Raw genomic sequence first — 57,671 nt, 5'->3', positions numbered from 1 at the left:
CTGATAAAGCTAAATTTGCCATTATTCGAGATGCAAGCCCTGAGCAATTAGCCACAATGCAGCTTGATTTTGATGATAAAAAGTTTGCTACCTTGTTATTCAGATACCGCGCCCGAAACTGGCCACACACACTTAGCCAAGATGAGCTAGCAAAATGGCGCCAGTATTGCCAAAACAAGCTAATGCATGGCGAAGATAACCCTTCGATCAGTGGCCAAGATTTCATGATCACCCTTGAAAATCTGGCTCATGAAAATGATGATAACGAAAAAAATCTGCATATTTTAAAAGCGTTATACAATTATGCACAAAGCATGTAATAAAAAACGCGACAATAATTGTCGCGTTTTTTATTGATATTACTTTTTATGTAGCGCTTCAATACGCGCTAATAAACTTGAGGTGTCGTAGCGGCCACCACCTAAAGCTTGTACTTCGGCGTAATATTGATCAACTGTTGCCGTCATCGGCAAAGTTGCGCCGTTTGCCTTTGCCTCATCCAAAGCGATGCCTAAATCTTTACGCATCCAATCAACAGCAAAACCAAATTCGTATTCGCCAGCCCACATTGTTTTGTAGCGGTTTTCCATCTGCCATGAACCTGCAGCACCTTTCGAGATGGTTTCAATCACTTTTTCACCATCAAGGCCCGCTTGTTTTGCAAAGTGTAACCCCTCAGCTAAGCCCTGCACCACACCAGCAATACAAATTTGATTTACCATTTTACAAAGTTGACCAGAGCCTACTTCACCTAATAATTGGCTAAAACGGCTAAACGCAGCCATTACAGGTTGAACAACATTAAAATCAGCTTCGTCGCCACCTACCATCACAGTTAATACGCCATTTTCTGCACCTGCTTGGCCGCCAGAAACCGGCGCATCTAAAAATGCGATGCCTTGTAATTTTGCTTGAGCGCCAACTTCACGTGCCACCTCAGCAGAGGTCGTGGTGTGGTCAACTAAATAGCTGCCCTCATGCATGCTTGCTAGCACACCATTTTCACCATAAACAACTGAACGTAAATCATCATCATTGCCTACACACATGAAAACGATATCAGCCCCTTTTGCGGCTTCACTTGGCGTTTCAGCGTATTCACCTTGATATTCTGATACCCACTTTTGCGCTTTAGCCGTTGTGCGGTTGTAAACTGTCACACTGTGACCTGCGTTGGCAAGGTGACCCGCCATTGGGTAACCCATTACACCTAATCCGATGAAGGCGACTTTCATTGACATAAAACTGACCTATTTGAGTGATAAATTAGTAACAATTTCATTATCTCAACCGAATAACTAAAAAGCGAATGAAAAAAAGTTCATTTAAACCGTTTAAAAACACACAGGTAAAACATGGATAGTATATATCGTTTCAATGCCCAGCTTGCATCTGGTGAAAACTTCAGCCTTGAATCGCTACAAGGAAAAACAGCGCTTATTGTCAATATTGCCAGCAAATGTAATTTTTCAGTGCAAATGGCAAGCCTTGAAAAGCTTTATCAAGACTATAAACTGCAAGGATTTACCGTACTCGGTTTTGCCTGTAATCAATTTGGCCACAATGAACCTCTAGATGGCAATGAGCTACAAGCCTTTTATCAGCAACACTTTGATGTTAGCTTTCCTATTTTTAACAAGGTGTTAGTCAACGGCCCAGACGCCCATCCTTTATTTAATTATTTAAAATGTCATACCCGTGGAATAGCACAAAACCGCGCAATTAAATGGAATTTCACCAAATTTCTTATAAACTCAGAGGGTCAACTCGTTGCGCGATATGCCCCGCGCACCAAACCCGAAACCCTCAAAATGGTGATAGAGAGTAATTTAAATGATGAAACTGGCCTTATTCAGTGCGCAAAAGTATGAGCAACCGTTTTTTGAAAGGAACCTAACTGAATACGCTGAGTCTGTTTCGCTCAGTTATTTTGAGCAATCCTTAAACAGCAATACCACCCCCCTTTGCCAAGGCTTTGATGCTGTGTGCGTGTTTGTTAACGATACAGTCGACAAACACGTCATTGCTGATATGGCTGCCCTAGGCATAAAGGCAATCTTATTACGCTGTGCAGGCTTTAATAATGTTGATCTTGATGCTGCCAAAGAGCATAACATCAAGGTTTGCCGTGTGCCCGCTTATAGCCCAGAAGCCGTGGCAGAGCATTGTATTGCCCTTATGCTAACGCTCAACCGAAAAACCCATAAAGCCTTTAACCGCGTACGTGAAGGTAACTTTGATTTAAACGGCTTGCTAGGCTTTAACTTATTCAAAAAAACCATCGGGATTATAGGCTGTGGCAAAATCGGCCTAGCACTGGTAAATATCTTAAATGGCTTTGGGGCGAAAGTACTCGTTTGTGACCCAATGGCTGGTGAAGGCCCTTACACCCTGTGTGATTTAGACACATTACTCACACAAAGTGATGTCATCTCATTGCACTGCCCGCTCAACGAGCATACCCATCATTTAATTGATGCTAGCGCATTTAAGAAGATGAAAGACGGTGTCATGCTGATTAACACCTCTCGTGGTGCACTTCTCGATACTCAAGCCTGTATTCAAGCGCTTAAGTCTAAAAAGCTCGGACACTTAGGGCTTGATGTGTATGAGCAAGAGTCAGAGTTATTCTTTAAAGATCACCGTGAAGAAATCATGCAAGACGATATTTTTTCACGCCTTATTAGCTTTCCGAATGTGTTAGTCACAGGCCACCAAGGCTTCTTCACCCAAGAAGCACTTAGCGAAATAGCCTGCACTACATTGCAAAGCGCCAATGAAATAAGCCAAGGATTACCATTAACTAACGAAGTTACTTAAAGCAAGCGCACCTTAAATTAAAAAAGGCGTGAGGTTTAAACCCTACGCCTTTTACTTTTCCCTTGAAACTAGAGACTTGTAACTCAAGTTTCTATTTCAACAACGCCACGTTCACAAATACCGCCGTCATTAATAGCGGACAGACAAAGCGAATGTACTGGGCAAACCAATAATGAGGGCCACTCGATACTTGATGCAATTTATTACCACGCTGCCATAACCAGCCAACAGTAATGAAATAGAACAGTCCCATTAAAGGTAATTGGTACTGTGTAAGCACCATAATCACTAAGCCAAATAACCAGTCAAAGTTTAAGATGATTAGTGATGAAGCAATAAACACGATTAGCGTCACAAATAAGGTCGCTTTTTTTCGCTCAATACTGTGATTCTCAACTAAAAATGCCACTGGAATTTCGGTCGATGAAATAGTTGATGTCACTGAGGCAATCGACATTAAAACAAAGAATAATAAGCCAACGAGTAAACCCACTTGGCCCATTGTGCTGAACAGCTCAGGTAAAATCGCAAAAATTAACTGCCCTTCACCGACCAGTTTACCGCCGCTAAATACCTCTACACCGTTATGTTGAGCAACAAAAATAGCCGGAATAATCAATAAACCCGCTAAAAAGGCCACACCGGTATCCAGTAGAGCCACAGTGCCAGTTAATTTAGGTAGGTTGGCATCTGGTTTTAAATAAGAGCCGTAAACCATCATACAACCAACACCTAACGACAATGAAAAGAACGCTTGCCCCATTGCCGCAATAATTAAGTTTGCATCAAGAATTTGACTAAAATCTGGCACTAAATAGGCTGCAAAACCATCCATCGCACCGTCTAAGGTCGCGATATAAGCAATTAATGCCACTAATAACACTAGCAATAATGGCATTAAGCGACGTGACCAAGTCTCGATACCTGATTTAACGCCTTTTAAAATAATACTCGCAGTAAGAATAAGCATCAGTGGTGTAAACACAAAATTACGTGCCATCGAGTCACTGTGTAAAAAGTTACTTAACTCAGTAAAACCAAAGAAGTTTGCGATTGGCTCAAGGGCATAAGCGAGCATCCAGCCTGCGACAATCGAATAAAAGCTTAGCATTACAATCGCACCAAAGAGGCCAATATAGCCTGCTGCAGCGCCTACTTTAGGCGCTGTATCTTGCCATGCATTTGATAATGCTTTTACCGGATTAGCTTGTGCTTGATGACCTAAATATAGCTCAGTATAAAGAGCTGGAAGCGCTAATAAGAAAATAACAATAAAATAAACAAGTAAAAATGCACCGCCGCCATGGTTTGCCGCTTGTGTTGGAAAGCCCCAAATATTACCTAAACCTACCGCCGCACCAGAAGCTGCTAAAACGAAACCTAATCGACTTTGAAAGCCGTCACGAACTTGTGCCATACATCTACAAATCTGTTATTATTTTTCCTCATTAAACCATAATTACAGTCAACTGCGTAAACTATTTGCGTTTGTTCGTGCCTATAAATGTGCATCTGCTGTAAAAATAAACAAAACTAAATACGAGCCTTCGTGTAAGCGTTAAACCATGAGCTGTCACTACTTTTCGAATACTCTTATCATCGAGCAGCAAAGCCAATCAACGGCCAAAAAAATTATGCTGATGGATGCAGCACGTATTGATGTTGCAAGTTTACCCCTTGATAAATTACTTAGTGAGTTTGAGTTAAGTGTGCTTGAAAAACGCAAAGTCCCTGCTGCCAAGCAAGAGTACTTAGCGACTCGCCTAACGTTAAAATATTTGTATCAACACGCTTACCCTAATGACGATTTAGCCCTCAATGAAATATCGAGCCAGTTTGATGACAAAGACAGCAAGCTAAAGCTACATACCCCGGTTAGAGAACCTGTGTGGACCTGTTTATCTCATTCAAATGGTTTAATCGGTGCAGCTCTTAACCCAGAACAGCAGCTATTTGGTTTTGATATTGAACAAAGCAGTAAGCCTCGCCCTTTTATCAAACTCGCAAAGCACTTTTATCATCAAGATGAAGTTGACTTAATTAGCCGTTTTGATGCATCCGATGAACAGGCACAGTGCTTTTTTAGAATTTGGACATTAAAAGAAGCGCTTGCCAAAGCAAGTGCACAGCCAATTGCGAAACTACTTGCTCCTAATGTATTTGAAGAATTGAGCAAACATAATTTCAGCGCGAATAGTAACTCTATTGAAGGCTTTGATATAAGTGTCGTGGCACAAAAAAGCACTGACTGGCAGTGCTCTTTTATTAACTTTAACGACTTACGCCGCGACTTGGCTTTCTAATAGTCGGCTATGAATAGCCTGCACGACTTCATCTGACTCGCTTTGCTCAACTAAGAAGCACAAGTTATGTTTACTTGCACCGTGGCAAATTAAACGAATATTAAAGTCACTTAATACCTGCATTAAGTTCATTTCTTGCTGACGTAATTGAATTTCAGAACCAATTAAAGCCACCAGCGTCAAGTTGTTCTCAACCGATACATGACAAAACTCAGAAAGCTTATCTAAACAGGCTTGATCAAGCTCAGGACGTGATGCATTTGGCGCGTTATCTAAAGTAATTGCAACACTGATCTCTGAGGTAGTAACCAAATCAACCGAAATATTAAACTCACTTAAAATGGTGAATACACGCGCTAAGAAACCACTCGCTAGGAGCATTTCTGGGCTTTTAACCGTTAATAGAATTTGGTTTTTACGCTGCGTTACTGCACGAATACCCGGTTGCTGAGACTTTTCTTTTTCAATCCATGTACCGCCTAATTGCGGCTCACGGCTTGAACCAACAAACACACTAATATGGCTACGGCTCGCTGGTAAGATAGTTGCAGGATGCAGCACTTTTGCTCCAAACGTGGCCATTTCTGCCGCTTCATCAAAGCTTAAGCGAGCAATTGGGCTTGCTTTGGCGCATAAACGCGGATCAGTACTGAAAATACCCACAACATCGGTCCAAATATGCACGCTTTTTGCGTTAATTGCTTCAGCGAGTAATGCAGCACTGTAATCTGAACCACCACGCCCTAAAGTCGTTGTTTGATTATGTTCATTGCTACCAATAAAGCCTTGAGTTACGACAACTTGCTCATCAAGTAGCGGCACTAAATGCTCTTTAGCAGCCGCAGCGGTTGCTGCAACATTAGGTGTTGCTTTAGCAAATTGGCTATCTGTTTTTAGCACCTTACGTACATCAAAACGCACCGCATCAAGACCTTGACCACGTAATACTTGAGTGAACAAATACGATGATAAACGCTCACCAAAGCTCAGTAGCTCATCTTGCTCAGCTACTGACTTAACCCCTTCTGATGCCAAAGTTTGAAAAGCCTTAAGCGTTTCATTAAAGCCATGTGCTAAATCAGCATCGAGCGACAGCTCTGCCAAAATTGCTTCTTGAATGGCGACTACGCCGGTAATGTGCTCATCACGCTCAACCGCGCTCAAATCACGTTTACACAATGCAACTAAATGGTTTGTCACGCCAGCACTGGCACTCACAGCAACAATACGTACTTGGTTATCAGCACAAACGATTTCTGCGCAGCGGCTCATAGCATCAAAGTTAGCTACACTGGTACCGCCAAATTTTGCAACAACGTAATCTGATTTTGTATTGGCGGCTAATTGGGTATTCATGTCGTCTCCTTTTGTGGAAAACTATCCACAGTAAATCAAGAAGAACTCGGCAAGGGGGTGCTTTGAAAATAAAGAGTAGTCCATGCCAGAAGCTCTCCACCTAGTTTGGTGACAGTTTTGAGGATTCAGCCCCATAAACCGAAAAATAACCGTGACGTCCGATTAATTTTCTCGGCGAGTACTTCCCTCATTAATGGTCATCGGCGTTCGTCACCTCACATTAATTACCTAAGTATCGCACCTCTTCTGAATGTTAAGTTAACACCTGGTTAAAATAACAAAGCCTGCTGTTAAAAGCAGGCTTCGAAAGTTAACGTTTAGACGTCTAGCTGTCAAGTTGTTTTATGAAATTAAACTGCCCGCTAAGTGCGAACCGTAATAACCAACGGTATAAGCAATTAATAAATAAACCGACATTTTAAGATAGCTCATAAAGGTCAGTGCTTTGACCTTACTCATGGCAATAATACCTGCCGCAGAGCCGATTATAAGCATTGAACCACCTACCCCAGTTGCGTAAGTAAACGACAGCCATTGCTGAGGGCTCATCACAATATCAGCTTTCAAGAGTGCTGCAGTTAGAGGTACGTTATCTACCGCCGCTGATAATAGCCCCATCAAGTAGTTGGCATATTCAGGCGCCATCAATTCATAAAGGTGAGTAAATTTAGCAAGCATGCCAACTTCTTTTAATGCGCCAACCAGCAATAACACACCCACGAAGAACAATAAGGTGTCGTACTCAATTTCACGAATATAATCAATGATTTTTTTGTTCACATCTTTTTTGCGCATTAAAAATTGCGCAACCAAAAACATCAGTGATAAACCAAATAAAAAGGTTAATAGCGGTGGCACACTATAAAGTACGCTCAGCGTTAACGTAGCAATAATCGTCGAGAAGAAGATAACCGCAATGGTAATATCGGTTTTTTCAATACGACGAGCCGTTTGCTTTTCAAATACCACATTACCCGACATACCCACCGATAACATTGCCGCTAACAATGCAACACTTGCAAGTGCAGGTACAATTAATAATAACAAGTTAGCAATGGTGACTTTTTCATCTAAGAAAATCATTAGCGTTGTAACATCACCCGTGATCAACGACACCCCACCCGAGTTAACACTGAATACAATTAAGGTTGCGTATTTTATTAATTTTTTAGGATCTAACTTCAGTGACATCACTACCGCAAGCGAGATTAAAGTTGCCGTTATGTTGTCTGATATCGATGAAAATAAAAACGCAAAACCACCAATCAAAAACATCAGCTTTCGTTCACTGATTTGATTTGGCATAATTTTATGCACAATATTCTGGATAAAGCCTTTAGAGTTTAAATACGCTACAAAGGTCATCGCAGCCATTAAAAATAGCCACAAAGTCGCGATTTCTAATATATTGTGATCCAGTTGATGTTGTATGGTTTCTGGGCTTTGCCCATGAATCGGAGAGATAAATAAGATAATCCAGCATAAAGTACCAAAAAAAAGCGTCGTTTTGGCCTTGTTAACATGGATAATATCCTCTATAACGATAAGCAAAAATGCCACCGCTATCAGGGTTAGGATAAGTGGGGTTACCATGGTGTTTGAACAACCTTTATAATAATGTAAAAATTGTAAGACGAGTGTTTCGGCGCGGATTCTAGCAGCATCGACAGCATAAAACTATTCTCAATTACATAATTTACTACTAATCGCTAACACCAAAGTCTGAATTTACTGGAGCCTTATGATCCCAGCTAAAAAGTTATTAAATACCCTTACAGAGCATTGGGGGGTGTTAGAACTATTATTTAAACGTTTTAAAATGGCTGATTTCAGCTTGAAAGACGTACAAAATGCGATAAAACAAAAACAACCCACTTGGTCAAATGAACGCATTTATAAAGAAACAAATCGTTTATTGAATCAAGACATCATTATCCCACTGGCTAAGTCATCGCAGTTAGAAATCAACCGCGCGATCGCCGATTTTGCGACTTTCTTGCTGCAAGAAGAACACCTAGGTCTTGCCCAAGAAATTAGTGTGCTCGTTGATGACCTTGCTCGTCTTGGTAACCGCCTTGCTAAAGCGGGTGAAATTGAAGATTACGACGAGCTACGCCGCTTTAGCCGCATTATGGATGATCGGGTTCGCAAAATAATGAAATTGTTTGCCCATAATGAAAACGCAATTTTAAATATTGTTGAGCAAGCCAAAGCTAACAACGCAGTGCAATCTTTGCAAAAGCGCTATCAAGCAGTCATTGAAGCGTTCGATGAATACATTGAACCTATGCTTGAAATGGTTGATATTCGTGGTGATTTTCATGCTTGCTTTCATACCATCGAATCGCAAATTAGCACGCAAATAGAGCAAATTGACCGCCTAGGTAAGTCATATCAAGACAAGCGCATGCTTGAACAATTACGTACCCGTATTTTAGAAATGCATTTAGTTGGTCGTGAAAGCTTACGTAAAAGCGCCGATATGCTGATGCCGCTGCGTGAAGAATTACGCCGCAATAACCTAATTACTCGCCAAGCGGCTAAAGTGCTTGGTTTAGTGCGTAAAAATGGCGTCGATAACATGTTAAGTGCGGTACAGCCTAATTTTGTCTCCGACGCACAGCGTTTTTCACTTGGTCAGCAACGTCATATCGTGGCCTATATGGCAGGCTTAGTCGACTTTGAGCACGATGAATATCAGCTTCCTGAACAGGATGATGTACCTGCGTATCAAAGTCCGCATATTCCTGATTACAACGATGTTAAAACCCAATTTAAAAAACGCTTTAAAAAAGCCAGCAAAAAAGCTCAGCCACTCCTTAGTTTTTTAGATGAAAGCTACCCAGATCTTGAGGCTGACGAAATGCTGTTCTTGTATCAAAAACTAATTAGCGATGGCGACCTTGAGATTAGCCAAAGCCAAGAGAAAGTAAAAATAAAAATTGCCCAGCAACACTTCTCTCTTTACCCATTTAACTCATCGATTGCTGACGATAAAAAAGCAACAGAGCAATAACCATGACAGATATTAATTTAGATGATTTAACGCATCTGCAAGCTATAAATAAAAAGCTCACATCAGGCTACCACATTAGTGAGCAAGACACGCTTATGTGGCAAGAGCTTGACCAACACATTGATGCTTATCGCGCGTTATTTAACGCCCTTGGCCATGACTTACAACACGATAGCCGTGGCTTTTACTATTTTGGTAGCGACGAAAGCACCCCAAACATGGGTAAAATTTCGCGTGCCATCGCACTAACTATCTACATCTTGATTGAGCACTATGCCAATACCGGTAAAGATCCAATGCGTGCCTTGTTTGATGAAGTAAACGACCTAGAACTGATGCAAACCTTAGTGCAAATCAACAAGCACCTGTTTGATCAATTAGAAATCTTCTCAGGCTCAGATTTACGCAAAGACGTTTACCTACGTATGGTACGTTTAGGTCTTGCGCGCGAAGTAGAAAACGGCTTTATGCTGCAAGCGCCAATTTATCGTTATATCGATGCATTAATGGAAGTAAACGAAGAAACCTACCTAGGAGATGACGAATAATGCAAAGCCAAAGCCTTTACGGACTCAGCAAACTTGCGCTTTTAAATACCGCAGGCTATGCAAAATGCGTGATCCCGCTGGATAAAAGTAGCTCAATCTGTGCACCAAATAATACCGGTAAAAGCTCGGTGATTAATGCCCTGCAATTTCCACTGATTAATGATTTACGTTTAACAGAATGGGATGGCCACGACTTAGATGAAACCCGAAAGTTCTACTTTTCGTCAGATCAATCCTATATTTTACTCGAAGCTGACCTACCTAATGGCCCTGTGGTGATTGGTGTTGCTGGCCTTGGTAAAATTGCCGGATATGCGCATCAGTTTTTTTGCTACCAAGGTAAGTTAAACCTAGAGCACTACACTCAAGGCAAGACCATTGTAAAATTCACCAAGCTTTTTAATCACTTAAAAGAGCAAGGTTTCAATCCAATCGAATTAAAAGCGCAAGAGCTAAACGCCCTACTCACTGGCGGCGCAACGCCGTTTGATGGCGATATCAACTTAAAGATGATCCCCCTCAATAACGTGCAAGACTCAGCGATTTACAAAGAAATTTTCCGCCGTATTCTTAACTTGCATAAGTTAGGTGCCAGTGATGTTAAGCGCTTTATGCTACGTGTATTTGAGCGTCATATGTCAAACTCACGGGTCGACTTTTATGAAGTGTGGCGACGTTCATTTGATAAAGTGAATCGCGCTAAACGTGAACTAAAAGCCCTTGAGTCAATGCAAGAGCCTATCGCAGCTCTTGAATCTATGCTTGAAAACCAAACAGTTTTAAAAGGTAAGCTTGCTGCCTATGCGCCAAAAATTGACCAAGCACTGATTGACTTTGAAACCTATCAACAAGAGCAACTATCTGAGCTAAATATTGCCCTTGAAGATATCGAACACGAAAAGCATGAGTTCGAACAAAAGCAGCAGCTGTATATTCAGCAATCCCGTGATATTGAACGTAAACAAACTCAAATTGAACAATGGTTTTTAGACTATCGAGCGCTTAAATCTGAGTTTGAATTGGTTAATAAAGCCACCCTAAAAGTAAGCCTTACGCAGCTTAAACAAGATTATGAATCGCTATCGCATTCATTAAGCAGTGCCCAAGGTCAAAGCTTACACACGCTTGATTACCGTATTAGCGAAACACAAAAGCAAATTAAGAGCTTAAAATTACAGCTGAAGAACCTTGAGTTCAATTTATTCACCCGTATGCGTGAAGATTTATCTTTAAAAGAAGTTGAAGAGATTTCGCGTATTCTAAACCCTGATATCTTATCGTTTGCCACCACCAGCAATGGTGATGTTGAGATCACAGACGAAGATGCCTTTGGTGAGTTCTTAGAGCAGTTATCGGCCAATGTTAAAGGCGGTGTACTAACTCTTCCTGGCGCGACGATTAAACTTAAAAAGCTAAGCCCAGTGCAAATGCAAACGGGCGAAAATAAAGAGCAATTAACCGCGCAACTCGCTGCTCTTGAAAACTCACTGAAAGAGTTTAAACAGCAGCGTGAAGTCGCTGCTAATGTCGCCGAAAAGCAAAAAGAAAAAGATGCCCTATATGATGAGCTAATGGCCTCTGAAGAAGCATTAAAACGCTTTGAACAATTTGAAGTGATGCAGCAATCTGTCGATGCACAAACTCTACTAAAAGAGCAATTAAATGCAGAGCGCGAACAAGTTGACGACTACCTGCAAGACATTCAAAAGAACAGTGGCTCAATCAGCGACCGTCGTTCGATTATCAAGTCGAAAAAAGATCTGCTTGCACGCCAAGCTGACCGTTTACGCCAAGTTAAATCAGAACGTATTGATCACACGCTTGATTTTTATTCAGGTAAAGTGACGCCATACATGATTGAAATCAGTATTGATTTTGATAATTTAAGTGATCTTATTCATCACTTTAACAAAGACTGCCAAGAACTACGCAACTTTGATATCAACGTACGTAACACCTACATGCATATTTATAATGCGGGTATTACTAAGTTTGATAACGAAAACGATGAATTTACTAAATACGAAAAGCTTATTAGCGCGTTTCATAACATTGATAACGAGCGCGATGCTGTTGAGCGTCAAGGCCGAGTTGCGTTAACCGAAGTAGCCGCCACCATTAAAGGCTTGCGCGAAGACCTAGATCGCCTACGCCGCGAAATGAACAGCTTTAATAAAGGCATTAGTCAGCATCGGATCTCTAACCTTCAAGCATTCAAAATTAATGTTATTCCGCGCAAGATGTTAGTTGATAGCATTGATACCATTATCAGTACCTCAAACCAGTTTGAGCAAGGCGATACCCTAGACCTATTAAGTCAAGAGCCTTATAGCGAGTCTGCGGTAAACGAAGCGAAAGATCATTTAATTAAACTTGCCTCAGAAAAAGCAGGTTTAACACTGACCGACTTATTTGATATTCGATTTGAAGTAGTAAATCGTGCCGGTGAAACTGAACACTTCGAAAAAATAGATTCAGCCGGCTCTAACGGTACTCGTATCACCATTAAGCTACTTTGTGGCATGCTATTTATTCGTTATTTATTAAGTGATCAAGAGCAAAATCTGTATCGTATTCCGATTTATATCGATGAAGCAGCTGATATCGACCCACAAAACCAAAAAGCAATTATCGAAACCGCTCTTAGCTTTGGCTTTGTGCCGATTTTTGCCTCTGTTAAACCACAAGTCAGCTGTGATTACATCGTCCCAATTCGTACAGTGAAAGATGGTGCGCAAAACTGGGTTGATGAAAAAGACTGGATAGAAGTTGAACACAGTGCTTAATTGCAAAAATTAATCATTGCTTTAATCAAGGATGGTTATACCCAAGCCACCTCAAGATGCAGCATTCAGCGTTTCACAGGTGCTTAATATCAAGGCGTTACTTTGCAACAATGGCAGTCCCTTTTAAGAAGTAACAACGATGAGAGTAAGTGCCTGAGAAGCGCCCAAAGGGTTGCTTTAAAAGCGATTTATACTGCGTTATTGATTTTACTATTACTTGCAATCAATGCCTTGCCTAAATCGCTTTTAATCCCAACTGAAACTCGCACTTTGAGGTGGTTTGGGTATTTATTACAAACTATTACTGACTCTTTTGTAAATTTACCGTAAATCATTTAGTTGAATTATTACTGTTTTATGTTATTTATTTAAATGATGGAAATTTTGCCAAGGAGCAATCAAGATGAAAAACTTATTAATCGCATCAACAGTTTTACTTTTAGTGGCCTGTGCTAAGACACCTAGTTTGGATTACGACAAATCAGCAGATTTTAGTAATTATAAAACCTTCTCATGGGTACCTAATGCGAGCCTAACTGAAAACGTAGTAAACTATCAAATTAGTCCTTTAACGGAAAAACGTGTGCGTGAGGCCGTAAATGCTCAGCTTGAAAAAAATGGCATGAAGTTAGTTGATATGGCACAAGCTGATGTACTTTTAAACTACCATGCATCGGTTGATACCAAAATTAATGTTCAAACAATGAACATGGGGTATAACTATTGGGGTGTTGGCCACAATACGTATACTGTTACGAATGAATATGATGTTGGCACATTGATTTTAGATGTTGTTGACAAATCATCAAATCAACTTGTTTGGCGTGGAGCTAAAGAAGGTCGTTTAAAAAAGAAACAGTCGCCACAAGAGCGCACTGACGCAATCGTAGATACAGTTGCAGATATTCTTAGTAGCTTCCCACCACAAAAAGCTGATAACATCTAAATTCTGTTTTAGTTGAAAAACCGTGCGCCTAGCACGGTTTTTTATTGTCGTTTAAAAAGTTCACCTTTTTTCTCTTACATCGTGCTTTATAAGTCAAAATAACTATAAATAGTTCGCAAAACTTTCTGGACGAAAGAGCTAGATAGAGCTCAAGCACAGCATTTAATCCGAAAATTAATCATTGATTCAGTCAAGGATAATTATACCCAAGCCACCTCAAGATGCAGAATTCAGCGTTTCACAGGTGCTTAATATCAAGGCGTTACTTTGCAACAATGGCAGTCCCTTTTAAGAAGTAACAACGATGAGAGTAAGTGCCTGAGAAGCGCCCAAAGGGTTGCTTTAAAAGCGATTTATACTGCGTTATTGATTTTAACAATAGAACCACTATTACTTGCAATCAATGCCTTGCCTAAATCGCTTTTAATTCCAACTGAAACTCGCATCTTGAGGTGGTTTGGGTATTTATTACAAACTATTACAGTACTTTTTTGTAAATGTGCCATAGTTTTTAAATAATCATTCCGTTGAATTATTTTTATGTTATGTTATCAATCAAGTAGTGGAAATTTGCCAAGGAGCAAACAATATGAAGAACTTATTAATCGCGACGGCTGTATTATTTTTAGCGGCCTGTGCTAAAACGCCTGACTGGGATTACGACAAATCAACAGATTTTAGTAATTATAAAACCTTCTCTTGGGTACCTAATGCGAGCTTAACTAAAAACGTAGCGAACTACCAAATTAGCCCTTTAATGGAAAAACGTGTTCGTGAAGCCGTTAATGCTGAACTTGAAAAAAGCGGTATGAAGCTTGTTGATATGGCACAAGCAGATGTACTGATTAACTATCATGCGTCAGTTGATACAAAAATTGATGTAGATACCTTCAACGTAGGTTACGGTGCACGCTGGAATTACTGGGGCATGGGTTATAACACGCAAACAACGACTCGCGAATACGAAGTGGGTACATTAATTTTAGACGTAGTTGACCGCGCTTCTAACCAGTTAGTTTGGCGTGGCGCTAAAGAAGGTCGTTTGCAAAAGAATCAATCACCTGAAAAGCGCACTGAAGTTATCAATGAAACCGTTGCTAACATTCTAAGTAACTTCCCACCGCAATCTATTAATCAAAACTAAACACCGTTTTAGTAAAAAGACCGCGCAATTAGCGCGGTTTTTTATTGCCTGCTGAAATCTGGTTGGAGTGGTATAACTCAGTGATTCAGATACAATACCCGCAATTTTCAGTGCGCCTAACTAGCCCACTACCCCAGATTAAACAAAATAATCAAGAGAATTTTAGATGGTACGCGCAGTACAGCTTACACTTCCCGCTTTATTCGTCACTTGCTCAGTGCTAGCAGAAGACACTAACAACATTGAACAAATCACCGTTGAAGTTTCAGCAACCGCAAATAAAGAGCCTGTTGGTACCTTTGATGCGCCGGTATCAAATTTAGAGTATGACCCGCGTGTTGATTTGCAATCACGTAATATGGCTGAAGCACAAGCTGATGTAACCATTCGTGGTGGTATCTTTGAAAATACTGGCTTTCGTGTTGGTAGCAGTACGTTATTTGACCCTCAATCTGGTCACTACTTTGCTGAAATTCCGATTGCACCACAAATGCTAACAGGCCCTTCAGTGCTTACAGGTGCTGATAATGCTCTTTACGGTATGAATAGCTCGGTTGGCACGGTTTCATTTGGCTGGCGCCCTATCACAAGCACTGGCAGCGTTTCACTTGGCACAGGTACGAATGGCTTTAATTTACAAAGCATTCATGCTGCCCAGAGCCAAAAGCTGGATAGTAAACCAGATTGGCGATTAGGTTTTGAGGGTGAATACTCGCACTCAAAAAGTGATGGCTCAATTGAGAATGGCGATCACGACTTTGAACGTGCCTCAGCGCGTATTCAACTTGCAAGCTCTACCTCGCAAACTGATTTTATGTTTGGACGCCAAGAGAAGTTTTTTGGTTGGCCAAACCTTTACACACCATTTAATTTTAACGAAACCGAAGATCTTGAAACCAAGCTTTTCATGCTCAATCACAAGCAAATTTATGGTAAGGGCAATAGCCTTGAAGTGACTGGTTATTATCGCAAACATAACGACCATTATGTATTATCTCGTGAAAACCCAGCTATTTTTGAAGCGTTTCATGAAACCACGGTTAAGTCATTGGCACTCTCTGGGCGTCACCGCTTAAATAACCGCTATGCTATTAATTATGCAGGGCAATTTATTGCTGATGAAATTGAATCAACGTCTCTTGAAAACAACTTTACGTCATGCAATTACACTAAGCTCAGTATCTTACCTGAGTACAAGGCGGCCCTTGCAGCTAACAAAGAGCTTACTATTCGTATTGGTGCTGCATTTGATGATACTAACCGTGATAGTTCAGCTACCTCATTTATTGCCGATGCCAGCCTTAAAGTAGCTAATCAAAATGGCAGTGAACATACTTGGTATGCGTCATACGCCGAGGCAACACAAGTTCCTGGTTATACTGCAATCGGCGGCAGTGAAACGGGCGGATTATTCAGAAGTAACTACAGCCTTGAGCGCGAAACCACCGATAACCTTGAACTAGGTTTACTGATTGAACAGTCTTCGTGGCGTTTAGATTCAGCTATTTTCTACCGCAAAGATAAAAACCTTACGGATTGGACATATCGCTTTGATGCAACCTCAGCTCGTTTTGCAAACCCGGTTGATATAGACACCTTCGGTGTTGAGTTTTTAGCAAATAAATCGTTTGAAAGCATTAAGTTGATTGCCAGCTACACCTATTTAGAAAAGTCAGAAGACTATGGTATGGCAGATATTGATGCGAGCTTTTATGCACTGAACTACCCTGATCACCGTGTAACACTGGGCGCAATATGGCAGCCAATGGATGTGCTTGAGCTACGTATCGATAACGAATGGCGTAAACAACATAGTAACCGCCTACGTAGCTCTGATGATGAAGCCTTCTTTACACAGTTAACGCTAAAATTCACACCTGCCCAGTTTGATAATGTGTTTGTTACCTTTGCAGCTGACAATATTTGGGATGAATCATTCGAAGAAGTACCGGGTACCCCAGGTCGCGGCGAACAATATACGCTAAGTGCTACCTATACGTGGTAAGTAAAAACAATAATGCCAGTCAATTGACTGGCATTATTACTATTCATAAATAATATTATCTAGCTAAAAATTACTCACAAGCTGAGGTACTAAGCTCAAATAAGAAAGGATATTTTCTTTGTGGCTAAATTCATTCACACTTTGTTGATCAAAAAATTGTAAGCCCGAAAGCTCATTTTCAACTCGAGCTTCGAATGATTTTAACAACTGGCCTTTATCTACATTTAGTTTGATATTAAAAACTATAACGACACTCATCGTATTAGTTAGAAGAAATGAATTAAGGTCTACCCAATCAATCATTGAGCTCGATATATTCGCTTCTTCAAATGCTTCTTTTAGTATATTCTTTTTAATATCAACAGCCTGCTTTACTTCTAACTCATCCCTTTGAAGGCCACCGCCAATAAGGTCAAGAAAATAAGTGTCTGACTTTGTTGATTTTTGACCAAACACAAAAAAGTCATCACTTGTCGAAATTAACGCCCCTGTATTTATATGGTATGGAAAGTAGCAACTCGCTAGGCTCTGCTGTTTGCTTAATTTCATTAAAGAGCGAATTGTAGAATATGAGATAGTGCTCAGCTTTAATTGCAATGAACCTTGTTGTATTTCATCGATATTTTCTAATCGATAATACTGCCCATCCCAAATTTCAGTACCTGCGCTTTGCGCATCTGCTATAACCTCATGCCAATAATCTTTTAGAACTTGTTCGTAAAGGGCTATATTTAGGCTCGATTCCGATGCAATAACATCATAAGTTTCAATCTCCGAAACATTTTTTATTAGTATTTTAGAATTAGGCATCACAATTAATATTCCAAAAATTGTTACTCTATGAAGAATGCATATAAGCTGATAACAAGCTCACTTAATCTCTGAGTTTGGCGGCCGTTAGCATAGAGTTAAGGCTGGATGATATCCACACACTTAAAAATATATCCATGGTCATGATTCTTCATTCTACAAGCATCTATAAAATGACTTCTTCGATTACTATTAAGCAAATGGTAATAGCTTGGTTCATATATAGAAGGCTTTTTAATAACTATCTTACCCTTCGGGTAATTTGAAGCCTTGACATTTTTATCGCCCGCGGTCATAAGGTTAAAATTAATGTTACTGCGTGACTGCTCAGCGGAGATTTCTCCTTTTAAAATATACTCTGTATTTTCATAAAAATTCTTAGCTAAAAATGACAAATTAGCGTGGGGTAATTTTATACTAAAAAAGCCATATTCATCGGTAACTACTTTTTTAAACAGTTTTTTTCTATTTAAAAAATAAGAGAAGGTGATTTCAACATTACCAACTGCAACATTACTATTTGAAGTTGGAGCGGTCAGTTTTCCATCTAACCTATAATTATTCAAATAGAAATTAACTTCTCCAAAATAATCAACGTTCACTTTTTTACCTCTAGCAGAAACCATTAAAGTGAGTTCGCCAAATATAGCCCTTGAACTAAAAAATGATTTAAACTCCTCGAAAGACTTAGGTGTAAGTATGCCATCCACAACATGGAAATAATGTGATATATCAACAGATGATTGTTTTTCTAGATTTATTTCTCTACCGTCAACTCTGGCTAAATCAATGATAAAAGAGGGATTTTCATCTATATCTATCGGTAATTTATTATGTGAGAACGAAATGTCAAAACTCGAGAAGTTTTTATCAATCATATTTTCTGTAATACTGGAGACAGACATATTTGCCCACTCAGCATAGCCATGATTTTCATTAAGGGGAATATACACTGAATTAGTTTGGTAGTTTTCTTCAGTTAAAGTCACCTCACCAAATGAAGACACCTTGCCAATTAACGAAATTCTATTTTCTATAGTTGGGTCAACATTGAGTGTGATATTAACCGTATCAACCATTTCACCGACAAAATCACCATTAATGAAAACAAGCATATCATCAAAAAGGCTTTCTGAATCATCTATCGAGTCCCCATAATAGCCATTGTTATAGCCCATAGTTACATCAACTGTTACTGTCTCTATAGGTGAAGAATTACATGTGATAGGCAAAAGAAAACAGATAAAGCATAGAAAAGCTGAAATACAATTGACCATTATTTAATCCTTTAAACTAATGTCATTTTTTAACGTTAAACTCATAAAGATGAAAGAGCAATTATAATTATTTATTTAGAAACCCTTTCTCCCGGCGGTGGCGAGTATTAATACCATTCAATTCAAAAGTGTTATAAATGAAAACTTACTTCTGAAGCTCTTGTTGATATTTCGAATAGTAATATTGAGATAACTCTGAGCATTGCGCTCTATTTTTACGCGCGATAGCTTTAGATTTTGAAACCTTTATGAAACAAAGAGTCACTGTTGCCAACTCATCAAAAAACAAATACAGCCCAAAACTATCTAAATCATCATATGTTTGATAATATTTTTTTATTACGCCAGTGTTAAAGGCAATCCCAAAATAACCTAAGTTTGAAAGTATAGCATCAATAAAAATTCCAGGCTTAATATTTCCCTTTTCTTTATCAATATAAAGTAAAACCGTATTTAGAGCTTTCAAATTTTCTTTTAATTTAAAAGAGTTTGATTCTATATCTAAATCTAAAATTTCATTAGTGGAGTTTGAAGGGAATAAAGATTTATATAAAACGTCATGAAATACACTCAATTGAAATATATTATCTTCATTTTTACTTAGCTTATATTTTTCAAATATTTCTTCGAAAACATTTTTTATGTACTTTTTATGTTCTACAAAAAGCGCAAAGCTCTCTTTCTTTTGATTTAGTTTGTACTGTTCCTGAGCTATTTTAAGTTGATTTTGAGAGAGTAAAAATTGTTGTTCAGACTTTTTGAACTGATTATTTGAAATAATCAACTGTTGCTCAACTTTTTCTAACTGCACAGCCAATTGTAAAGAGCGGTGATAAAGACCAACTAAAGTAGTAATTGCTATTGCAGCCGCTGCAAAATTGATTGGTAATGAAAAAACATCTCTAAACTCCACCCAGTTAATCAGATTGGTTGGATCAAGTGATAAAGAATGCCATGTAAAAGATGCCTGTAAAGGAAATCCTCCTAATATCATCCATGGTAGAGCTTTTAAACACCACCTAAAATATCGACTCCATAAATACAAATCCTTTTCGGCTTTTGTCATTTTGTTCCTCAATAACATATTCCTACCGTTTAATTAAGGTAACAAGACTTAGTATGTTGAGGAATAGGTATATATTATGTCATTTGCTCAAGTTCAGTAATTAAATAAAGCGCTTGTTCGTTAGTGGTGCCACACACATCAATAGTGGCAGAAAAGTCACTACACACCTTAGGCCTTGATTCATCACCAAATAATTTACATAGGTTATTATCATCAAGTTGAATACAGCGCTCTCCCGCCGCTTTGCCGTTGGGCATTCCTGGGATCGGTGAGCTAATACTGGGTGCAATACAACAGGCGCCACAGCCTAATCTACATGCCATTTTATTTGTCATTAAGTACCTCTTATAGAACCTTTTTAGTGCCTTTGTAATATGTGTAATGGTTTGTTACATCTTCAAACGCCTTGTAAACACTTTATTGCGTATGCTTAGCCTATCAAATTTATTTTTAATTACCGTCAACCGTGAGGGACTATCCCGTGGCTAGTAAAAAACAAATCATTCTCCCAATCGCCGTATTAGTCGGCGGACTAGGAATGGCATTCGCATTTGCTTCAATGAAGCAGCCGCCAGCAGAAAAACCAGAACAAGATACGCGTCCGCTTGTATCAATTAAACCTTTAAGTTTTGATGCTGTAACACTCGATGTAAAATCATACGGTATTGTTAAACCTAAAAACCAAACTGAACTTGTTGCGCAAGTGAGTGGTCAGGTTGTGTCGTTATCAGATCAATTTGTACAAGGTGGATTTGTTAAGCAAGGCGACATTCTAGCACGTATTGACCCAAATGATTACGAAGCGGCACTCATTGAAGCAGAAGCAGGTCTAGCGCAAGCAAGCTCTGCTCTTGAAATTGAACGCGCACAAGTCTCTGTTGCACAAGCTGAGTGGGACCGCATCAAAGGTGACTCAAACCAAGTTATCCCTTCTGAGCTTTATTTACGTAAACCTCAACTTGCGGAAAAACTTGCAAACTACCGTGCAGCACAAGCCAGTGTTAAACGCGCCAAACGCAACCTAGAGCGCACTTACATTAAAGCGCCATACGATGCGATTATTGACGAGCGACTAATTAGTTTAGGCAGTGTAGTAAACCCAGGCAATAGCTTTGGTAGCCTAAGCTCAACATCACTGGCTGAAATTCGCTTACCTGTTGCAGATAAAGACCTACAATACCTAAACAATCAAGGTATTGGTGCTAACGTATCAATTAACGCTGAATTTGCAGGTAAACAAACAACGTGGCAAGCGACTATTGTTCGTAGCGAAGGGGTTGTTGACCAACGCAGCCGTATGAATTACCTAGTAGCACAAGTAGCAACGCCTTATGAGCAAAAGCAACCTCTGCGTTTTGGCTCGTACATTAATGCCACCATTGAAGGCCGTGCATTAGACAACGCAATTGTTGTTCCGCATCACTTAGTTAAAGACAATAAAGTAGCCGTTTTACAAGATGGAGAAACCCTTACTTTTAAAACACTTAACATAGTGCGCGAACAAAATGGCATGGTAATCGCCGATAATGGCCTTGCTAATGGTGAACAACTTATTACCTCTGCTCTTGAATACCCAACTGAAGGCATGGCAGTCAAGCTAGATAATGCAAAACTAAGTGTGCCAACAACGCAGTTAGCGTTAAAAGAGGAATAAGCCATGACCACGCACAGAGAAAAAGGGCTTATTGCCTGGTTTGCTCGCAACCCAGTTGCTGCAAACCTACTTATGATCTTCATTTTAGTGGGCGGCTTATTGACAGCAATGTCGGTGCGTAAGCAAATGTTCCCACAGTTTGAAAGTAACTGGATCAGTATTCAAGCTGTCTACCCTGGGGCTGCGCCACAAGAGGTAGAAGAAGGTATAACCATTAAGGTCGAAGAGTCTTTAGAGGGCCTCGAAGGCATTAAACGTTTAATTACTTATTCAAACCGTGGCTTTTCACAAGCTTGGATAGAAATCGAAGAAAAATACGACCCGCAAGAAGTACTCGACGAAATCAAGATGCAGGTTGATTCAATCAATACCTTCCCTGCTGAGATGGAACGCCCTATTGTTCGCCGCGAAAAGTTTGAGCAAGAAGTCATGATACTCGCTTTGTATGGCGATATGAGTAACTACCAGCTCAAAGAGCTTGGTAACGATATAAAAGATGAGCTACAAGCTTTACCACAAATAAACTTGGTCAACTTTTACAGTGGCTTAAACTACGAAATTGGCATTGAAATCAGCCCAGATAAACTACGTGAGTATGGTTTAACTTTCCGTGATATTGCCACAGCCGTGCGTAGCTTCTCTGCCAATATGTCAGCGGGTCAAATTCGCTCTGAAAATGGCTACATTTCGATGCGTGTCGAAAACCAAGCATATCGTGGCAAAGAGTTCGAAAATCTGCCTTTATTACACCTACCTGATGGCGCACAGGTGTTATTAGGTGATGTAGCAACAATTAACGATGGCTTTGAAGAAGGCTTACAATACTCTAAGTACAACGGCAAAAATTCACTGACTTTTGAAGTAAATGCATCAAAAGATCAAGACATCACTAAAGTTGCTGCGGTATTAAAAAAATACCTTGCAGATAAAGCGCCACAGCTTCCTGCTGGTGTAAAACTATCACCGATTGTTGATTTAACTTACTACCTTGAAGGTCGTCTAAACATGATGATCGACAACATGGTGTGGGGTGGTATTTTAGTAATGGTGGTACTTGCCCTATTCTTGCCACTGCGCTTAGCATTTTGGGTCATGATGGGTTTACCTGTGTCATTCCTAGGTGCATTTTTAATGATGCCTCTGGGCTTTATAGACATCACAGTTAACTTAGCTTCTTTATTCGCATTTATACTGGTGCTGGGGATTGTGGTTGATGACGCCATCGTGGTTGGTGAGTCAGCCAGTGCTGAAATTGAAAAACACGGTCACAGTCTCGATAACGTAGTACGCGGCGTAAAACGCGTTGCGATTCCAGCAACCTTTGGGGTGTTAACCACAATTGCCGCATTCTTACCGCAAACATTGGCATCAGGCCCTGGCTCTGCGTTTTCTAAAGCCATTGGTGGTGTAATTATCCTTTGCTTAATTTTCTCATTGATTGAGTCAAAACTAATTTTACCGGCTCACTTAGCGGCTATGAAAAATAAACCTGCAAATCCTAAAAACCCGTTACACCGTTTACGCTTAGGTATGGATAAAGGCCTCAAGAACTTTGTTGATAATTACTACACTCCATTTATTGGTCACTGTATTCACTATCGCTACACCGTGATTGTTGGTTTTATCTGTGTACTTATTGTCAGTGGCGGTATGTTTGCGGGTGGTTTAGTGAAATTTGTTGCGAACCCTAAAATTCCGCATGATTTCCCTCGTATCTCTGTTGAAATGAACCTATCTTCATCTGAGCAAGCAACTCTTGAAACAGCACAAACTATTGAGAAGCTGATTTTAGATGTCGATAAACAACTTGAAGAGCAATATGGTCAAGCAATGATCCGCGACTTATCGGTTAGTTTACGCGGTCGTACAAGTGCTCGTATCATGGCAATTTTAGTTGAACCCGATTTACGCCCTATTGATACATTCCAATTAAGTGCTATGTGGCGCGAACAAATGCCACCATTACCGGGTGTGAAAACACTTAATATTGAAGATAGTATCATGAACGGAGGTCGTGATGACGGCGATGTGAGCTTCCGCCTTGAAGGCAAAGATATCAACAAGCTAAAAGAGGTTGCGGCTAAGTTAAAAGAGAAATTAAATAGCATGGAAGGTGTGGGTGATGTTAATGACTCACTACAATCAGCAACCGATGAAGTACAACTTGAACTTAAACCGCTTGCTTACAGCTTAGGCTTAACGCTATCGGATGTGGCATCACAAGTCAGCTTTAGTTACTACGGCCTTGAAGCACAACGTATTTTACGTGATGGTGAAGAAATTAAAGTAATGATCCGCTACCCTCGTGAATCTCGTGATGCAGTAAGTGACATTACAGATGCACGTATCATTACACCCACTGGCGTTGAAGTGCCGCTTGCTGAAGTCGCTAAGGTTAATATTGTTGATGGCGTAAACCGCATTCGCCGTGAAAATGCTAAACGTACCGTAAACGTATGGGCTGCGGTAAATACTGACCAAGCAGAGCCGTTTGCCATTGCTAAAGAAATTCGTGACGACTACTTACCTAGCCTATTGAAAAGTTACCCAGGTGTAGAAAGTAATGTAGCTGGCCGTATTCAAGAAGAAATGGACAGTGTCGCAGAGCAAGTACGTGATTTTGCTTTATCAATGATGATTATCTTTGCGTTACTTGCTATTCCACTACGCTCATACTCGCAACCATTCATTATTATGTCGGTTATTCCATTTGGCGTAATTGGTGCGATGTTCGGTCACATGATCTTAGGTATGACGATGAGTAGCCTATCGGTATTCGGTATCATCGCAGTTGCCGGGGTTGTAGTAAATGACTCGCTAGTAATGGTCGACTTTGTTAATAAAGCTCGCGCTGAAGGTGTAGCAATTAAAGAGGCTGTGATGCAGGCTGGTGGCCGACGTTTTAGAGCTATTTTATTAACCTCAATCACCACATTCATTGGTGTATTACCAATCATTATGGAAACAAGCTTACAGGCTAAAATAGTTATTCCAATGGCCGTTTCACTTGCTTTTGGTGTGTTATTTGCGACCGTTATTACACTGATATTAATTCCATGTCAGTACGTTGCACTTGAGGACTTTAAACGCCTAATAAGTAAGCTGAAAGGTAAAAAAACACCAACTGAATCTGAGTTACAGACAAGTAGTAACTAATAATATTCCACTATCCCAACCTAACGCTTGGCAAAGTAGTTTGCCAAGCGTTTTTTATATCTATTCACTTAATTAGCAGGTCTATTTTGAAACAATAAAACCTCGTTGATTACAAGGCAAAAACTTTGTTATTGAGTTGTTCTTGCATTGCTATTGCTCTGGTATTCATGCTGTCGTTATAAGTAATTTTTAACGATAGATTTAATTCATCAAAATAACTAAGAGTTACTACTTGGTATTATATCTACTCACTAGGTAAAGTATTCTGTTTTTAATATTAATACGGATTACTATTATTAAAAAATAAGTAAATTTGTTCCTATATTTTGTATTGCTTTGCTAAGCTTAAATTAGCATTTAATAAATGAGTCTCTGGCTCAAACCTAATACGTTATAAGGACATAGCTATGAAATTTTTTCGTCAAACGGCTTTGGTTAGTTGTTTTTTATTAGGCACACCTGTATTAGCCGAAAACCAATACTTGCAACAACAGCTTGAACCTATTCTCATTGGTGAATCACACACCATTGAAGAACAGCAGATCCACTCCCCTGAAATGACCATTGCCACATACAAGGCAAATGGCTTTGAGCAAGTTTGGGCTGACATTAAATATGCAAAGCAAGTACTCAACTTAATCGCACAGTCAGAACTTGAAGGTCTTTCACCCAACGATTATCACTTTGATACATTACTGGCACTTATAGATGAAGTCGATAAACGTGGCACTGATGCAGCCGAGGCACAGTTTGACGTACTAATGACTGACGCAATTATGACCTATGCGAAACATTTGATCCGCGGTAAAGTTAACCCAAAACAGCTAGCATCTACATGGAACTATGAACAATTTGATGTCAGCCCTGATGCTGCAGCAGCTTCTTTACTCAAACATGTAAAATCTAAGAGTCTTGATAAAGGATTAAACAACCTTAAGCCCGTATTACCCCATTATCAAAGGTTAAAGAAAGCGCTAGTATTTTACCGAGAGCTTGATGCAAAAGGTGAGCTACCTGCAATTTCCTTGCAAAGTAAAGCACTCAAACCGGGTCAAACAGACCCAGCCGTACCGCTCTTAAAACAAAAACTACATCGCTTAAATTATTATACTGGTAACCTATCTGATGCTTCCGAGTATGATGATGAACTTGTTGATGCTGTCAAAAAATTTCAATACGCTCATCAAGTTGATGACGATGGTATTATTGGCGGTGCAACTTTAAAACTTCTCAATAAAGACTACAGCGAATATGTGAATGATATTTTAGTTAATTTAGAACGCATTCGCTGGGTTGATAATACGCTAACAGAACGTTTTTTGATCGTAAATATAGCTGGTTACAAGCTGTATTTATTTGAAGATAACAAGCTTAAATGGCAAACCAACGTAGTAGTAGGTCGAAATTACACAAAAACGCCTATTTTTAAAGGTCAAATGAGTTATATCGTGATGAACCCAACTTGGACTGTTCCACGCAGTATTTCAGGTGGCATTATCAAAAAAATGAAAGAAAATCCTAACTACCTAAATGAAAAAGACTTTGTTGTGGTTGATAGCCGCCGTAACCCAGTTGATAGTGAGAGTATTGATTGGGCAAATGCAAGCCGGAAGAACTTTCCGTACTGGTTTGTACAACAACCATCAGAGAATAACTCGCTAGGCCAAATTAAATTTATGTTTCCCAATAAATACTCAATTTATTTGCACGATACTCCAGCAAAAAGCCTATTTCAGCAAGACCAACGTGCATTTAGTCATGGTTGTGTAAGAGTCGATGATCCTTTCACCTTAGCTGAAAAAATCTTAGGAACCTCAGATAATTGGTCTCGCAGTGACATTGATGACACTATTGCCGCAAAAGAAACTAAAAAAGTTAGCTTATCTAAACCATTAGACGTGCTATTAATGTACTGGACTGTCTCAGGGAACGATCAGGAAGGTCTTCATTTTTATAGCGATGTTTATAACCGCGATGCAGAACTATTAAAAAAGTTAACTACGCCATTAACTAATAATTCAATTTAAGGAAAATTATGAAATTAAGCCGTGTTATTTTTTATCTATTTTTCGTTATCAATGCCCAGCGGACTCTAGCCATTGAGCTAAGTGACACGTTACATAGTTTAATTTTAGATGCAAACCAAGTTCTGACTCTTGATAGCACGGCTGATTTTACTCCTACTGCTGTTTCAGATGTTGAAACAGCACGACTAGGACCAAACAGCATTGCCATAAATGCGCCCAACAATGCGGGTTTCTACAACCTAGTACTGAGTAATGGTAAAGTCACTAAACACTTGCTCATTATCGTGAAAAAAACTTTCAATTCAGACAATAAACAATTGAATAATTACCAAATAGGGCTATACCCTGCCCCTTATAAAAATTACCCACAGTACACTGCGCCAAACGGATTTATCGAAATTTTTGAAAAAGACTTATCACGCCAGCTTACTCCTCATGTACAAATTAAAAATGTAATTTGTAAGCAAGTGAGTGACTTTCCAAAATATTTATATATAAATAACGACGGCTTGATGATGCTAGAAGAGTTACTCACGTTTGTACAAAATGAAGGGATTAAAGTCAGCAAATTTGCCTTTATTAGTGGCTATCGAACCCCCTACTACAACCGCTCTATTGGTAATGGCAAACACAGCCGACACCAATATGGTGATGCCTTTGACTTATATATAGATGAGAATGGCGATGGCCGAATGGACGATTTAAATGGCGATGGTAAACTAACGATTGCTGATGTTGATGTACTTTATAAAGTGTTCGAAAAATTTCAAAAACAGAGCCGTTATAACGGCGGTATCGGTCGCTATAAACCCGCCTCTCACCACGGTGGTTTTGTTCACATAGATAATCGAGGATTTACCGCTAGGTGGTAATACAATCTTCTTATAATCCTTGTTTATATATTATCCGATTGCATTATTACTGCTTGATTGCTAAGTTATTGTGAGGAAGGGAAAATCACTGTGAAGAGGTGATTTGAGACAGTGGTATTGAAGAAATTTAATCACCCTACTCAATGACACACAACCATCAGTTAGAACAACACTCTATCTCAGCAACGGAGATCCAATAAGCCCCGCTGGTTATTGGCAAGCACTTCAAAATGGGAGTGTATCTGTAGTGCATTACAGTAATTTAGACCACACCAGAATGGTAAGCCTTATCAATCAAGCCATGCGCAATGAGGTTTTACATAGGTTAATGTAACCAACAAATAACAAGGACAGTAATGAACATATTCTGTAAGAAATTAAGGTTGCTTGTAGTTTTTTATTTACTCGCAACTTCAAGCATTGCACACAGCCAAAACATGCAGGAAGAGATGGCTGATTTTATCCAAGGCTTTCATGACTACAAGCAGTTTAATGGTAATGTATTAGTCGCAAAAGATGGAAAAGTACTGTTTGAACAAAGCTTTGGCTATGCCAACTTTGAATGGGATATAAAGCATAGTGATAAAAGTAAATTTAGAGTTGGTTCAATTACCAAACAATTTACCGCCATGTTAATTCTGCAATTGGCACAAGATGGTAAACTTAAACTCGATGATCACCTTGCAAAATACCTACCTGACTACAGACATGATATAGCCACTAAAATTACTCTTCGCCAAATACTTAATCACACCTCTGGTCTTGGTAATTATACCCAAGCTAAATCGTTTCGGGATGAGTACAGCCGAAACCCCTACAGTGTTGATGAATTTATTCGCTTACTATGTAGTGATGATCTAGTGTTCGAGCCCGGCACTGAATTTCGTTATAGCAATTCTGGCTATTTTATTTTAGGCGCGGTAATCGAAAAGGTAACAGGTCAAAAATATCAAGACGTATTACAGAAGAATATTTTAGATCCACTCGATATGAAGGATACAGGCTATGATTCTCACAATAAAATCATTAAATTTCGCGTATCGGGTTACGACAACGGCCTAGCAGGCTATAGCAATACTGATTATTTAGATATGTCTATCCCGTATGCTGCTGGGTCTATGTATTCAACAGCACGAGATTTACTAAAATGGGATCAAGCTCTTTACTCGGATAAGTTATTGAACAAAGAGTATAAGAGGCAGATGTATCAAGTTTCTGAGCAAAGAAATTATGCGCTTGGTTGGGAAGTAACAAACCTTGATAAAAGCACCTACGGAAAACCCCTAACACGTATTCAACATGGCGGTGGCATCAATGGTTTTAATGCATTTATAAGTAGGATAATCGAAGACAAATTATTGGTTATCATTTTAAATAACACCGGTGGTGCGCCACTCACTCCCATGACTAATGGCTTACTTGCAATCTACTATGGCAACCCCTACGAAAAAGCGACAGAGCATGCAGATAGTAAACTTTATAACGCATTTAAACATGAAGGTATTGCAGGGTTAAAGAAAACCTATCAGCAAATGGTGAGTGATGACAATACGCCAAGAGAAAGGTCGCTAAACTACTTTGGCTATGAATTAATGCAGATGGGTGAGCTAGACGCCGCAATAACAGTGTTTGAACTCAACAATCAATCTTATCCAGAGTCCGCAAATACGTTTGACAGTTTAGGTGAAGCATATTTAGCTGCCGGTGATAAACAAAAGGCATTAGCAAGTTACAAAAGTGCGTTAAAACTAAACCCTGACAGTGAAAGTGCCAAACAAGCAATTGAGAAATTACAATAAACAAGCTCAGCTACTCTATACCTATAATAATTAGTTATCGAGTACCCGCTTATCTAAAATCCCTTTTTCAATCAGTTGATTGAGAATCGCCTTGGTTTTTTCTCGGCATATATCACGAACTAAACGAACTGCGGGTGTTATTGACTGACGGCTTGGGCATATTAGCCAAAGCTCTGCACATAAGTGAGGGTAATTTTGCATTACTGGCACTACCCGCCCACTTAATAGATCATCACTGATATCAATACAAGATTTTACTGCTAGGCCTTTACCAGCCACACACCAACGCCTTACCAAGTCACCATCGTTAGATGCTCGGCGGCCTTGCATTTTTACCTTAAAACGTTCGGTTCCATCGGTAAAATCCCAGACATTATTAATGATATCTTGCAGTTGATAAAATAAACCTTGATGCTGGGTTAATTCATCAGGATGTGTTGGCGCGCCATATTCGGCAATGTACTCTGGGGTTGCACATAACAGTCGTGGCACATTACAAATTTTAAAACCATATAAGTTAGAATCAGATGGCGAGCCATACCTAAGTGCGAAATCAACGGAGTCTCGGTAAAAGTCGACATTACTATCGCTAATATGCGGGCGCATGCTCAACTTTGGATATTCATCGAGTAACTCATCTAACCAAGGAATAATAATATTGCGGCCTAAATCTGACGATAGTGCAACTCTTAACTCGCCCTCGATTTCATCATGCTCACCTTTTAAGGCAAGTGTCGCTTGTTCTAGCATGAGCACAGCTTGCTGACACTGTGGTAAAAAACGTTCTCCTGCCGCAGATAAGCGCAAATGACGGGTAGTACGAACAAATAACTCAGCACCCAGCGCAGCTTCAACACGTTTAATTGCCGCACTGGCGGTAGCGGCTCGCATGTCTAACTTTGCTGCCGCGGTTGTAATACTGCGAAACTCAGCAACCTTGAGGATTAATTTGAGATCTTCAACCAGCATATTAACTAAAATTTTTTGATAATGTTTATTCGATTATGCGCTTTATCGCAAAGTATGCAAGGCGTAAACTGCACCTAATTGTTATACATGCGGGAGCAAATCATGACACACCCTATTATTTCTGACTTACAACGCCGTTACACAAGTAAACGTTACGACGCTTCAAAGCACATTAGCCAAGCAGACTTAGCTGTAATTTTAGAAGCATTACGCTTATCGCCATCGTCTATTAATTCTCAACCTTGGAAATTTGTAGTCATCGAATCAGATCAAGCTAAGCAACGTTTGCATGATAGTTTTGCAAATAAGTTTCAGTTTAACCAACTACATGCTAAAACAGCATCACACACCATTTTATTTGCTTATAACCCAAGCTATAAACGTGCTGATTATGAAAAGGTAATCGATGCTGATATTGCCAATGGTCGTACAAAAGCAGAAAACAAAGAGCAAGCATTTGGCGCATTCGCTTTCGTTGATTTAAATACTGATGAGCAAGGAGTTAACGCACATTGGACAAAAGCTCAAACTTACATTGCTTTAGGTAATACCATGCATACTGTCGCTCGTTTAGGTATAGATTCAACCCCAATGGAAGGCGTAGATAAAGACTTACTTGGTGAGCTTTTTGCTGATGAGTTAGATGGTTATGTATGTGAAGTGGCACTCGCTATTGGTTATCACGAGCCAGAGCAAGATTATAACGCTGCATTACCAAAATCGCGTTTAGATAAAGATGCGGTAATTACAGTCGTGTAACAAGCCTTTCAATCGCGCCGGTAAAACCGGCGTGATATTTATTTTAAGTCAGTTTTCACCATGACATTACTCGCCACACCTTCATACAAATCTGCCGTTATTGTGGCAACAGCACCATTTATTAGTGCTAAATTAGGAGCTACGTGGCCAATATCGGCATCAACGATAACCGGGAACAAATTGCCTTTAAATGCAAGCTCTATTGCTTGGTATTCATCAAAGTAGCAGTCGTTATTAATTGCAGGGCTGCGACCAAATATCACCGCGTTAACATCAGTAAACACATCATTTAGCTTTAAAGACAATAAACACCTAGCTAATGCCATCGGGCTAAGTTCCGCATTCTCTAAATATAAAACTAAACCTTCTGGCGCATACTGCTTTTTAAATTCATGCAAAGCATAGTAATTTGAGGGTAATAATAACCCTAACGTGTCTAAACAGCCGCCAATAAGCCGTCCAGAAACTTCAATTTGACGTTTATCCTTATAGTTAATACAGCGCCATTGGCTCGGTGCATTTAGATTAAATTTTGCATTTGGATTTGCTTTATAGTCAATTGCCTCTTTTTGATAGAAAGGAGAAGCAACTTGATGTAAACACTGATTTTCTTCCAGCTCCATTGCATTAAATATATCTTGCAAATGCTGATCGGTGTCATCTGGATGAATTTGCATTAAGTTTGCGGCGTGTAAAGTCGCCCAACCACAACGAGTCGTTAATGCACATGCAAAGGTGCTGATATCTGAAAAGCCAACCAACCATTTAGGTTTAGCATTATTAATAGCGTTAAAGTCAAGTAATGATAAAATCTCCATGGTGAGATCGCCTCCCCATGGCGGCATAATCGCTGCAATCGAGTCATCAGTTAAAAACTGCATTAATTCTTCTGCACGTTGCTTTGCAGGGTTATGCTCTTGACGTAAGCATGCCCCTTCAATGATTGTAAACCCTTTCGCTGTTAAACCTTGAAGGACTATATCTAATCGCTTATGAAATGATTCATCAACACCAGAGGAAAAAGCACAAATGGCTATTTTGTCACCTTTGGCTATTGGCTTAGGATACTGAATTTTAGCCATTACTACTCCTTTATTCCGTTTAACGAGCCCCCAACGTACCGAATAAATCCACGCCTGTAAACAGGCATAAAAAAACCGCGGTAGTAAACCGCGGTTTTTATCAATGCTTGGTTAAGCTATTAAATATACTCAACTTCAATGATTTCGTACTCTACCTCACCGTTTGGTGTTTTAATGATAACGGCATCGTCTACCTCTTTACCAATTAAACCTCGTGCGATTGGCGAGTTAACAGAGATCAAGTTATTTTTGATATCTGCCTCATCATCACCTACGATTTGGTATTTCACCTCAGCGTCGGTTTCAACATTAACGATAGTCACTGTAGTGCCAAAAATAACCTTGCCAGTTTTTGGCATTTTAGTTACATCGATGATTTGCACATTTGAAAGCTTCGCTTCAATTTCTTGAATACGGCCTTCGCAGAAACCTTGTTGCTCACGAGCAGCATGGTATTCAGCGTTTTCTTTCAAATCACCATGTTCACGCGCTTCAGCGATATCAGCGATAATTTTTGGGCGTGTAACTGTTTTTAATTCGTTAAGTTCTTCGCGCAGTAATGCTGCACCACGAACTGTCATCGGAATTGATTGCATATTATTCTCACTTAATCCAAGGGTGAATGTATCACCCTTGGCACATTTCCTTAGTTCATTCGCTGGTGTAATTCCTGAACTGACGTCACACTGCTACGGTCGTCTGCTTGGTTAGCAGTACAGTTAGCAAATGCCGCGTTCAGTGTCGTTGTGTAGTTTGTCTTGTGCTGTAATGCACCACGACGTAACACCTTCGAATCTTCAATCGCTTGGCGACCTTCAGTAGTGTTTACAATATAGCTGTATTCACCATTTTTAATTCTATCAAGAATATGAGGGCGGCCTTCGAATACCTTGTTCACGCGACGAACTGCAATACCAGCTTCTTCAAGGGCTTTAGCAGTACCACCTGTTGCATCTAACTCAAAACCAAGGTCAGTCATGGTTTTAGCTAGTTCAACAATACGTGGCTTGTCACTGTTGCGTACCGATAGTAACGCGCGACCACCGCGTGGTAAAGTGTTGCTTGCACCTAATTGTGCTTTAGCGAATGCTTCGGCGAAAGTTTCACCAACACCCATTACCTCACCCGTTGAGCGCATTTCTGGGCCACGGATTGGATCAACACCTTGGAACTTAGCAAATGGCAATACCACTTCTTTAACACTGTAGTAAGGAGGAATTACTTCTTTAGTAATACCTTGGCTCGCCAGCGACTGACCCGCCATACAACGTGCCGCTACTTTAGCAAGTGCGATACCTGTCGCTTTAGAAACAAACGGTACTGTACGTGCAGCACGAGGGTTTACTTCGATTAAGTAAACTTTACCGTCTTTCACAGCAAACTGTGTATTCATTAGACCTACTACGCCAAGCTCAAGTGCCATATCAGTCACTTGCTTACGCATCACGTCTTGAACTTCAGCTGTTAATGAGTGCGCTGGTAATGAACATGCTGAGTCACCAGAGTGAACACCTGCTTGCTCAATATGCTCCATGATACCACCGATGATTACTTGCTCACCGTCACAGATTGCATCAACGTCAACTTCGATTGCGTTATCTAAGAAATGGTCAAGTAGTACTGGCGCTTCATTTGACGCTGATACTGCTTCAGTCATGTAACGACGTAAATCGTCTTCATCATATACCACTTCCATCGCGCGGCCACCTAGTACGTATGAAGGACGTACAACAAGTGGGAAACCGATTTCAGCTGATTTTGCAATCGCTTCTTCCATTGAAGTTACTGTTGCATTCTCTGGCTGAAGAAGGTTTAAACGCTCAACTAATTGTTGGAAACGCTCACGGTCTTCTGCACGGTCGATAGCATCTGGTGAAGTACCAATAACTGGCACACCGTTCGCTTCAAGTGCACGAGCAAGTTTAAGCGGCGTTTGACCACCGTACTGAACGATAACACCTTTAGGCTTTTCAACACGTACGATTTCTAATACGTCTTCTAGCGTGATTGGCTCGAAGAATAAGCGATCAGATGTATCATAGTCAGTTGAAACAGTTTCAGGGTTACAGTTAACCATGATTGTTTCGTAGCCGTCTTCACGTAAAGCTAATGCTGCGTGAACACAGCAGTAATCGAATTCAATACCTTGACCGATACGGTTAGGGCCACCACCGATTACCATGATTTTATCTTTGTCAGATGGGTTCGCTTCACACTCTTCATCGTATGTTGAGTACATGTAAGCTGTGTCTGAGCTAAATTCGGCAGCACAGGTATCAACGCGCTTGTATACAGGCACGATATCTAACTGGTGACGCTTTTTACGAATTTCTGCTTCAGAGACACCGGCAATTTCTGCGATACGCGCATCAGCGAAACCTTTACGCTTAAGCTTACGTAAGAACTCAGCATTTAAACCAGCCATACCAACTTCGCTGATTGTTGCTTCGTCTTTTAAGATGTCTTCGATTTGCACTAGGTACCAAGGGTCAATCTTAGTTAGTTCGAAAACTTCTTCTACGCTCATACCGTGACGCATTGCATCTGCTACATACCAAATACGCTCTGCACCTGGCTCACGTAATTCACGGATGATTTTTTCTTTCGCTTTCGGGTCATCAAGAGCAACGATTGGGTTAAAACCCGTTGCGCCTACTTCAAGACCACGTAATGCTTTATGTAATGACTCTTGTTGGTTACGACCAATCGCCATAACTTCACCCACAGACTTCATCTGTGTTGTAAGACGGTCGTTTGAACCGGCGAATTTTTCGAAGTTAAAACGTGGGATCTTAGTCACAACGTAGTCAATTGACGGCTCGAAAGACGCTGGTGTTTTACCGCCAGTGATGTCGTTTTGTAGCTCATCAAGGGTGTAACCTACTGCTAGTTTTGCAGCGATTTTCGCAATTGGGAAACCGGTTGCTTTTGATGCTAGAGCAGATGAACGCGATACACGTGGGTTCATCTCAATGATAACCATACGGCCATCAACTGGGTTTACACCAAACTGTACGTTTGAACCACCTGTTTCAACGCCGATTTCACGAAGTACCGCCATCGATGCATTACGCATGATTTGGTATTCTTTGTCTGTTAGCGTTTGCGCTGGTGCAACCGTAATTGAGTCACCAGTATGAACACCCATTGGGTCAAAGTTTTCGATAGAACATACGATGATACAGTTGTCGTTTTTGTCACGAACAACTTCCATTTCGTACTCTTTCCAACCGATTAATGATTCATCGATTAGAAGCTCATTTGTTGGTGATAAATCTAAACCACGCTCACAAATTTCATCAAATTCTTCTTGGTTGTATGCAACACCACCACCGGTACCACCCATAGTGAATGATGGACGAATGATACATGGGAAACCGATGCGGCTTAGTACATCGTGTGCTTCTTCCATTGAGTGAGCGATTTCTGCACGCGGACACTCAAGACCAATGTTTTTCATTGCAGCGTCAAAACGCTCACGGTTTTCAGCTTTATCGATTGCATCAGCAGTTGCACCGATTAACTCAACGCCGTGTTTAGCCAATACACCGTGCTTATCTAAATCAAGTGCACAGTTTAATGCAGTTTGACCACCCATAGTAGGAAGTACTGCATCTGGCTTTTCTTTTTCAATGATTTTCTCTACCACTTCCCAGTGAATTGGTTCGATGTACGTCGCATCAGCCATTTCAGGGTCAGTCATGATAGTTGCAGGATTCGAGTTTACAAGAATAACTCGATAGCCTTCTTCTCGTAGTGCTTTACACGCTTGTGCACCAGAGTAGTCAAATTCACAAGCTTGACCGATTACGATCGGGCCTGCGCCTAAGATAAGAATGCTTTTTATGTCGGTACGTTTTGGCATTGTTACTCCGGTTAAATTAGTTTGAACGTGCTTGCATCAAGTCGATGAAGTGGTCGAATAATGGTGCCGCGTCGTGTGGACCAGGGCTTGCTTCTGGGTGACCTTGGAAGCTAAATGCTGGTTTATCTGTGCGGTGAATACCTTGTAGCGTGCCATCGAATAGTGAAACGTGCGTTGCACGTAAATTCGCTGGTAATGTTGCTTCATCAGCTGCGAAACCGTGGTTTTGCGCTGTGATCATAACAACATTGCGGTCAAGATCTTTAACTGGGTGGTTACCACCGTGGTGACCGAACTTCATTTTTACTGTTTGTGCACCTGAGGCAAGAGCAAGTAATTGGTGACCTAAACAAATACCAAAAATTGGCGTGTCTGTTTCAAGGAAAGTTTTAATTGCTTCAATCGCGTATGTACACGGCTCAGGGTCACCAGGGCCATTTGATAAGAAGATACCGTCTGGGTTAAGTGCTAATACATCTTCTGCTGATGTTTGTGCAGGCACTACGGTTAATTTACAACCGCGGTCTACTAACATACGTAAGATATTACGTTTAACACCGAAGTCATAAGCAACAACGTGGAACTTCTCGTCTGCTGCTTCTAGCGTTTTAAAGCCTGAACCTAATGTCCAGCTTGATTCACGCCACTCAAAATTTTCCTTGGTTGAGACAACTTTTGCTAAATCCATGCCTTTTAAGCCTGGGAAGGCTTGCGCAGCTTCAAGCGCTTTTTTCTCATCTAACTCGTCGCCCGCGATGATACAACCATTTTGAGCGCCTTTATCACGTAAGATACGTGTTAATTTACGAGTGTCGATGTCTGCAATACCTAAGATATTGCGTTCCTTTAAGTAATCACTTAACGATTGCTCGTTACGGAAATTACTTGCTAGCAGTGGCAAATCACGGATCACTAGGCCTTTAGCCCAGATTTGACCCGCTTCTTCGTCTTCGCTGTTAGTACCCGTATTACCGATATGTGGGTACGTCAAAGTTACGATTTGTTCCGCGTATGAAGGGTCAGTCAAAATTTCTTGATAACCAGTCATAGACGTATTGAATACTACTTCGCCCACTGACATGCCGTCAGCGCCGATTGCAGTACCGCGAAACACTGTGCCGTCTTCTAGGACTAACAGAGCGGATTTAGTCAAGTTAACCTCCTAACAGTAAAAAACGGGAGTAAAGTCATTTGCTCTACTGCCCGTTTATAGCGATTGGAAACACGCATTTATGAATTTTTGGCAAATTGGCGCTATTCTACAGTAATTTAGCTTGTAGATCTAATCTTAATTAATAAAATAGTAAAAATAAGCGCTATTAACTAAAAACTCGCTGAAACTGCCAAAAATCAAACTAAACTACTTCAAGTCAAGCACATCTTGCATATCATAAAGTCCAGCTGGTTTATTTTTCAACCAGCCCGCAGCTCTTACAGCTCCTAATGCAAAGGTCATTCTTGAACTTGCTTTATGAGTTAATTCTAGCCTTTCGCCAGAAGTTGCGAAATATGCGGTGTGTTCACCTACTATATCCCCGCCTCTCATGACCGAATAACCTATTTCATTTTGCGATTTTGCATGTTCGTCATTGCTTCTGTCAAATCGTGCAACTTCATCGTGTTGCCAGCCTTTTGCCTCTGCAATTGCTTCTCCAATTGCCAGCGCGGTGCCCGAAGGTGCATCAATTTTGTGACGATGATGAGCTTCAAATATTTCGATGTCCATGTCATCGCCAAACTTCACAGCCGCAGTCTGCACTAAGTTAAGCAGTAAATTCACGCCTACGCTATAATTGCGCGCAAAAACAATCGGAATATGCTTTGCTGCGTCATTTAAAGCATCAATGTCGTCTTGATTAAGACCCGTGGTACCAATTACCATCGCGATATTTTTTTCTACGGCTGTTTTTAAATGACTACGCATACCTGCCGGTAAGGTAAAATCAATCAGCACATCAGTATCTTTTACATCTGACTCTTTACTAAATGACACATCAGCTGTTGCGGCACTGTTTAATTGATTAACGGCAATATCTAAAAGTGGCGAGTTGTCACGAACATACGCGCCCGTTAAAGTTGCATCTTCTTTTTTTGTGACAGCTTCTAAAAGTGCCAGCCCCATCCGGCCGTTTGCACCAAATACACCTATACGATTCATACTATTACCTTACCTATTCTTATTAGCTGGCTAGATTTTATCGAAAACTCATGTAATAGTCAGGTTAGCTTATAAAAAACACTGAGCTAATTTATGCTGAGTTTATGTTTTATAAAATAACAACAATAATAACAGATAGTCTTTGCATTTAGCCATCTATACATTTAAACTTCTTCCTTTGCGCCGATTTGGTCTTTGGCTTGCGGGCGCTGTTGATGTCTTTTAGACACAACTAAATACAGCTAAAAGAAGTCTTTGGCTGTGTTATTGGTTATCTAACGAGGAATATGATGCAGCCATCATTTAATAAAACAAAAGCAAAATTATCTTTGCTGCCGCTTTTGGTGTTTGTCGGCTTATTTTTAGGCGCTGGCTTATACTTACAATCTCAAGGTGTTGATTACGCTTTTTATCAATTACCTGCTCCAGTGGCAATTTTACCTGCCATCATGCTGGCGTTTATCTTAAATAAAAATACCATCAACCAAAGTGTTGAAACCTTTATTAAAGGTGCTGGCCACAGCAATATCATCACGATGTGTTTGATATATCTTCTCGCTGGTGCGTTTTCTGCGGTTGCCGGTGCAACAGGTGGTGTTGATGCCGTTGTTAATGCAGGTTTATCACTTATACCGCCAGCATTATTACTACCGGGATTATTTTTAATCGCCGCTGTTGTGTCGACTGCAATGGGTACTTCAATGGGTACTATTGGTGCTATTGGTCCGATTGCTTATGCCGTCGCCCAAAAAACAGGTATTGATCCATCACTGATGGCAGGCACGATTGTATCGGGTGCCATGTTTGGTGATAACTTATCAATTATCTCTGACACAACGATTGCTGCAACCCGCACGCAAGGCTGTGAAATGAAAGATAAATTCCGCGAAAATTTAAAAATTGCACTGCCTGCTGCAGCATTAACAATCGGTTTGTTATTTTTCTTAACACCTACTGCAGAAGCTGTAGAAACTCAAGACTTCGATATTTTATTAGTATTGCCTTATGCCTTTATCTTGGTACTCGCGGTAATGGGCTTTAACGTATTTGTGGTGCTATTTAGCGGTATTATCTTTGCTGCACTCATGGGCTTTACTGGCAGCTATGAAGGGGCGAGTTTTGTTAAAGATGTTTATAAAGGCTTTACCGATATGCAGGAAATTTTCTTGCTATCGATGTTTATTGGTGGACTTTCAGAATTTATCCGTATTAATGGTGGTCTTGATTATATTGCTAACAAAATTCAAGCAATTACTAAAGTTATCGCTAAATGGCACCGTAAAGTTGCTGATCAATTAGGGATTGCAGCCCTCGTTATGACCAGCAACCTATGTATTGCTAATAATACGGTATCAATTATTGTTGCAGGCCCAATTGCTAAAAAATTAGCGGATGATGGCGAAATTACAGGTAAGCGTTCAGCAAGCTTGCTTGATATTTTTGCTTGTGTAACACAAGGCTCACTGCCTTATGGCGCACAAGCGCTATTGTTGGGTGCTACTTTTAAAATTAGCCCATGGGGAGTATCAACATCATCTTATTATTGTTTTATTCTTGCTTTTACTGCAGTAGCGGTAATTTGCTTACGTCGGAATAAAGCATAAGTTAAATAATTTTTGCCAAGATACGCCCAATTTAGGGCGTATCTGCTATAATCCTGCCTTTGTATCCCCTTTACACCATCAATATTGAGATATGAACTTGAAAAAGATCCTTTCTGTTGCTGCGCTATGTGCAGTAAGTACTTCAGGCTATGCCGCTAATTGGAGCTCTACGCAATTACACGTTAATAACGGTGAACACAAAAATCCGTTTTCATTAACTAAGTCAAATACCACGGTTGTTTCATTGCAACACGCTTCTGGTTACGACTATGGTGATAACTTCTTTTTTATTGATTACAGCAATGACGACCGTCAAGATGGCTATCAAGACAAAGACTTTTATGGCGAGTGGTATTCAACATTTAGCTTATCAAAAATCTCTGGCAATGACTTTTCATACGGCGCAATTGCCGATGTAGGCTTAACAGCAGGTTTTAATGCAGCGGGTGACGCAAAAGTACTGAAATATTTACCAGGTGTAAAATTGAGCTGGCAAGCTCCGGGCTTTAGCTTTTTATCTACCCTATTCACCGCTTACATTGATGACAGTGAAGGCGTAGCACGTGGTGGCGCACCAACTGAATCAAACAGCTGGATGATTGATGTTGCATGGGGTTACCCATTTACTATTGGCTCACAAAAGTTCAATGTAACAGGCCATGTTGAATACATCGCTGAACGTGAAAATGAATTTGGTGAAGATGTAAAAGCGTGGATTTTAGCACAGCCAATCATTACTTGGGATTTAGGTCATGCAATGAGCATGAAAGAAAATACGCTACTACTAGGTCTTGAGTGGCAATACTGGCACAACAAGCTAGGTACAGACACTACTGAGTCAGTACCACAACTTCACGTTGAGTGGACGTTTTAACTAGTTGCTAAGTTGCTAGTTGCTAGTTGCTAGTTGCTAGTTGCTAGTTGCTAGTTATCAAATTAAAGCCTGCAGTTATCTAAACTACAGGCTTTTTAAATTTTAGAGTAAAATTTGACATACATTCGATCGTGGTTCTACAGTTAGATTTTAGGAGAACCTCATGAATAAATCATTTATCATTAGTAGCTTACTAGCTTTAACTACTTCTTTCCTAGCCAATACAACTGAGCTTAAACCTGCAATAAAATGCGGTTTACCAAAACCTTACTCAATGCCAAAACTTGATCAAGTTACTTACGACGGAAAAGCCTGTTTTTGCCAAGAAAATGATTGTAATTGGAAAGATATAGATATTACTCTTTTAATTGAGGGTATAGCTATGGTTAGTCTGGCGCAAAAATGTGGTATTCCTGAGCAGCTATCCGCTCCTTCAATCGAGCAGACAACTTACCCAGGAAAAGTGTGTATTTATGAGAATAAAAAATATTATTGGCAAAATGTTGATATTCAACCTTTGCTCTATTGATCATAATTTACACTGCGGGGTTTTCCCTTTCGCTCTAGCCGCTTGTTGAGCTTTTAATGCATCTGACATGTGCTTTTGAAGCTCTTTAATTCGGTTACCCGGAGCTGGGTGAGTCGACATAAACTCGGGTGTACCACTACTACCTGCTGCACTCATATTTTGCCAAAGAGATACTGATTGCTCAGGGTTAAATCCTGCTTTTGCCATTAAATCAAGACCTACAATATCTGCCTCTGATTCATGTGAGCGACTAAATGGTAATACCACCCCATATTGTGCGCCTAAACCCAAAGCCTGCATGATTTCGCCTCGATATTGCACATTCCCCATATCAAGTGCCGCACCACCAACTTGTAAGCCAGTTTGTAAAAGTGCATTCTGTGAAACACGTTCATTTGAATGCTCAGCTATCACGTGTGCAACTTCATGACCTAAAACAGTAGCAAGTTGGTCTTGGTTTACCGCTACTTTTAATAAACCAGTATGAACCCCGATATAACCGCCCGGTAAGGCGAATGCATTTGCAGAATCGTCTTCAAATACTACAACTTCCCAAGACTGTTTTGCATACTCATTTGGCAGTACAGAAATTACATCATCGGCAATACACTTAACATAGCTATTAACTCGTGGGTCTTTATTAACTGGCTGCGTTTTTTTCATTTCTGCAAAACTGGCTTGTCCCATTTGATTCATTTGTTGATCAGAGTAAAGCGCAATTTGCGTGCGTCCTGTTGGTGAGGTTTTACAACCAGCTAAAACAGCGGTAGCTAACACTGCCATCAATAACTTTTTCATACGAATCCTTGAAATACTTGGTGCAATAATCGCTAATATAGCAAAGCATTGCTTAATTTTATATGAAAATGAACGACCTCATTATCAGTTGTTATTTTTTCGTTAATTCTTTTACTTAGCAGGCAAACTAAGTTCACCACAGGGGTTCACACTGCTACAATAGTGACCTAACTTTCGATTAATGAGTAACCAATGCCTTCCCCAGAGATTTTAAATAAACGCATTTTATTACCGTTACTGGCAAGTATTGTTGCAATTACCCCTCTTGCCATAGATTTATACCTACCTGCAATGCTGGTAATTGCAAACGACTTGCAAACGACGATGCCAAATGTGCAAATTTCACTAAGCATTTATCTTGCAGGTTACGCCCTTGGCATGTTGTTTTTTGGTCCAATTGCCGATGAGCTTGGCAGACGACTACTTGCTAAAGTAGGCTTAAGTTTATTTGGTATTAGTTCATTGGCTCTGGCATTTTGCCAAAATATTGAATTGTTTTGGTCTTTAAGAGCCATTCAAGCTTTTACCGGTGCTGCTGCGACGGTTGTAGTGCCTGGGATCATTCGCCATATTTACCGCGAAAATACCGCTAAAGGTATGTCGTATGTGTCTATGATTATGATGGTGGCTCCACTGATAGCCCCTACCCTTGGCTCACTCATTATGGGCATCTCAACCTGGCAGGTTATTTTTATCGTTCTAGCAGGCTATAGCTTTACAATTTTAGCCTTAGTCCAAATACATTTGATCGATATTCCTATATTTAAAAGTAAACAGCGCGGTTTAGCATTGTTTTTCAATAGTTATAAAACGGTATTTTCACGCCGCAGCGCACTTGCCGATATTGCCAGCTCAATGTTTGCCTCATTCGCATTCTTTTGCTTTTTAACATCAGTGCCTTATGTATATCTCGATTTCTTCAAAGTAGATGAGCAATTGTTCGGTGTGCTATTTGCTTTTAACGTGTTGGCTTTAATGTTCGGTAACTTTATGAATACACGTTTAGTGCCACGTTTAGGCTCTCGTAAACTTTTATTTATTGGCCTTGGCATTGGCTTTGTTGCTGGCGGGGCATTGTTATTATTCAGTGTGATGCATTTATCGCTATATTTCATCGTTGCCACCATTGCACCATTAATGATGAGCTTAGGTATTGTAGCGAGTAATGCAGACTCATTGATTCTCATGCAATTTGAAGAAAAGTCAGGTACTGCAACAGCTGTTATTGGTACACTGAGATTCGGTAGTGGTGCTTTAGTTGGGCCTATCCTTGCTTTTGTTCATCCACAAAGTGCTATTCCATTTTCTGCGATGATGTTCAGCGCACTGATACTGATATTACTTGTACAGCTTTGGCATCGAAAACGATACCAATCGAGTTAAATACTTAAACATTATTGGTAAAAAAAATGCCTGTTATTAACAGGCATTTTTTGTATCTCTTTAAAGCTTATTCAGCTTCTTTAGATACCATAACCATTGCAGGGCGTAATAAACGGCCATTTAATGTGTAACCTTTCTGCATTACTGCAAGAACAGTATTAGGCGCTACATCATTGCTTGGCTGAATTGACATTGCTTGATGGAATTCAGGGTTAAATTGTTCACCCTGTGGGTTAACAATTTCAACACCGAATTTTGATACCGCATCATTAAAGCTTTTAACAGTCATTTCGATACCTTCAAGCACAGGCTTAAGCTGCTCATTTTCTTTATCAGAAAACTCAATTGCACGCTCTAGGTTATCGATAACAGGTAGTAATTCGTTAGCAAACTTTTCAAGTGCAAACTTATGTGCTTTTTCTACATCTTGAGCGGCACGACGACGCATGTTCTCAACATCTGCTGCAGCACGAACAACACTGTCTTTTTGATCGTTTATAGTTTGCTTAGCAGCTTCTAACTCGCTGTGCAGTAGCGCGATTTCTGCTTCAGGGCTCATTTCTTCGCCTTCAACTTGCTCTGCTGCTTCAACGGCTGCATCAACATCCGCTTGCATTTGTTCAAATTCTTCGTTTAGTTCAACTTCTTGCTCTGGTGATTTTGTCTGCTCAGACATAGCTTACATGCTCCAATTCTTTACAACTGCGGTAATTATGGGGATTGAATAAAAAGATTCAAGAGGCTGATGAGCCGATTAACTCAAATTCTTGGATGATTGCTTCAATTTGTGCTGATTTTGGACAAATAACACAAAACCGACTCTGATATTCTTGGTTATTAAAGTACGGAACACTGATAACCATAAGCTCATCACAATCAGTAAATGGTAGTTGTTCTGTATTAAGAACCGATAAACCATTTTTAAATGCCAACTTATCTTCAACGAAATTTAAAAATGATACTCCAATATTAAGACTGGTTTGGCAATCAACTTGGCGATAAAGATAATTTTCGCCCACCACAATGCTATTATCAGAGCCCAGTTTTTGACTTAACTGTCTTGTCCATTGTGTGAGTGAATCATGACAATTATGCGGTGCAGTGTTGGCCATCGCCTGCATGCGATACAATCCTTCCATCAGGGTTTGTTGACTGAACACCGTGTTTAGCCAAGTCGCAAATTGATAACGCACAGCATCACTTGAATCCTCAGGTTTAGTGATACAAATATTGTGGCTTTGCCCTGCTCTATCAAGCAACAAAATAAGCCAGTTGCTAGCATCAAAATCAAGTACTTCAACACGAAAAACCAGTTGTGAACTTACCTGTGGCAAGCCAACACAACAACAGACCTTGTAACGTTGACTCAAGCCATGAGCTAATTCAACAAGCTGGGCTTGCTGTGGTTGCCAATAAGTTGCAATTTGCGGTAACTCAAAAAACTCTGACAGCCAATATTCAAACCCTTCATTGGTGGGTACACGGCCAGCAGATGTATGAGGTGAATATAATAAGCCCTCTTTTTCGAGACGTGCCATCGCATTACGCACCGTCGCTGAGCACACAGCCATGCCTTTTTGTTTAGCAATTCGTGATGAAGCAACAGGCAACCCTTCACCATTACAATAAAGGCTCATTACTGCTGAAAATATTTGTTGGTCACGCGGATTTAATTTCATAATTAATACATCTTGCTCCTTGGCCTTTGATATTTGGGCGCTGCAAGTTTATTTCAAGTTATTTTCAAAGCATTAATTTTTAATGTAACCTATTGCTATGAAAGTTTAAGTGCAATTAACATGGATTCACCGTTCAAGACCATAGGTTTGATTGGCAAACCTAATCACAGCGCCGCAGCCACGACCCTGCAACGCCTTCATACTTTTTTACTTGCCTTAGGCTTTGAAGTGCTCGTCGAGCAACGAACTGGTCGCCAACTTGACAACGTACCAGCCGAAAACTTAGTTAAGTTAGTTGATTTAGGTGAGCGGGCAGATTTAGCCATTGTTGTTGGCGGCGATGGAAACATGCTTGGTGCTGCTCGCGTTCTTGCGCGCTTTGATGTTGCAGTTATTGGTGTAAACAGAGGTAACTTAGGCTTTTTAACTGATTTAAACCCAGAAGGTTTTGAAGCAAGTCTTGAACACGTCCTGAGCGGACAATTTATCGAAGAAAAACGCTTTTTATTAGAAGTTGAAGTCTATCGTCATGCCGAACTTAAGAGTGCGAATTTGGCGGTTAATGAAGCTGTTCTTCATGCCGATAAAGTTGCCCATATGATTGAGTTTGAAGCCTTTATTAACAACGATTTTGTGTTCTCACAGCGCTCAGACGGCTTAATTGTCTCAACACCAACAGGCTCAACTGCTTATTCATTATCGGGTGGCGGGCCTATTCTAACACCTGAGCTGAACGCAATTTCATTAGTACCAATGTTCCCACATACTTTATCAAGTCGTCCCCTAGTGGTTGATGCCGATAACGAAGTGCGCTTAAAGCTCAGCCTCGAAAATACCGACAGTCTGCAAGTAAGCTGCGACAGTCATGTGGTTTTGGCGGTATTGCCCGGAGATGAAGTGGTTATCAAAAAAGCCGATAAACACTTGCGCTTAATTCACCCTAAAGACTATTCCTACTATGATGTTTTGAGAAAAAAACTTAATTGGGGAAGTCGGCTATTTTAAATAGCAATTTTTATCTTAAATAATTGCCAAGGCAGATTGATTAGCGCAAAATAATCATACTTAATGCTGTAATTTTTTAAGGATACTTCACCGAAATGAGCTATATCGTTTTTCTTGCTCTGTTATTACTTATCACCTTGCTAGGGTGTTACTGGATGGTTGAAAGCAACCGTCGTAAAGCGATTGAGGCTGAAAAGAAACGTTTTAACCAACGTGTAAAAGAAATTAATAATGACTTTAAAAGCAAGTTGATTGACTTTAGCGAAGGCAAACTTATTCGTCCGAAAAATGTTTCGCGTTTAAGTCAAATTACGAGTAACTTTTTTGTTGTTCAAGCTCATAATGAAGAAAACCTTGCTCACCTTGAATACATCAGTGATTTATTGATAAATACCATCATAATGGAAGCGAGCAAAGCGCAGACACCAGAAGAATTAGATCAATTAGCTGACCGCCTTCAATATTTCATGGCTGAACTTCCTTACAATGGCATCGAGTACAACAAGTCATTTTATCAGGAATCTTTGCCGTCGCTAATTGAAGTCATCAAGTATCAGCCGCCGACAATGCCCTCAGATGAACAAGCAAAAGAGCTGAACTCATCGAATCCAAAAGACATAAACCAAGAAAATCAGAACGCAGAATTAAGCAAAGTTTAAAATTTAATTTGCAAAACCCAAAAACACTGTATAAATTAACAGTTAATTAGCTGGGTGGATAAACAGTATGTTAATTGGGTTAGAAATTAAAAATTTTGCCATCGTCAGTAACTTGAGTACTGAGTGGCACAATGGCATGACCGCCATTACAGGTGAAACCGGCGCAGGTAAATCAATTGCCATCGACGCGCTATCATTGTGCCTTGGTGAACGAGCTGATGCAGCTGCGGTTCGCCCAGGCTCTGAACGTGCAGAGATCTGCGCTGAGTTTGATATTAGCCAACTTCCGCTCGCCCAACAGTTTTTAGAACAGCATTTACTTTCAAATAACGACGGCGAGTGTTTGCTGCGTCGAGTTATTTGTAAAAATGGCCGCAGCAAAAGCTATATTAATGGCAGCTCAGTAACCGCTGCGCAATTAAAAGAGTTAGGTCAGTATTTAATTTCAATTCATGGTCAACATGCCCATCAGCACTTGTTAAAGTCTGAGCATCAATTACATTTACTTGATGCTTATGCAGGCCACAACCAGCTATTAACTGATGTTAAAGAGCGCTACAAAGCTTACCAAGCATTACTCAAAGAATTTAATCATTTAGAGCAGCAGCAACAGCAACAAGCAGCTCAAAAACAGTTATTAGAGTATCAGGTGGCTGAACTTGATGAATTTGCTTTACAACCGGGTGAATTTGAGGAGATTGAAGCTGAGCATCACAAACTAAGTCATAGCCAAACTATCTTAGAGTCATGCCAGCGTGAGCTACAACACTTATACGAAAGTGACGAGCTAAGTGCTTGTTCAATGTTGCAACACAGTGCGCAGCAATTTGCTGAGCTTGCTAGTTATGATGAAAGTTTGTCGAGCATTGCAGCGCTACTTAGCGAGGCTGCTGTACAAGTTGAAGAAGCAAGCCGTGAAATTCGTAGTTATGTCGATGTAACTGACTTAGACCCCGCTCGCTTAGATGAAGTTGAAACACGGTTAACAGGTATTATGGACCTTGCCCGCAAGCACCATATAAAACCAGAAGAGTTAGTTGAGTTTCATCAATCTATCAGTGAAGAGTTAGCATCAATCAGCTATAACAGTGACCGTTTAGGTGCGCTTGAAAGTGAAATTGATGATGCGCTTGAGCAATACAAACAAGCAGCTCAACTATTAAGTGAAAGCCGTCATAGTTACGCACAAACACTTAACCAATTAATTAGCGATAGCATGGCGAACTTGTCGATGGAAAATGGCAAGTTTGCGATTGATATTCAGCAAGCCACCGATAAAGCACCAAGCTCAATGGGCTTTGATATGGTTTCGTTTTTAGTATCAACTAACCCAGGTCAACCAATGCAAGCACTTTCTAAGGTGGCCTCGGGTGGTGAACTATCACGTATTAGTTTAGCGATTCAGGTTATTATTGCTCAACGTGTTACAACGCCAACACTAATTTTCGATGAAGTCGATGTGGGTATTTCTGGCCCAACCGCTTCAGCCGTTGGTAAACTTTTACGCCAACTCGGTAAATCGACACAAGTTATTTGTGTAACTCACTTGCCGCAAGTAGCAAGCTCTGGGCATCAACAATTTTTTGTTGCAAAAGAAATTGCAGACGGCGAAACCTATACGCAAATGAATAAGCTTACAAAAGAAGGCCGTATTGATGAAATAGCCCGGCTACTCGCTGGCGATAACATCAGTAAAATGGCAAGAGCCAATGCAAAAGAGCTCATAAACGCGCATGCCTAATTTGAATGCTTGGGTGTTTAGCTGCTAAAGATTTATTAGTTTAGAGTTTATGAATGAATATTAAAAATATGTTTATCACTGTGGTGCTTGGATTGGTTGCCTTAAGCTCTAACCATTCACAAGGTGCAACAGCTGCTCCGCCTTCTCAAAGCGCTCAGTTATTCGTTACGTTAATTGAATGTATATTATTTATACTCCCCACTACCGCATTTTTACTGATTGTTTGGAGTCGTTGGAAACATTTACGCTTTAAGCAGTTATTACAAACTGCATTAAATTCGTCATTGCTTTTGATGCTAATGAGCTTGGTAACGGTCAGTCTTTTAGCACAAAGTATTTCACCATGGATAATTGTGCTTGCAAGCTGCCATGTATTATTGGTGGGAGTTAATTATTTATTAGTTAAACAGCACACCAATAGAGTGAAAAACACCTTAACTGGTTGCTGGTGAATAATTTTATATTAAAAATCGCGAAGCACTTAAAGCTTCGCGATTTTTGCATAACCAGCAAATAGTTAGTCTATTTCACTGGCATAGTTAAACAGATTCATTAGTAGTCGGTCTGCCATACTGGTAACCGTAGGGCCTTGAGTGATGTTTTCTGCTTTATGTTGAAGTGTAAGCATACCGCTATCAGCCAAGATGATATCGCCTGTTGCAGGGTCTTTTACAATAGTTGGTAAGCCTTGTTGATTTACAGCTAAAATTTGTGCTCCAGCTGGCATCTGAGAAAAATAACCTCTTGCACTTCCAGCCTGATAAAACTCAGTTACCTCTCCAAATGGTCCTTCAAAAATTCTTTGTTGTTCTTGAGAACCTACACCATCAGGGTTTGGTTTACTTGGCCCATCCACATAACCATTGGCTGTTACCCTATAGCCCCATTTTGGATAAATCTTCTCTTCAGGGTAATCAGCATCACCTGCGATAATTGCGACATTACCCTTTTTTAGTGACCAATTATATGCTTCATTAAGTTCTGCATCAGTGAAATTACTCAATCTGAAGCTACCTATAAAAAAGATATCTGTATTGTAATTATCTAGTGCTTGTTCGGTAATTGAATTTGACGCTGCAAAGTCATGATTTATTGAAATTGGTTTATTAATTACACCATTTTCACCAAAATTTGCTGCACTTGTTAGTTTTTCTAAAGACCACTCCATTAACCAACCATTAAGCGTATAACCAGCCCAAGTTGCTTGTCTGGCTTGATCGATACTCGTGATAACGATTGACTCTGATTCTACGCTACAAATTGGCTCAGCATAACAAGCAACTGGTTTTAGTGTATTAACTGCTAAATCATTTATGCGCATTGGATAGGAGGCTACTTCACATGTTTTACCCGTGTCTATAGATGCCTTATATAACTTAGTTACGTTGTAATTACCTTGATCGTTAATCACTTCACGAGAAATAAGCAGCTCACCATTTTGATCAAGCGCAGCGCCTGTTACTGTAGTTAAACCATGTTCTGACTTTTTCGATAGTTCAAGTGTAGAGAGATCTAATGAGAAAATACTGGTTGCAGAAACTAAGTACACTTCCCCGTTTTTAACAACCATATCACCGCGTAATATATCTGAGCTATTACCATAGCCAGTCATATTACCTACAAACTGGGTCTCGCCAGAATCAAGATAAATAATATAGAACTTACTCCCTTTAGAGCCATAAATAACATCACGGTCTGGATCATACGCTAAACGTGTCATTGGGCTTGTTCGGGCAACTTCTGTGTGCGTATTTGTCTGCATATCAACGTAGGCTAATTTAGTGTATTTATACTTTTCGCCTTTAATCGGTAAGTCTTTCAATTCATCATCAGATAAATTCAATGAACTTGGGTCTAACTTATAAGTTAAAGCCCGTGGTGCTGACACATAATATAGACGATTACGAGTACTATCGAATGCCATTGCCGCTGAAGAAAACTTCGCTTTTGAGTGAATTGCTGCCGTTTTTGCTTGCTCATCAAGCGAAAACACAACACCTAAATGACCTCGGCCAGAGTTAATACCATACAGCTCACCAGTACACATGTTTGCATAGGCACCTGACGAGAGAGCGCTGCAAAGTGTCATTATCGAAAAAATAGACTTTTTCATTTTATATTCACCTGAAAAATAAAACCAAACCTTATTTACTACTAATTGAAAATAAGAAAGGTAATAAATGTTAATTTTTATTTAAATACTACAAAGGCGAATATTTACTTTTAAATCATTACAACGCAATAGGAAAACCCTTATTTTTAGAGAGAACAATAAAAACAGATGATTAAAAACTAAAAAAGAAAAACATTAATATTAAGTAAAAATATAAAATAGAGAAGGAGAGAAAAAATAAATTGAGGAGCTATAAGATTAAACGTTTAAATAATGTATAAAATGAAGTTTTCATATAATTAACCATCGTAAAGTGATTTACTTCACGATGGTTAAAATGTAGCTAATTAATCTATATCACTAGCGTAATTAATTAAGTTTAAGAATAAGCGGTCTGCCATGCTAGACACACCTGTACCTGAGGTGTAATTTTCAGCTTTGTCTTGAGAGTTAACAATACCGCTATCAGACAATAAAATATCACCAGTAGCTGAGTCTTTTACTATCGTTGGCAAGCCATCTTGATTAACTGCTAATACTTGCGTACCTGCAGGCATTTCAGAAAAATATCCTTTAGCACCACCCGCTTGATAGAAACTCGTTACACCACCAAATGGACCCGCGAAAATAGCTTGTTGAGCTTGAGTATTAACACCATCAGGGTTTTGAGTATTTGGCCCATCTACATAACCATTACGAGTAACTGTATAACCCCATTTGGCATAGACTTTTTCATTCGGCATATCAGAATCAGCCGCAATAATAGTTACATTGCCAGATTTTTTTGACCAATTGTAAAGCTCTGCAAGTTCAGCATCTGTAAAATCGGTGTCATGAAAACTTCCCATAAAAAAGATATCTGTATTGTAATCATCAATAGCAGCTTCAGTAATTGAGTTTGCAGCAGCAAAATCATGATTTATTGAAACCGTTTTATTAACAATACCGTCTTCACCAAAGTTTGCTGAACTAGTCAGTTTTGCTATTGGTTTATCAAATAAGTAGGCATTTAAAGTATAGTTTTGCCAAGTTGCCTTTCTATTTTTATCAATACTGGTGATAACTAGTGGCTGAGCACCAATACTACAAGTTGGCTGGCTATAACACGCGACTGGCTTAAGTGTGTTTAACGCTAAATCATTAATTCGCATTGGGTATGTACCCATTGCGCAGGTTTTGCCCGTTTCAATCGACGCTTTATACAACTTCGTAATGTTATAATTACCTTGATCGTTAATAACTTCTCGTGAAATTAATAACTCTCCATTTTGGTCTAGCGCAGCACCGGTTACTGTTGTTAAACCATGTTCAGACTTTTTCGATAATTCAAGTGTAGAAAGATCCAATGAAAAGATACTGGTTGCAGAAACCAAATACACTTCACCGTTTTTTACAACCATATCACCGCGAAGAATATCTGAGCTATTGCCATAGCCAGTCATATTACCTAGGAACTGCGTCTCACCTGACTCAGGAGAAATAACATAAAGTTTACTGCCTTTTGAGCCATAAATAACATCGCGATTTGGATCATACGCTAAACGAGTCATCGGATTAGATCGATTAAGAACAGTGTGTTCTTTTGTATCCATATCTACATAAGCAATACGAGTATATTTATACTTTTCACTTTGTATCGGCAGGTCAGCAAGTTCATGGCTCGCTAAATTAAATTCACTTACATCTAACTTATATGAAAGCGGTCGTGGAGCTGCTACGTAATAAAGTCGGTTTCTTGTGCTATCAAATGCTATCGCTGCAGATGAAAACGCAGCTTTTGAATGAACAGCTGCGCTTTGCGCTTGTTCATCTATTGAAAAAACGAATCCTAAATGACCTCGACCAGAGTTAATACCATATAACTCGCCCGTGCAGTTATTTGCCGAGGCATGTGATGCAAGTACCCCACATGCTACCAATATAGATAAAATAGATTTTTTCATTGTATTTTCGCCTGAAGAATTAATCAAAACTTTATTACTAGCAAAAATGATAAATAAATTATTTATTATTATGCCAATTGTGTATAAATTACATCCAGCTTGATTTTAGGCTTCAGATATCTGAAAACAATCAGAAATTTTTGATAATGAGACAAAAAGGTGAAAAATAATAACATGTAAGGTTTAAACAGATTAATAGCAATCCTTTTTCACTAAACAATATGAAATAACGAAAAACGTTAACTAATAACTCCATAATTTCTACACATTTTCTCGTTAGTATGCGTACACATTAAGCCCATTCTAACCTCTAATGAAATACTCTTTACTTATCGCTATTTATTTTTTGTCATGCGCAAGTGTAGCAACCACACTGCCAAGTTCTCTATTAAATCAAGTCACTGACCTTGAAAACCAAGGAAAAATCAGTGAAGCCCTCACAATTCTTGAGCAATACAAAGATCATAATAGCACTTCATCAACCTATGATGTTGCCATGGCTCAAGCGCCACTTTTACGTAAAAAAGGTCATTACAACGAGGCGATTGAACTGTTACTGCCATTACAAAAAATTGCTAATTTGAGTAAAGAGGATCAATACCAGATCCAAAAAGAGTTGGGGATCAACTACCGCCGCAAAGTAAAAACAATTGAAGCAAAGAAGCACTACATGGCAGCCTTAGCGCTTGCAAACGAACTTGAAGACAAAAATCTACAAGCACAAAGCCATAGCAATTTAGGTTCGCTATACGACACACTTAATGATCTTGAACAATCAATGCACCATCAAGTAAAAGCACAAGGCTTGTTAGAAAACAGCGATAATTATGAACTGGTTGCCACTAACTTTTATAACTTAGCAAACCTTGCTCAAAGACTTGATGACCTTTCTCAATCTGAGTACTTCTATAAAAAAGCGCTTGAGTTTGATATTAAAACCAAAAACCAAATGAATATTGCAGACACCAGCTTACAACTTGCCAAGTTAGTGTATAAACGAGGTGACTTAGAGCAGGCGCTCCCCTTATTAAATAACGCCTATACCCGTTTAGCCGACGTCAACGCCTATGAGAATATGGCTACCGCGAAACATACGCTAATGCAATTGTATTTAAAAATAGACAACCAACATATGGCGCTCAGTAGTGCTGAATCAGGGTTAAATGCTGCGCTTAAGTCTGGCTCGACATTAAGCAAAATTTACTCTTACTTTAATTTAATCGAACTACATCTAGCACTAAAAAACCCTATATTGATTAACCTTTATTTAAGTAACACAAAAGAACTACTCGCTGATATTGATAACCGCTTATTGAATCAAAAACAGCACGGTTATACCGCGATTTATGCTGAACTTATCGGTGATTACAAACTAGCAGCTGAGCAGCTAAAACTTAAAAACACACTTGCCGAGTCGTTGTTTGAAGAGCATTTAAATCAAGCTGTTGAAAAGAACAAAAAACAATTAACAGCAATCGAGCAACAGCAGCGCATTGATGATGAGATACAAAAAAACAAACTCGCTACAGCTCAAATGAATAATCAGCGATTAGAAAAACAGATATGGCTGTTATCAGCCGGCATTGTTTTATTGTTCAGTACGCTTGCCTTAGTGCTGTATTACTTTAAGCATCGAAAAGCTCTATTTAAAGCAAAGCTATATCAATATAGCTTGATTGAAAAAGACAAAATGCTTGCAGATATATCCCATGAATTACGCACACCACTGAGTGTATTAAAACTGCATATCGAAGCGCTGGAACTCGATATTCAAGAAAACCGTGACCTAGCCTACAGCAAAATTAATGGCAAGATAGCACAGCTGAATAACTTGATATCCGATGTATATCAGTTATCTCAAGCTGAAAACAAAACCCTTACATTAAATCTTCAACAATATAATGCAGCACATATTTTTACTGAATACGAGCAAGACATGCGCCGCTATGTTTGCAGCCATCAACTCACATTTTTAGCTGACATTGTTATTGCTGAAGGAGTTGAAATCACGGTAGATAAGCAAAAGCTTGACCAAATTCTCAACAATATTTTTACTAACGCCTGCCTATACACAGACAGCCCTGGCCATGTTCGCCTTAAAGTAAGAGCAAACAACCAAGAGTTGTTTATTCAAGTTGATGATACCTCTCCTGGGGTAGGAAAAGCGCATATAGGCAAACTTTTCGACCGTTTATATCGTGTTGAAGAGTCTCGTAGCCGTGCATTAGGAGGTTCGGGTTTAGGGCTTTCGATCTGCCAAAGTTTTGTAGAGCTAATGTCTGGTAATATTAGCGCATTACCGGGTAAGTCAGGTGGTTTATGTATCAGGATTTTACTGCCTATAAGTAATAAATAAGCGCTTTCTTCTCCATTTTTTCACCACATTTTATTGCTTAAATAGCACTATAAACTACTGTGGAATGGAACCATGTCAGAGTCATTAAAACATGCTCAATGGGCTAAGTCTGTTGAGCGTAAACATCGTCAAAACAAAGTTAAAAAAACCAAAAAGTCTCATCTTCCTTTCAGTGCTGCTATCGCTAGCTTGCTATTAAGTGCTGGGCTTTATTATATAAGCTATGAAAAGCCAGTAGCGTCCCCTCCACTGTCTGAATCTGCAAAACAGCGTATATCACAGTTTTTTGCAAAACAGTTTTTATTAGGTCATTGGCGTTTAAACAAGATTAAATATTCAACTAATGCAATTCAAGTGTATGTACAAACGCCAACTCCAATTGCTCTTGAAGGTGAGGCGTTAAGCCAATATTTACATTACGCATTATGTCCACTTCCTAGTAAACAAATTTGGCAGGATATTCAATCCAGAGAGTTATCAGTGTACGTATTTAGCCATTCTGTTAGAAAAGGTGAACGTACCGTTTGCAATAAGGTGTGAAAGCGATGAACGCCAAATCAATTGATTTGACGTTCATCATAACGATAGCCTGCACCGTAAACAGAAGCGACTATCTTAGGAGAGAACTGTAAATTCTTTAGTTTTTTGCGGATGTTTTTGATATGGCTATCGATAACACGATCGGTAATGTCAAAGTTATTAGGTTGAATATGATCAAGTATCTGCTGCCTTGAGAAAACACGTTTTGGTGCTTTATATAAAAGCTTAAACACGTCAAATTCGACCTTAGTTAAACCGAGCGATACACCTTGAATTTCAACTTCTAAGGCATCTTCGTTTAGACAAATAGTAGCAGGCATCTCAGTTGGCTGCTGGGATATTGGTGTACATCGTCTTAAAATAGCCTTAACACGCATGACAAGCTCTGCGCCACTAAAAGGTTTACACACATAATCATCAGCACCATGCTCTAACCCTTTTAACCTATCAGCCTCTTCAACTTTAGCGGTTACCATAATAATGGGTACCATAGAAAAAGCGCGGATCTGCTTCATGCACTCCACGCCATCTAAATTAGGTAACATAACATCTAGAATTATTGCATCTGGATTATTCTCTTTGACCCACGACACCACGGCGCTGCCATCAGTAATGTGATGAGTAGTAAAGCCAGATGCATTGAAGAACAACAGCACTTGTTCTGCAATATCTAAGTCGTCTTCAACGACTAATATCTGCGACATTTTTATTTCCGTTTCATATTTTTTATTATTTTTAATTGCTTCCTAACCATCGCTTTAAACGCGTCTGATAAGGTTTCGTCTAATAAAACCATAGTCAGAATATCGTGCAGATCTTCACTTTTCATAACCTCATTAAGTAAATCATTTTCAGATTTTGAACTTGGTTGAAAACAGTTTAGTTGCTCATGATTAATGTGTTCGCAAAACATTTTCTTTTTTTCCATGTTGTTAGCATCAAATGTCCATACTGGATCCAAACTTCTTTGGAACATTAAAGCGTAACAATGTGGAGCAAATATGGAGCTAGCACTAAACTGCGAAGATAAATTAGAATCCAACCATTTTTACTGACTAATTATACGTTGCTGGTTATGATTTTTCATTTTCTTTATTGGGGATTACTCTCAACAAATCAAATGTTAGTTGAGGCGATGATTTTGCTTTGATTAAGCATAAAAAAAGCAAGCCATCGGCTTGCTTTCAAAATCGTACATTAAGTTAAGTAGTTATACGCCAAGATATTCCATTATACCTTCAGCTGCATTTCGGCCTTCGAAAATAGCTGTAACAACTAAATCTGAACCGCGAACTATATCACCACCCGCAAAGATTTTAGGGTTCGTTGTTTGGTGAGTAAATTCTCCTTGCTCAGGAGCATTAATGCCACCCCAATGATTGATTTCAACGCCATACGGCTCCAACCAATCCATTTTATGAGGTTTAAAACCAAATGCCATTAGCACTTTAGTTGCTTCAATAACATGTTCAGAACCGGCCACTTCTTCGGCACGACGACGGCCATTCTCATCTGGTTCACCCAACTGAGTTTTAACCATTTTTACGCCTGCAACTTTGCCTTGTTCGTCAACCACAATACCTTTAGGTTGAACGTTAAAGGTAAATTCAACACCCTCTTCACGGGCATTTTTAACTTCACGTTTTGAGCCTGGCATGTTTTCTTCGTCACGACGATAAGCACAAGTTACTTTTGTAGCACCTTGGCGAATAGAGGTTCTTACACAGTCCATTGCTGTATCACCACCGCCTAACACGACGACTTTTTCGTTAGCCATATCGATATAAGCTTGTTTGTCTTCGGCATAGCCCATAACACGATTGGTGTTACCGATTAAGAATGGTAGTGCATCAAACACACCATCAGCGTCTTCATTCTCAAGTCCTGCACGCATACTTTGATACGTACCAACACCTAAGAACACGGCATCATATTCAGCGAGTATTTCATCAAGGGTAACATCTACGCCAACCTCAGTGTTTAACTTAAACTCGACACCCATTTCAGTGAAAATTTCACGACGCTTTTG

The 57,671-nt window shown here is 39.7% G+C and carries 48 protein-coding genes and 1 riboswitch (2 of these 49 running past the window's edge); of the genes, 26 read left to right on the top strand and 22 right to left on the bottom strand.

Features of this window, described 5'->3' with window-relative positions; translation table 11 throughout:
* Positions 1-320, top strand: partial view of an exodeoxyribonuclease I gene (gene sbcB / locus QL229_RS09840; protein ID WP_138558559.1) — the final stretch only. Its footprint begins 1,126 nt before the window's first position; the window shows 320 of its 1,446 coding nt (coding positions 1,127-1,446); its start codon lies off the left edge, out of view; its stop codon occupies positions 318-320.
* A 39-nt stretch (positions 321-359) separates the two neighbouring features.
* On the opposite strand, the gene QL229_RS09835 is transcribed toward sbcB, so the two are convergent.
* Positions 360-1,241 carry an NAD(P)-dependent oxidoreductase gene (locus QL229_RS09835; RefSeq protein ID WP_138558560.1) on the bottom strand — a complete coding sequence of 294 codons (882 nt, stop codon included), beginning with the start codon at positions 1,239-1,241 and terminating at the stop codon, positions 360-362.
* Between the two features lie 114 nt (positions 1,242-1,355).
* Here QL229_RS09835 and QL229_RS09830 point away from each other — a divergent pair, with 114 nt between their 5' ends.
* Together QL229_RS09830 and QL229_RS09825 are read left to right on the top strand one after the other, a co-directional pair.
* Positions 1,356-1,871 (top strand): glutathione peroxidase, encoded by a 516-nt coding sequence (locus tag QL229_RS09830; RefSeq protein ID WP_138558561.1) that lies wholly within the window; start codon positions 1,356-1,358, stop codon positions 1,869-1,871.
* Positions 1,837-2,820 carry a 2-hydroxyacid dehydrogenase gene (locus QL229_RS09825; RefSeq protein ID WP_135926271.1) on the top strand — a complete coding sequence of 328 codons (984 nt, stop codon included), beginning with the start codon at positions 1,837-1,839 and terminating at the stop codon, positions 2,818-2,820. Before QL229_RS09830 ends, QL229_RS09825 begins: the two co-directional genes overlap by 35 nt.
* A 91-nt stretch (positions 2,821-2,911) precedes the next feature.
* On the opposite strand, the gene QL229_RS09820 is transcribed toward QL229_RS09825, so the two are convergent.
* Entirely contained in the window at positions 2,912-4,237 is a 1,326-nt protein-coding gene (locus tag QL229_RS09820; protein WP_138558562.1) for a sodium-dependent transporter, read from the bottom strand.
* 148 nt (positions 4,238-4,385) lie between these two features.
* Between QL229_RS09820 and QL229_RS09815 the strand changes: the two genes are divergently transcribed.
* Positions 4,386-5,123 (top strand): 4'-phosphopantetheinyl transferase superfamily protein, encoded by a 738-nt coding sequence (locus QL229_RS09815; RefSeq protein ID WP_281546820.1) that lies wholly within the window; start codon positions 4,386-4,388, stop codon positions 5,121-5,123.
* Here QL229_RS09815 and lysC read toward each other — a convergent pair.
* Positions 5,100-6,479, bottom strand: a complete 1,380-nt coding sequence (gene lysC / locus QL229_RS09810; protein ID WP_135924272.1) for a lysine-sensitive aspartokinase 3 — start codon at positions 6,477-6,479, stop codon at positions 5,100-5,102. The two genes, QL229_RS09815 and lysC, sit on opposite strands and share 24 nt — an antisense overlap.
* Before the next feature lie 81 nt (positions 6,480-6,560).
* Positions 6,561-6,733, bottom strand: a riboswitch (Lysine riboswitch).
* A gap of 88 nt (positions 6,734-6,821) precedes the next feature.
* Positions 6,822-8,072: a sodium:proton antiporter NhaD gene (gene nhaD, locus QL229_RS09805; RefSeq protein ID WP_138558564.1), complete on the bottom strand. Its 1,251-nt coding sequence runs from the start codon at positions 8,070-8,072 to the stop codon at positions 6,822-6,824.
* 148 nt (positions 8,073-8,220) lie between these two features.
* On the opposite strand from nhaD, the gene QL229_RS09800 reads away from it, so the two are divergent.
* The 6 genes from QL229_RS09800 to QL229_RS09775 all read left to right on the top strand — a co-directional run bounded on the left by QL229_RS09800 (position 8,221) and on the right by QL229_RS09775 (position 16,924).
* Positions 8,221-9,495, top strand: a complete 1,275-nt coding sequence (locus tag QL229_RS09800) for a hypothetical protein (protein WP_138558565.1) — start codon at positions 8,221-8,223, stop codon at positions 9,493-9,495.
* Between the two features lie 2 nt (positions 9,496-9,497).
* Positions 9,498-10,043, top strand: a complete 546-nt coding sequence (locus tag QL229_RS09795) for a hypothetical protein (RefSeq protein WP_063705788.1) — start codon at positions 9,498-9,500, stop codon at positions 10,041-10,043.
* Positions 10,043-12,829, top strand: coding sequence for an ATPase (locus QL229_RS09790; RefSeq protein ID WP_138558566.1), 2,787 nt, complete (start codon positions 10,043-10,045; stop codon positions 12,827-12,829). Before QL229_RS09795 ends, QL229_RS09790 begins: the two co-directional genes overlap by 1 nt.
* Before the next feature lie 403 nt (positions 12,830-13,232).
* The gene (locus QL229_RS09785; RefSeq protein ID WP_138557226.1) at positions 13,233-13,775 is read left to right on the top strand and encodes a DUF4136 domain-containing protein; all 543 of its coding nucleotides are present in this window, start codon (positions 13,233-13,235) and stop codon (positions 13,773-13,775) included.
* A gap of 589 nt (positions 13,776-14,364) precedes the next feature.
* On the top strand, positions 14,365-14,919 hold the full coding sequence (locus tag QL229_RS09780; protein ID WP_281546819.1) for a DUF4136 domain-containing protein: 555 nt from the start codon (positions 14,365-14,367) through the stop codon (positions 14,917-14,919).
* Between the two features lie 166 nt (positions 14,920-15,085).
* Positions 15,086-16,924, top strand: a complete 1,839-nt coding sequence (locus tag QL229_RS09775) for a TonB-dependent receptor (protein WP_281546818.1) — start codon at positions 15,086-15,088, stop codon at positions 16,922-16,924.
* A gap of 63 nt (positions 16,925-16,987) precedes the next feature.
* Here the strand turns inward: QL229_RS09775 and QL229_RS09770 are convergent, their stop codons facing one another.
* The 4 genes from QL229_RS09770 to QL229_RS09755 form a co-directional block, all read right to left on the bottom strand.
* Positions 16,988-17,737, bottom strand: a complete 750-nt coding sequence (locus tag QL229_RS09770) for a hypothetical protein (RefSeq protein ID WP_281546817.1) — start codon at positions 17,735-17,737, stop codon at positions 16,988-16,990.
* A gap of 95 nt (positions 17,738-17,832) precedes the next feature.
* Positions 17,833-19,011, bottom strand: coding sequence for a hypothetical protein (locus QL229_RS09765; protein ID WP_281546816.1), 1,179 nt, complete (start codon positions 19,009-19,011; stop codon positions 17,833-17,835).
* A 145-nt stretch (positions 19,012-19,156) separates the two neighbouring features.
* On the bottom strand, positions 19,157-20,077 hold the full coding sequence (locus tag QL229_RS09760; RefSeq protein ID WP_281546815.1) for a hypothetical protein: 921 nt from the start codon (positions 20,075-20,077) through the stop codon (positions 19,157-19,159).
* A 74-nt stretch (positions 20,078-20,151) separates the two neighbouring features.
* On the bottom strand, positions 20,152-20,400 hold the full coding sequence (locus QL229_RS09755; RefSeq protein ID WP_054562006.1) for a YkgJ family cysteine cluster protein: 249 nt from the start codon (positions 20,398-20,400) through the stop codon (positions 20,152-20,154).
* 158 nt (positions 20,401-20,558) lie between these two features.
* Here QL229_RS09755 and QL229_RS09750 point away from each other — a divergent pair, with 158 nt between their 5' ends.
* From QL229_RS09750 to QL229_RS09730, 5 genes are all read left to right on the top strand, one after another.
* Positions 20,559-21,731 carry an efflux RND transporter periplasmic adaptor subunit gene (locus QL229_RS09750; protein WP_199527689.1) on the top strand — a complete coding sequence of 391 codons (1,173 nt, stop codon included), beginning with the start codon at positions 20,559-20,561 and terminating at the stop codon, positions 21,729-21,731.
* A 3-nt stretch (positions 21,732-21,734) separates the two neighbouring features.
* On the top strand, positions 21,735-24,887 hold the full coding sequence (locus tag QL229_RS09745) for an efflux RND transporter permease subunit (protein WP_281546814.1): 3,153 nt from the start codon (positions 21,735-21,737) through the stop codon (positions 24,885-24,887).
* A gap of 407 nt (positions 24,888-25,294) precedes the next feature.
* Positions 25,295-26,914 (top strand): L,D-transpeptidase family protein, encoded by a 1,620-nt coding sequence (locus QL229_RS09740; RefSeq protein ID WP_281546813.1) that lies wholly within the window; start codon positions 25,295-25,297, stop codon positions 26,912-26,914.
* A gap of 8 nt (positions 26,915-26,922) precedes the next feature.
* Positions 26,923-27,786, top strand: coding sequence for a D-Ala-D-Ala carboxypeptidase family metallohydrolase (locus QL229_RS09735; protein ID WP_281546812.1), 864 nt, complete (start codon positions 26,923-26,925; stop codon positions 27,784-27,786).
* Between the two features lie 449 nt (positions 27,787-28,235).
* Positions 28,236-29,585: a serine hydrolase gene (locus tag QL229_RS09730; protein ID WP_281546811.1), complete on the top strand. Its 1,350-nt coding sequence runs from the start codon at positions 28,236-28,238 to the stop codon at positions 29,583-29,585.
* A gap of 30 nt (positions 29,586-29,615) precedes the next feature.
* Here the strand turns inward: QL229_RS09730 and QL229_RS09725 are convergent, their stop codons facing one another.
* Complete coding sequence (locus QL229_RS09725; protein WP_138557653.1) at positions 29,616-30,554, bottom strand: LysR family transcriptional regulator; 939 nt, start codon at positions 30,552-30,554, stop codon at positions 29,616-29,618.
* 102 nt (positions 30,555-30,656) lie between these two features.
* Here QL229_RS09725 and QL229_RS09720 point away from each other — a divergent pair, with 102 nt between their 5' ends.
* Complete coding sequence (locus tag QL229_RS09720) at positions 30,657-31,313, top strand: nitroreductase family protein (protein ID WP_235382330.1); 657 nt, start codon at positions 30,657-30,659, stop codon at positions 31,311-31,313.
* Positions 31,314-31,351: 38 nt separating this feature from the next.
* Here the strand turns inward: QL229_RS09720 and QL229_RS09715 are convergent, their stop codons facing one another.
* The 5 genes from QL229_RS09715 to dapB all read right to left on the bottom strand — a co-directional run bounded on the left by QL229_RS09715 (position 31,352) and on the right by dapB (position 38,418).
* Entirely contained in the window at positions 31,352-32,395 is a 1,044-nt protein-coding gene (locus QL229_RS09715) for a S66 peptidase family protein (protein ID WP_138557655.1), read from the bottom strand.
* Positions 32,396-32,514: 119 nt separating this feature from the next.
* Positions 32,515-32,991 (bottom strand): transcription elongation factor GreA, encoded by a 477-nt coding sequence (gene greA / locus QL229_RS09710; protein ID WP_135924257.1) that lies wholly within the window; start codon positions 32,989-32,991, stop codon positions 32,515-32,517.
* A 50-nt stretch (positions 32,992-33,041) separates the two neighbouring features.
* Positions 33,042-36,260 (bottom strand): carbamoyl-phosphate synthase large subunit, encoded by a 3,219-nt coding sequence (gene carB, locus QL229_RS09705; protein ID WP_135924256.1) that lies wholly within the window; start codon positions 36,258-36,260, stop codon positions 33,042-33,044.
* A 16-nt stretch (positions 36,261-36,276) separates the two neighbouring features.
* The gene (carA, locus tag QL229_RS09700; RefSeq protein ID WP_130151430.1) at positions 36,277-37,413 is read right to left on the bottom strand and encodes a glutamine-hydrolyzing carbamoyl-phosphate synthase small subunit; all 1,137 of its coding nucleotides are present in this window, start codon (positions 37,411-37,413) and stop codon (positions 36,277-36,279) included.
* 207 nt (positions 37,414-37,620) lie between these two features.
* On the bottom strand, positions 37,621-38,418 hold the full coding sequence (gene dapB / locus QL229_RS09695; protein WP_199527680.1) for a 4-hydroxy-tetrahydrodipicolinate reductase: 798 nt from the start codon (positions 38,416-38,418) through the stop codon (positions 37,621-37,623).
* 290 nt (positions 38,419-38,708) lie between these two features.
* Here dapB and QL229_RS09690 point away from each other — a divergent pair, with 290 nt between their 5' ends.
* The 3 genes from QL229_RS09690 to QL229_RS09680 all read left to right on the top strand — a co-directional run bounded on the left by QL229_RS09690 (position 38,709) and on the right by QL229_RS09680 (position 41,425).
* The gene (locus QL229_RS09690; RefSeq protein WP_281546822.1) at positions 38,709-40,022 is read left to right on the top strand and encodes a Na+/H+ antiporter NhaC family protein; all 1,314 of its coding nucleotides are present in this window, start codon (positions 38,709-38,711) and stop codon (positions 40,020-40,022) included.
* Between the two features lie 91 nt (positions 40,023-40,113).
* Positions 40,114-40,896 (top strand): outer membrane protein OmpK, encoded by a 783-nt coding sequence (locus QL229_RS09685; protein ID WP_135924253.1) that lies wholly within the window; start codon positions 40,114-40,116, stop codon positions 40,894-40,896.
* Positions 40,897-41,059: 163 nt separating this feature from the next.
* Entirely contained in the window at positions 41,060-41,425 is a 366-nt protein-coding gene (locus QL229_RS09680) for a hypothetical protein (RefSeq protein WP_138557657.1), read from the top strand.
* Here the strand turns inward: QL229_RS09680 and QL229_RS09675 are convergent, their stop codons facing one another.
* Positions 41,426-42,223, bottom strand: coding sequence for a M48 family metallopeptidase (locus tag QL229_RS09675; protein WP_135924251.1), 798 nt, complete (start codon positions 42,221-42,223; stop codon positions 41,426-41,428).
* 192 nt (positions 42,224-42,415) lie between these two features.
* On the opposite strand from QL229_RS09675, the gene QL229_RS09670 reads away from it, so the two are divergent.
* Positions 42,416-43,606, top strand: coding sequence for a Bcr/CflA family efflux MFS transporter (locus QL229_RS09670; RefSeq protein WP_281546810.1), 1,191 nt, complete (start codon positions 42,416-42,418; stop codon positions 43,604-43,606).
* A gap of 67 nt (positions 43,607-43,673) precedes the next feature.
* Here the strand turns inward: QL229_RS09670 and grpE are convergent, their stop codons facing one another.
* On the bottom strand, positions 43,674-44,282 hold the full coding sequence (grpE, locus tag QL229_RS09665) for a nucleotide exchange factor GrpE (RefSeq protein WP_135924249.1): 609 nt from the start codon (positions 44,280-44,282) through the stop codon (positions 43,674-43,676).
* A 58-nt stretch (positions 44,283-44,340) separates the two neighbouring features.
* Positions 44,341-45,285: an HrcA family transcriptional regulator gene (locus tag QL229_RS09660; protein ID WP_135924248.1), complete on the bottom strand. Its 945-nt coding sequence runs from the start codon at positions 45,283-45,285 to the stop codon at positions 44,341-44,343.
* 120 nt (positions 45,286-45,405) lie between these two features.
* Here QL229_RS09660 and nadK point away from each other — a divergent pair, with 120 nt between their 5' ends.
* The 4 genes from nadK to QL229_RS09640 all read left to right on the top strand — a co-directional run bounded on the left by nadK (position 45,406) and on the right by QL229_RS09640 (position 49,142).
* Positions 45,406-46,290, top strand: a complete 885-nt coding sequence (nadK, locus tag QL229_RS09655) for an NAD(+) kinase (RefSeq protein ID WP_135924247.1) — start codon at positions 45,406-45,408, stop codon at positions 46,288-46,290.
* A gap of 95 nt (positions 46,291-46,385) precedes the next feature.
* The gene (locus QL229_RS09650; RefSeq protein WP_135924246.1) at positions 46,386-46,949 is read left to right on the top strand and encodes a hypothetical protein; all 564 of its coding nucleotides are present in this window, start codon (positions 46,386-46,388) and stop codon (positions 46,947-46,949) included.
* Between the two features lie 67 nt (positions 46,950-47,016).
* Positions 47,017-48,690 (top strand): DNA repair protein RecN, encoded by a 1,674-nt coding sequence (gene recN / locus QL229_RS09645; protein WP_135924245.1) that lies wholly within the window; start codon positions 47,017-47,019, stop codon positions 48,688-48,690.
* Positions 48,691-48,743: 53 nt separating this feature from the next.
* A complete protein-coding gene (locus QL229_RS09640; RefSeq protein WP_135924244.1) occupies positions 48,744-49,142 on the top strand; it encodes a hypothetical protein in 399 nt (132 codons plus the stop codon).
* 65 nt (positions 49,143-49,207) lie between these two features.
* On the opposite strand, the gene QL229_RS09635 is transcribed toward QL229_RS09640, so the two are convergent.
* Positions 49,208-50,803 carry a hypothetical protein gene (locus tag QL229_RS09635; protein WP_281546809.1) on the bottom strand — a complete coding sequence of 532 codons (1,596 nt, stop codon included), beginning with the start codon at positions 50,801-50,803 and terminating at the stop codon, positions 49,208-49,210.
* A gap of 347 nt (positions 50,804-51,150) precedes the next feature.
* Positions 51,151-52,746, bottom strand: coding sequence for a hypothetical protein (locus QL229_RS09630; RefSeq protein WP_281546808.1), 1,596 nt, complete (start codon positions 52,744-52,746; stop codon positions 51,151-51,153).
* A gap of 313 nt (positions 52,747-53,059) precedes the next feature.
* On the opposite strand from QL229_RS09630, the gene QL229_RS09625 reads away from it, so the two are divergent.
* On the top strand, positions 53,060-55,102 hold the full coding sequence (locus tag QL229_RS09625) for an ATP-binding protein (protein WP_138557909.1): 2,043 nt from the start codon (positions 53,060-53,062) through the stop codon (positions 55,100-55,102).
* A 72-nt stretch (positions 55,103-55,174) separates the two neighbouring features.
* Positions 55,175-55,642 carry a hypothetical protein gene (locus QL229_RS09620; protein WP_138557910.1) on the top strand — a complete coding sequence of 156 codons (468 nt, stop codon included), beginning with the start codon at positions 55,175-55,177 and terminating at the stop codon, positions 55,640-55,642.
* Between the two features lie 17 nt (positions 55,643-55,659).
* On the opposite strand, the gene QL229_RS09615 is transcribed toward QL229_RS09620, so the two are convergent.
* The 3 genes from QL229_RS09615 to QL229_RS09605 all read right to left on the bottom strand — a co-directional run.
* Positions 55,660-56,346 carry a response regulator gene (locus QL229_RS09615; protein ID WP_281546807.1) on the bottom strand — a complete coding sequence of 229 codons (687 nt, stop codon included), beginning with the start codon at positions 56,344-56,346 and terminating at the stop codon, positions 55,660-55,662.
* 2 nt (positions 56,347-56,348) lie between these two features.
* The gene (locus QL229_RS09610) at positions 56,349-56,684 is read right to left on the bottom strand and encodes a hypothetical protein (RefSeq protein ID WP_240704511.1); all 336 of its coding nucleotides are present in this window, start codon (positions 56,682-56,684) and stop codon (positions 56,349-56,351) included.
* A 168-nt stretch (positions 56,685-56,852) separates the two neighbouring features.
* Positions 56,853-57,671, bottom strand: the 3' portion of a protein-coding gene (locus QL229_RS09605; RefSeq protein WP_135924238.1) for an FAD-dependent oxidoreductase. The gene runs 597 nt beyond the window's last position; only the last 819 of its 1,416 coding nucleotides appear in the window; its start codon lies beyond the right edge, outside the window; the stop codon is at positions 56,853-56,855.

The organism is Pseudoalteromonas sp. PAR1 (assembly GCF_947311895.1).
GTDB lineage: Bacteria > Pseudomonadota > Gammaproteobacteria > Enterobacterales > Alteromonadaceae > Pseudoalteromonas > Pseudoalteromonas lipolytica_C.
Note: the sequence above shows the minus strand (reverse complement) of the source record. Positions and strands in the feature narration are given on the sequence as shown.

Excerpts from the sequence above, each read along its gene's own strand:
- QL229_RS09835 (WP_138558560.1), bottom strand. The coding sequence starts at position 1,241 with ATGTCAATGAAAGTCGCCTTCATCGGATTAGGTGTAATGGGTTACCCA.
- QL229_RS09830 (WP_138558561.1), top strand. The coding sequence starts at position 1,356 with ATGGATAGTATATATCGTTTCAATGCCCAGCTTGCATCTGGTGAAAAC.
- QL229_RS09825 (WP_135926271.1), top strand. The coding sequence starts at position 1,837 with ATGAAACTGGCCTTATTCAGTGCGCAAAAGTATGAGCAACCGTTTTTT.
- QL229_RS09820 (WP_138558562.1), bottom strand. The coding sequence starts at position 4,237 with ATGGCACAAGTTCGTGACGGCTTTCAAAGTCGATTAGGTTTCGTTTTA.
- QL229_RS09815 (WP_281546820.1), top strand. The coding sequence starts at position 4,386 with ATGAGCTGTCACTACTTTTCGAATACTCTTATCATCGAGCAGCAAAGC.
- lysC (WP_135924272.1), bottom strand. The coding sequence starts at position 6,479 with ATGAATACCCAATTAGCCGCCAATACAAAATCAGATTACGTTGTTGCA.
- nhaD (WP_138558564.1), bottom strand. The coding sequence starts at position 8,072 with ATGGTAACCCCACTTATCCTAACCCTGATAGCGGTGGCATTTTTGCTT.
- QL229_RS09800 (WP_138558565.1), top strand. The coding sequence starts at position 8,221 with ATGATCCCAGCTAAAAAGTTATTAAATACCCTTACAGAGCATTGGGGG.
- QL229_RS09795 (WP_063705788.1), top strand. The coding sequence starts at position 9,498 with ATGACAGATATTAATTTAGATGATTTAACGCATCTGCAAGCTATAAAT.
- QL229_RS09790 (WP_138558566.1), top strand. The coding sequence starts at position 10,043 with ATGCAAAGCCAAAGCCTTTACGGACTCAGCAAACTTGCGCTTTTAAAT.
- QL229_RS09785 (WP_138557226.1), top strand. The coding sequence starts at position 13,233 with ATGAAAAACTTATTAATCGCATCAACAGTTTTACTTTTAGTGGCCTGT.
- QL229_RS09780 (WP_281546819.1), top strand. The coding sequence starts at position 14,365 with ATGAAGAACTTATTAATCGCGACGGCTGTATTATTTTTAGCGGCCTGT.
- QL229_RS09775 (WP_281546818.1), top strand. The coding sequence starts at position 15,086 with ATGGTACGCGCAGTACAGCTTACACTTCCCGCTTTATTCGTCACTTGC.
- QL229_RS09765 (WP_281546816.1), bottom strand. The coding sequence starts at position 19,011 with ATGGTCAATTGTATTTCAGCTTTTCTATGCTTTATCTGTTTTCTTTTG.
- QL229_RS09760 (WP_281546815.1), bottom strand. The coding sequence starts at position 20,077 with ATGACAAAAGCCGAAAAGGATTTGTATTTATGGAGTCGATATTTTAGG.
- QL229_RS09755 (WP_054562006.1), bottom strand. The coding sequence starts at position 20,400 with ATGGCATGTAGATTAGGCTGTGGCGCCTGTTGTATTGCACCCAGTATT.
- QL229_RS09745 (WP_281546814.1), top strand. The coding sequence starts at position 21,735 with ATGACCACGCACAGAGAAAAAGGGCTTATTGCCTGGTTTGCTCGCAAC.
- QL229_RS09740 (WP_281546813.1), top strand. The coding sequence starts at position 25,295 with ATGAAATTTTTTCGTCAAACGGCTTTGGTTAGTTGTTTTTTATTAGGC.
- QL229_RS09735 (WP_281546812.1), top strand. The coding sequence starts at position 26,923 with ATGAAATTAAGCCGTGTTATTTTTTATCTATTTTTCGTTATCAATGCC.
- QL229_RS09730 (WP_281546811.1), top strand. The coding sequence starts at position 28,236 with ATGGCTGATTTTATCCAAGGCTTTCATGACTACAAGCAGTTTAATGGT.
- QL229_RS09725 (WP_138557653.1), bottom strand. The coding sequence starts at position 30,554 with ATGCTGGTTGAAGATCTCAAATTAATCCTCAAGGTTGCTGAGTTTCGC.
- QL229_RS09720 (WP_235382330.1), top strand. The coding sequence starts at position 30,657 with ATGACACACCCTATTATTTCTGACTTACAACGCCGTTACACAAGTAAA.
- QL229_RS09715 (WP_138557655.1), bottom strand. The coding sequence starts at position 32,395 with ATGGCTAAAATTCAGTATCCTAAGCCAATAGCCAAAGGTGACAAAATA.
- greA (WP_135924257.1), bottom strand. The coding sequence starts at position 32,991 with ATGCAATCAATTCCGATGACAGTTCGTGGTGCAGCATTACTGCGCGAA.
- carB (WP_135924256.1), bottom strand. The coding sequence starts at position 36,260 with ATGCCAAAACGTACCGACATAAAAAGCATTCTTATCTTAGGCGCAGGC.
- dapB (WP_199527680.1), bottom strand. The coding sequence starts at position 38,418 with ATGAATCGTATAGGTGTATTTGGTGCAAACGGCCGGATGGGGCTGGCA.
- QL229_RS09690 (WP_281546822.1), top strand. The coding sequence starts at position 38,709 with ATGCAGCCATCATTTAATAAAACAAAAGCAAAATTATCTTTGCTGCCG.
- QL229_RS09685 (WP_135924253.1), top strand. The coding sequence starts at position 40,114 with ATGAACTTGAAAAAGATCCTTTCTGTTGCTGCGCTATGTGCAGTAAGT.
- QL229_RS09680 (WP_138557657.1), top strand. The coding sequence starts at position 41,060 with ATGAATAAATCATTTATCATTAGTAGCTTACTAGCTTTAACTACTTCT.
- QL229_RS09675 (WP_135924251.1), bottom strand. The coding sequence starts at position 42,223 with ATGAAAAAGTTATTGATGGCAGTGTTAGCTACCGCTGTTTTAGCTGGT.
- QL229_RS09670 (WP_281546810.1), top strand. The coding sequence starts at position 42,416 with ATGCCTTCCCCAGAGATTTTAAATAAACGCATTTTATTACCGTTACTG.
- grpE (WP_135924249.1), bottom strand. The coding sequence starts at position 44,282 with ATGTCTGAGCAGACAAAATCACCAGAGCAAGAAGTTGAACTAAACGAA.
- QL229_RS09660 (WP_135924248.1), bottom strand. The coding sequence starts at position 45,285 with ATGAAATTAAATCCGCGTGACCAACAAATATTTTCAGCAGTAATGAGC.
- nadK (WP_135924247.1), top strand. The coding sequence starts at position 45,406 with ATGGATTCACCGTTCAAGACCATAGGTTTGATTGGCAAACCTAATCAC.
- QL229_RS09650 (WP_135924246.1), top strand. The coding sequence starts at position 46,386 with ATGAGCTATATCGTTTTTCTTGCTCTGTTATTACTTATCACCTTGCTA.
- recN (WP_135924245.1), top strand. The coding sequence starts at position 47,017 with ATGTTAATTGGGTTAGAAATTAAAAATTTTGCCATCGTCAGTAACTTG.
- QL229_RS09640 (WP_135924244.1), top strand. The coding sequence starts at position 48,744 with ATGAATATTAAAAATATGTTTATCACTGTGGTGCTTGGATTGGTTGCC.
- QL229_RS09635 (WP_281546809.1), bottom strand. The coding sequence starts at position 50,803 with ATGAAAAAGTCTATTTTTTCGATAATGACACTTTGCAGCGCTCTCTCG.
- QL229_RS09630 (WP_281546808.1), bottom strand. The coding sequence starts at position 52,746 with ATGAAAAAATCTATTTTATCTATATTGGTAGCATGTGGGGTACTTGCA.
- QL229_RS09625 (WP_138557909.1), top strand. The coding sequence starts at position 53,060 with ATGAAATACTCTTTACTTATCGCTATTTATTTTTTGTCATGCGCAAGT.
- QL229_RS09620 (WP_138557910.1), top strand. The coding sequence starts at position 55,175 with ATGTCAGAGTCATTAAAACATGCTCAATGGGCTAAGTCTGTTGAGCGT.
- QL229_RS09615 (WP_281546807.1), bottom strand. The coding sequence starts at position 56,346 with ATGTCGCAGATATTAGTCGTTGAAGACGACTTAGATATTGCAGAACAA.